This window comes from Pseudomonas sp. WS 5051 (assembly GCF_012985715.1).
GTDB classification, from domain to species: domain Bacteria; phylum Pseudomonadota; class Gammaproteobacteria; order Pseudomonadales; family Pseudomonadaceae; genus Aquipseudomonas; species Aquipseudomonas bubulae.
In genome coordinates this window covers 287,212-344,882 of the sequence record NZ_JAAQWV010000001.1, presented here as the reverse complement: position 1 = coordinate 344,882, position 57,671 = coordinate 287,212, and the positions used below count along the sequence as shown (strand labels likewise).

Below are 57,671 nucleotides of genomic sequence, written 5' to 3'. Positions count from 1 at the left end.
AGCACCTTTGTTCATCTTGATGATTCGACGATCCTGCTCACCGGCGTCGCGACATGACATTAAGGGGAACACGATGGCTGCGAAAAAACCGACTGCTAAAGACAGCAACACCTGGGTAGGCAAGGTGGAAGAGTACTCACGAAAAATCTGGCTCGCAGGTTTGGGTGTGTACTCGAAAATTGATACCGATGGCAGCAAGCTCTTCGACACCCTGGTCAAGGATGGCGAAAAGGCCGAAAAACTGGCCAAGGATGCCGGGCACAAAGTGGCCGAGGGCGTTAAATCGTCGACATCGTCTGCGCGTTCCAGGGTTGAAGATGTCAAGGATCTGGCCCTGGAAAAGTGGGGCGAGTTCGAAGAAGCTTTCGACAAGCGCCTTAATAGCGCCATTACCCGCTTGGGTGTCCCCAGCCGTGATGAGGTCAAGGCGTTGCATGCCAAGGTCGAGACCCTGACCAAGCATATCGAGAAGCTGACTGCGGCGGCTGCCAAAGTTGCGGCCAGCAAGGCGCCGGTTGCGAGCAAGGCGGCACCGGCCAAGGCTGCGGCAAAACCTGCGGTTGCCAAAGCGGCTGCCAAGCCTGCGGCCAAACCTGCAGCCAAGCCCGCTGCTGTTAAAGCTCCTGCGGCCGCGAGCAAGCCAGCAGCCGCCAAACCGGCCGCCAAAAAACCTGCGGCCAAGAAACCAGTAGCGCCTAAAGCGCCAGCGGTTGATGCCAAGGGAACGACTTCCACTTTGTAGCCGCTGACGAGCCGCGCGAGGCTGCGCCCGGCGGCGAAGCCGTCGTAAATCCGGTAAACGCAGTGCATCTGAATAACCGGAGTGGATGGTTCTACGACGGCTTCGCCGCCGGGCGCAGCCTCGCTACGCGCGCCTCAGCGGCTACAAAAAAGCTGCAGCCGGCTCAGAGCATCAATTTGACCACCGACACCGAAGGGTCGCGGGACTTGCCGGCTTTTTTCAGTTCCTGCAAGTAATCCGCCCACAGCTCTTGCTGGCGCACGCCGAGCTGGTAGAGGTAGTCCCAGGTAAACAGCCCGCTGTCGTGACCGTCATCGAAGGTCAGTTTCAACGCGTACTGGCCTGCGGGTTCGATCTTGCTCAAGCCGACATTGATCTTGCCAAATTGCAGAATCGGATTGCCGTGGCCCTGAACCTCGGCAGACGGCGAGTGCACGCGCAGAAACTCGGCCGGCAGGTGGTGCTCTTCGCCGGACGGGTATTTGAGGGTGAGGGTCTTAGAAGCTTTGTGCAGGTTGATGGCACTGGGGATCATGGTCATAACCTTAGGTCATTGCACAAGCGCTGTAGCCGCTGAGAGCGGCTACAGGTGCAAAGGGCTTACAAGATGTAGCGCGAGAGGTCTTCGTTCTCGGCCAGTTCGCCCAGGTGGCTGTTGACGTATTCGGCGTCGATGCGGATAGGCTCATCATTCTGCGCACTGGCGATATCACCGGCGCTGAAGGACACCTCTTCGAGCAAACGTTCAAGCAGCGTGTGCAGGCGGCGGGCACCGATATTCTCGGTTTTCTCGTTCACCTGCCAGGCAATTTCGGCCAGGCGCTTGATGCCTTCAGGCATGAACTCGATGTTCAGGCCTTCGGTTTTCAGCAGCTCGCGGTATTGCTCGGTCAACGAAGCGTGCGGCTCGCTGAGGATGCGTTCGAAATCCTGTGGCGACAGCGCCTTGAGTTCAACGCGGATCGGCAGACGGCCTTGCAGCTCGGGCACCAGGTCGCTTGGCTTGCTCAGGTGGAACGCACCGGAAGCGATAAACAGGATGTGGTCGGTCTTGACCATGCCCAGTTTGGTATTGACGGTGCAACCTTCGATCAGCGGCAGCAGGTCGCGCTGCACACCTTCGCGGGACACATCGGCGCCACCGACATTACCGCGCTTGGCCACTTTGTCGATTTCATCGATAAACACGATACCGTGCTGTTCGACCGCTTCCAGGGCCTTGGCCTTGAGTTCTTCGTCATTAACCAGGCGACCGGCTTCTTCGTCACGCACCATTTTCAGGGCTTCTTTGACTTTCAGCTTGCGGCTCTTGCGCTTGCCTTTGCCCATGTTGGCAAACAGGTTTTGCAACTGGTTGGTCATTTCTTCCATGCCAGGCGGCGCGGAGATGTCCACACCAACAGCATCGGCGACTTCGATTTCGATTTCCTTGTCGTCCAGCTGGCCTTCACGCAGACGCTTGCGGAACAGCTGGCGAGTGTTGGAATCCTGCGGTACGGCGGCTTCTTCGCCGAATGTGCGGGCAGGAGGCAGCAGGGCGTCGAGGATGCGCTCTTCGGCGGCGTCTTCGGCACGGTGGCGAACCTTTACGATTTCCTGTTCGCGCAGCAGCTTGATTGCAGCATCAGCCAGATCACGGATGATCGACTCGACGTCGCGGCCTACATAGCCAACTTCGGTGAACTTGGTCGCTTCAACCTTGATGAACGGTGCGTTGGCCAATTTGGCCAGACGACGGGCGATCTCGGTTTTACCGACGCCGGTAGGGCCGATCATCAAGATGTTTTTTGGTGTGACTTCAACGCGCAGTTCTTCCGGCAGTTGCATCCGGCGCCAGCGGTTACGCAGCGCGATGGCAACGGCGCGCTTGGCGTCGTCCTGGCCGATGATGTGGCGATTGAGTTCGTGGACAATTTCGCGGGGAGTCATGGACATAATAATTGGCGTTCCTCTAGCAGAATCAAGGTTCACAAACGGGCCGTTGAAGCGGCCCGGCAGGTGACTTATTCAGCGAGGTCCTGCTCCTCAATAGTGATGTTGTGGTTGGTGAATACGCAGATATCGCCAGCAATACCGAGTGCTGTTTCAGCGATTTCGCGGGCCGACAGTTCGGTCTTCATCAGCAGGGCACGGGCCGCTGCCTGGGCGAATGCACCGCCCGAACCCATTGCGATCAAGCCGTCTTCAGGCTCAACCACGTCACCGTTACCGGTGATGATCAAGGATGCGTCCTTGTTGGCTACGGCCAGCATGGCTTCCAGGCGGCTCAGCGAGCGGTCGGTACGCCATTCTTTGGCCAACTCGACAGCGGCGCGAACCAGATGGCCCTGGTGCTTTTCAAGCTGGCCTTCAAAGCGTTCGAACAGGGTGAATGCATCAGCGGTGGCACCGGCGAAACCGGCGATGACCTGGCCGTGATAGAGGCGACGGACTTTTTTCGCGTTGCCTTTCATCACGGTATTGCCAAGAGAAACCTGGCCGTCGCCAGCCATGACGACTTTGCCGTGGCGGCGTACTGAAACGATGGTGGTCAAGGGAGAGTCTCCACGCAGCGGGGCGAAAATGCCTGATGGAAATACATATGGGGGTTGTCGCGGATTTTTCAACAGCGGGGAGGGAATGGGGATGAACGGGGAGGCAGGATTTGGCGAAGATGTTGTGGGAGCGGGCTTGCTCGAAATGCAGACGACCCGAAGTGTCAGGCTGATCGCGGTGATGCCATCGCGAGCAAGCCCGCTCCCACAGGGTGTAGCGTAATCCCGTGGGAGCGGCTGCTGTCAGCGGCGCTGTTGCAACAACAGGTTGTTGAAACCGCCGCCCGCCAATTGCTTTTGGGCCACCGTCAACTGGTCGCGATTGCTGAACGGGCCAACCAGCACCCGGTACCAGGTTTCGTCTTTCACCGTGCCGGCTTCAACCGTAGCGGTCTGGCCCAGCAGGATGATTTGCGCGCGTACTTTTTCGGCATCGGCCTGTTTGCGGAACGAGCCCGCTTGCAGGAAGAACTTGGTAACCGGTGCCGCCTTGACGACAGGTGGCGCTGGAGGCGGAGTGATTCCGCTCAAGGCTGCCTGGGCGCGGGCGGTGTCGATTTTGGCTGCTTCAGCCGGTGTTACCGGTGCCAGCGGCGCGGTTTGTGGTGTAGGCAGGGTCTTCTCGGGCACGGCTTCTGGCGGCACGAGCACTTCAGACTCGGGCAGCAAGGTATAGAAGTCGTACTTGGGCTTGGCCGGCTGAGTCGGGCTCGGCGCGGTCTTGTTGGCTTCGGCCACTTTCGTGGCTTTCTGCTGCTCCTGCTTGACCCGTTTGACGTCATCACCCTGGCCGGGTTCGAGCTTCATCAGAAACACGATAAAGGCGCCCACGGTCAGGCCGATGGCCATCCATAGCCAGCCCGGGATCGGCTTTTTGGCGGGCGCCTGATACCGGCTGGCACCACGCTTGGGTACTGGTTTCTTCTTGGCGGCCAACTTACATGCGCTCCAGGGTTTCCAGACCCAGCAGTTCCAGGCCTTGCTTGAGGGTACGGCCTGCCAGTGCCGCCAGACGCAAGCGGCTCTGTTTCTGTGCTTCGTCTTCGGCGCTCAGGATCGGGCAGTTCTCGTAAAAGCTGGAGAACAGGCCGGCCACTTCGTACAGGTAAGTACAGAGGGTATGAGGCGTGCCTTTTTCGGCCACGTTGTTCAGCACCTCGCCGAACTGCGCCAGCTTGGCAGCCAGTTCCTGTTCTTGCGGGGCATCAAGCACGATCTGGCCCTGCACTTCTTCAAAGCCCTTGCCCAGTTTGCGGAACACGCCCGCAACGCGGGTGTAGGCGTACAGCAGGTAAGGTGCGGTATTGCCTTCAAAGTTCAGCATCAAGTCGAAGTTGAAGCTGTAGTCGCTGGTGCGGTGCTTGGACAGGTCGGCGTATTTCACCGCGCCAATGCCGACAACTTTGGCGATGGCACGCAGTTCGTCTTCAGGCAACTCCGGGTTTTTCTCTTTAACCAACGTGTAGGCACGTTCTTTGGCTTCGTTGAGCAGGTCAATGAGTTTAACCGTACCGCCATCACGGGTCTTGAATGGACGGCCATCGGCGCCGTTCATGGTGCCGAAGCCCATGTGTTCCATTTCCATCGGATGGGTGATGAAACCGGCCTTGCGCGCAACCGCAAACACCTGCTGGAAGTGCAGGGCCTGGCGCTGATCGACGAAGTACAGGGCGCGATCGGCTTTCAATACGCCGCTGCGATAGCGGATGGCTGCCAAGTCAGTGGTGGCGTATAGATAGCCGCCGTCAGCTTTGACGATGATGACGGGCAGCGGTTCGCCTTCGGCATTCTTGAACTCGTCGAGGAACACGCACTGGGCGCCGTTGCTCTCGACCAGCATGCCCTTGGCCTTGAGGTCGTTGACCACGTTGATCAGGTCGTCGTTGTAGGCGCTTTCGCCCATTACGTCAGCCATGGTCAGTTTAACGTTCAACTGCTCGTAGATTTTCTGGCAGTGCGACAGTGAGATGTCTTTGAACTTGGTCCACAGTGCCAGGCAGTCCGGGTCACCGGCTTGCAGCTTGACCACCAGGCTACGGGCACGGTCGGCGAACTCCGGGGACTCGTCAAAGCGTTTTTTCGCGGCGCGGTAGAAGTTTTCCAGATCGGACAGCTCGTCGCTGGTGATCGGGTTTTCTTCCAGATAGGCCATCAGCATGCCGAACTGGGTGCCCCAGTCGCCTACGTGGTTTTGGCGAATCACCTCGTCGCCGAGGAATTCCAGTACACGGGCCACGCCATCGCCAATGATGGTGGAGCGCAAGTGGCCCACATGCATCTCTTTGGCCAGGTTGGGCGCGGACATGTCGATCACGGTACGCATGGCCGGGGTGGCCTTGCGTACACCGATTTTCTCGTCAGCCAGGGCCGCGTCGAGGCGCGAAGCCAGGGCCTGGGTGTTCTGGAAGAAATTCAGGAAGCCAGGGCCGGCGATTTCGGTTTTGCTGATCTGCTCATCGGCGGGCAGTGCCGCGATGATTTTTTCAGCCAGATCACGGGGTTTCATACCCGCAGGCTTGGCCAGCATCATGGCGATGTTGCTGGCGAAGTCGCCGTGGGTTTTGTCACGGGCGTTTTCCACCTGAATCGCTGGCGTCAGGCCTTCAGGCAACACACCTTCTGTGACGAGTTGAGCTAGGGCTTGTTGAATAAGCTGGCGAATGGTGTCTTTCATGGTCTTCTCTTTCGACCGCAAGCGCGGTAGCGCTTCAGTGCGCAGGTGGAAAAACTGGGTATTATCCGTTGCAAGGTCGGCCTTGCCAACCTTAGCAGGCGGGTTATGGATCTGCAGTGTTCGGTTATTACTTCAAAACGGTGGGCGCGAGCTTGCTCGCGATGGCATCGCTGCGGTTTTCAAGTTGTACCGCGTCGTCTGCATCGCGAGCAAGCCCGCTCCCACGGGGGCATGAGGTGACTCAATAAAGGTCTACCGGGTCCACGTCCAGCGACCAGCGCACCTGACGACCGCTGGGCATTTGCTCAAGGACCAGCAGCCATTGGCTCAGTAAACGATGCAGCGGTGCACGGGCATTGGCCTGTAATAGTAGTTGAGCACGGTAGCGTCCGGCCCTGCGCTCCATTGGCGCAGGCACGGGGCCGAGCAACTCGATACCCCCCAGGTTCAGCTCACCCAGCAGGCGCTCAGCCTCGCTGCAGGCTTCATCCAGAAAACCTTCGGCTTGTCCCGGTTTGTGGGCTTCTGCGCGCAGCAGCGCCAGATGGGCGAAAGGCGGCAGCCCTGCCGCCCGGCGTTCGCTCAGGGCCTGTTCGGCGAAGGCGAAGTAACCCTGCTCGGTCAGTTGGATCAGCAGCGGGTGGTCGGCCAGATGGGTCTGGATAATCACCTTGCCCGGCTCTTCAGCCCGGCCGGCCCGGCCCGCGACCTGAACGATCAGCTGGGCCATGCGCTCGCTGGCGCGGAAGTCGCCGGAGAACAGGCCGCCATCGGCATCCAGGATCGATACCAGCGTCACCCGGGGGAAGTGATGGCCTTTGGCGAGCATTTGTGTGCCGATCAGTATGCACGGCTGGCCCTTCTGGATCGTGGCAAACAGTTGGTTCATCGCGTCCTTGCGCGAGGTACTGTCTCGATCTACCCGCAGTACCGGGTAGTCGGGGAACAAAATCCCCAGCCGCTCTTCGGCGCGCTCAGTCCCGGCACCTACTGGCCGCAGGTCGACTTTGCCGCATTGCGGGCAGTTGCGCGGAACGCGCTCGACGTAGCCGCAGTGATGGCAGCGTAGCTCGCCAGAGCGCTGATGAACGGTCATGCGCGCATCGCAGCGCTGGCATTCAGACATCCAGCCACAGTCATGGCACAGCAATGTCGGCGCGAAGCCTCGACGGTTCAAAAACACCAGTACTTGCTGGCCTGCCGCGAGGGTCTGGCCGATGGCCTGTTGCATCGGCCCGGAAATGCCGCTGTCCAGGGGACGGCTTTTCACATCCAGGCGCAGGAAACGAGGCTGTTTGGCCCCGCCAGCACGCTCGTTCAGGCGCAGCAAGCCGTAACGGCCGGTGTAGGCGTTGTGCAGGCTTTCCAGTGATGGCGTTGCGGAGCCGAGTACGATGGGGATGTTTTCCTGCCGGGCACGCACCAGTGCCAGGTCGCGGGCGTGGTAGCGCAAACCTTCCTGCTGTTTATAAGAGCCGTCGTGCTCTTCGTCGATAATGATCAGCCCCGGGTTTTTCATCGGGGTGAACAGCGCTGAACGCGTGCCAATAATAATGTCGGCTTCGCCATCACGGGCTGCCAGCCAGCTTTCCAGGCGCTCGCGGTCATTGACCGCAGAATGCACCAGCGCAATACGGGCATTGAAGCGTTGTTCGAAGCGGGCCAGGGTTTGCGGACCCAGGTTGATTTCCGGGATCAGCACCAGCGCCTGCTTGCCGGCCTGGAGGGTTTCACGGATCAATTGCAAATACACTTCGGTCTTGCCGCTGCCAGTGACCCCGGCCAGCAGGAAGGCATGGAAGTGGTCGAAACCTGCGCGAATCGCTTCGTAGGCAGCGCGTTGCTCGTCGTTGAGCGGCAACTCGGGCTGAGCCAGCCAATGTTCATGGCGCTCACTGGGTGCATGGCGGCGAATCTCGACAGTGACCAGCTCCTTGGCCAGCAGCAGGTCGAGGCTGTCCTTGCTCAGCATCAACTTGCTTAACAGTTGATGCGCCACGCCGTGGGGGTGCTGGGCGAGGGTGGCCAGTGCTTCACGCTGGCGTGGAGCGCGGGCAACACGGGGGTCGTCAAGCCGGGCGCCCGGGGCAATCTGCCAGAATCGTTCCTGGCGCGTTTCGGCCAGCTCACCCTGGCGCAGCAATACTGGCAACGCCCAGCTCAGGGTGTCGCCCAGGCTGTGCTGGTAGTACTGCGACGTCCACAGGCACAGCTTGAATAAAGAGGCGGGCAGCGGCGGCGTGGCGTCGAGCAGGGCGATGGCGGGCTTGAGCTTTTCGGCTGGTACTTCGCTGTGGTCGACCACCTCGACCAGTATGCCAATCATCTCCCGTCGTCCGAACGGTACCCGCAGGCGCATGCCGGGCTGTAATTGACTGCGCAGCACGCCAGCAGGCGCCCGGTAATCAAACAGGCGGCGCAAGGGGGAAGGCAGGGCAAGGCGCAAAATGGCGTCGGGCACGCGGGGCTCTCAAGTGATGAACGGCAAAGATGGCCCGGAGCCTAGCAGACAACGCCGCGCGGGACTAAAAGGCAGGTCAATGAACTGTGAAACTTGCAGGCGGATCATGCTTTGCCGCTTGCGTCAATGCAAAGGTCTGGTATTATCGGCGCCCTAATTTTACGTGCGGTATTCAACAATGGTGTTGAGTGGCGGCACGCTAGAGGAATACCCCATGAAAGCCGATATCCATCCAGCGTACGAAACAATCCTGGTAACTTGCAGCTGCGGCAACAAGTTCGAAACTCGTTCGAACCTGTGCAAGCCACTGGGCACCGACGTATGCAACGAGTGCCACCCGTTCTACACCGGTAAGCAGAAAACTCTGGACGTTGGCGGTCGTGTTGATCGCTTCAAAACTCGTTTCGGTGCTTTCGGCGCTACGAAAAAAGCCGCCGAGTAAGGCGCATGACCATGGGCAGGCTTTTGGGTCTGGCCAGGTTATTGAAAAAGGCGTCCCTTGCGGGCGCCTTTTTTGTGCCTGCGATTTGGCTGGCCAGTGTTTCGGCCGCGCCGCTGTGCCCGGCGCCAGGGGCTGTGGCCTACGCCACGGTGGAGCGAGTGACCGATGGCGACACCCTGCGTCTCAAGGATGGCCGCAGCGTGCGCATGATCGGCCTCAATGCCCCGGAGACGGGCAAAAAAGGCCGGCCCGCCGAGCCCTTTGCCGAGGCGGCGCGCAAGCGCCTGCAAACGCTGGTGGCGCAAAGCGATGGCCGTGTCGGGTTGCTGGCAGGTAAACAGGCCCGGGATCGTTATGGTCGCACCCTGGCCCATGTATTTGGTGCCGATGGCAGCAACCTTGAAGCCCGATTGCTGGCTGACGGCCTGGGATTTCAGGTGGCTATCGCGCCGAATGTGGCGCTGCTTGACTGTCAGCAAGCCGCCGAGCGCAGTGCGCGCAAGGCTCGTCTGGGCCTTTGGCGGCAGTCGCCGGTGCTGGCGCCGCAACAAATCCGTCGCTCGGGTTTCGCCCTGGTGAGTGGCACGGTCAGTCAGGTCCGGCGCAATCAGGGCGGGCTCTGGATCGACCTGCAAGGCGGCCTGGTGTTGAACATTGCGCTCAGGCAATTGCCCACTTTCGATCAAAAGCAACTGGCCAGGTTGCAAGGTGCGCAAGTCGAGGCCAGAGGTTGGGTTCTGGATCGTTCGCAGCGTGCAGGCGTGAAGGCCGGGCAGGCACGCTGGATGTTGCCTTTAACTCATCCGGGAATGCTTAAAGTCATTGCCCGCTAAAAATTGTAGACAATTTTAAATACAGATTGTGGACACTCCAGCCCTTATGGGGCGCGGCTCTTGGGCCAAAGTCGTAAGGTAAAGGCCTTGACACTGCTGACTGGTCAGTCTTGTCGGGACTTTGCGACACGCGTATGCTCGGCGATTCGTCTGTCCAACAGCAAAAAAAGCGGAATGCCCACATGTCTGATTTGAAAACTGCCGCTCTCGAATACCATGCCCAGCCACGTCCAGGCAAACTGAGTGTCGAGCTTACCAAACCTACCGCTACTGCTCGCGATCTAGCGCTGGCATACAGCCCGGGTGTAGCCGAACCAGTGCGCGAAATCGCCCGCGACCCTGAACTGGCCTACAAGTACACCGGCAAGGGCAACCTGGTAGCCGTGATCTCTGATGGCACCGCTATCCTGGGCCTGGGTAATCTCGGCCCATTGGCCTCCAAACCTGTTATGGAAGGCAAAGGCGTGTTGTTCAAGCGCTTTGCCGGTATCGATGTTTTCGACATCGAAGTTGATTCCGAGAGCCCACAGGCTTTCATCGACACCGTAAAACGCATCTCCATTACCTTCGGCGGCATCAACCTCGAAGACATCAAGGCACCTGAGTGCTTTGAGATCGAACGTGCTCTGATCGAGCAGTGCGATATCCCTGTATTCCATGATGACCAGCACGGCACCGCTATCGTGACCGCGGCCGGCATGATCAACGCCCTGGAAATCGCTGGCAAAACCCTGGCGCAAGCCAAGATCGTTTGCCTGGGCGCCGGTGCTGCTGCCATCTCCTGCATGAAATTGCTGGTGAGCATGGGCGCAACCATCGAAAACATCTACATGATCGACCGTACCGGTGTGATCCACTCCGGCCGTGACGACCTGAACCAGTACAAGTCGGCATTCGCCCATGCTACCGAGAAGCGCACCCTGGCTGATGCCATGGACGGCGCAGACGTGTTCGTTGGCCTGTCGGGTCCGAACCTGCTGAGCGCTGAAGACTTGCTGCGCATGGCGCCTAACCCGATCGTGTTCGCGTGCTCGAACCCGGATCCGGAAATCTCCCCGGAGCTGGCTCACGCCACCCGTAACGACGTGATCATGGCCACTGGCCGTTCGGACTACCCGAACCAGGTCAACAACGTGCTGGGCTTCCCTTTCATCTTCCGTGGTGCCCTGGACGTTCGCGCCAAGCGCATCAACGAAGAAATGAAAATAGCTGCAGCCAACGCATTGCGTGAACTGGCCAAACTGCCAGTGCCACAAGAAGTGTGTGACGCTTACGGCGGTATCAAGCTGGAATTCGGGCGTGAATACATCATCCCGAAACCAATGGATGCACGCCTGATCACTCTGATCTCCGATGCAGTGGCCAAGGCTGCCATCGAGACCGGTGTTGCAACCCTGCCATACCCGAAAAACTACCCGCTCAAAAGCGTGGATGACGTCTTCAACGGCTAAGGCTGTGTAGCGTCATAAAAAAGCCCCGGCGCTGTAAAGCGTCGGGGCTTTTTTGTTTTCTGCGAAACGGGCACGAAAGGATCTGCAAAATAAGCCTAACCCTTCTACAAAATAGGAATTGTCTTACATTAATTTTTTCGAGCCTCCGTTAATTTCATTCCTTTGTTCCGAGGGGAGCCTGTTCTGAATTCTAAAGAATTCTGAAGTGTGCCCTCTGTTTTATAGGACGTTTTATAGGAATCACGGATGTTCACTCGCCTTCGTCAAAGCCGTTACAGTCAGACCCGCTTTCAACTGATTGACGACCAGGGGGTGAGTACCGCCTATGCAGGGCTGGCCTTTGAGCTGGTTGATCAGCGGGGTAGACGGCACGGCGGTCGTCTGGATGCCTCGGGGGTTGGCAGGGTGCGCAAGGGCGTTGAAGGGCCATTTGCGCTTATGTTCAGGCAGTTGCATGACGCCAGCAATGGCCTGTATTCGCGGTTGATGGGTCGAACGCATTACCCTCTCAAGATCACCGAGCTTCAGGTCAGGGCGGAGCGCACCCGCTTCCTCGACAGGAGCGGTGCGCGCCCGCAGAGCAAGCCGCCATGCATTGATCCCGACAGTGACTATTACCAGATTGAAGTGCGGCATCTGGTCGAGCATGTTTCTCATTTGCCGCCTGAGGCCGGGAGCCTGTTCCCGGTCGAGCGTGGCCCGCTCGGTGTGCATATTGCAGAGGGACGTCATACGGTGCTGCAGGTGCGTCCCTTGCGGGCCTTGTGCCCGCTGCTGTCCACGGACCCGCAGTTTTGTGCGCTCAATCTCTATCAATTGGCGTTGATGGCCACCCTGGGCAACTGCTCATTTGCTGGGCCGGCCCGCATGTCGCGTGTGCAAGATCCCTTTGGGGAGGCAAGCATGATGGGCTGGCGGGCCAGCCCGGAACATGCAAAGTCCTATTACCCTTTATATGAAGATGTGCCGTATTCGGCGCGTTTGGAAATTGTGCCTTTCGACCCCGTGCTGTACCCGGCCAATGACCCGCTTTGCGGAATGGCTCAGGAAACTCCGTCTTCAGTGCATTATCGCGGAGATATCCGTTTTGGGGCTCAAGGCGCAGGTGCACAAGTTTTTGTGAGCCATAACGATAAAGTTGTCTTGGTTGCCGTTCGTAGCACCTGTACCTGGTCTGATTTGTCACAGGATGCAGAGGCCCCTCAAGTACCCTTTGAAGAGGGTGAGGGCCAGGTACATGGCGGTTTTTACGACGCCGCCAGGCAGGCTTACGAGCTTGTCGACAGGTACATGGACAAGTTCCACTGGGGGCAAGCCGTACTGATTTGCGGACACAGCCAGGGCGGGGCTATCGGTTTGATCCTTGCCCAAATGTTGATCCAGCTGAGGGCCTGTGAGGTGCAGCTCTACACGTACGGAGCCCCTCGCGCAGCGGACGCAACCTTTGTTCGCGCGGCACAGGGGCTGGTGCATCAACGCATGGTTAACCATAACGATCCTGTCCCCGGGGTGCCCGGCAGCTGGATGAGCCGCCCATTGTCGGCCTGTTGTGCAGGCACGGTACTCAGTTTCGTGAATGTACCCGCAGGTTTTGGCGTGTTTGTGGCGGGCCTGAGCCGTTTGCTCGCAGAGCCTTATCAGCATCACGGAACCTTGCGCCACTTTATGCCGCTGGAGTTTGCTCAGGAGATGAGGTCGCATGTCCTGTGGGATCCGCTTAGCAAGACGATCACCCAGCATGCCGTCAGCCATGCGGTACTTGAGCAAAACAGTGCAGCACCCGAATCAGAGGGGGGGCTCAAGCCACGGGTCGATGCAGGCCAGCCGTTTATGATCGACAGTTATATTCCCAGTTGCTGGGCGGTTTTGCGCCGCAGCCAGCAAGCGCTGCAGGCCCGGTGTTCACTGGTGACCGAGCGTGAGGTGTTGTTCGTGGATCAGGCGCTTGAACACGTCGCGCAGCAACTGCGGGTTAAGTACCGTGAGGTAATGACCTGTGCGGGCGGTACGTTTGAAGAGCAGGTAGAAGCCATGAACCTGCTCATGCGCGAAATGAGCAATGTCCATAAAACCCGCAAGCGCTTGTACCTGCTGAGGTTTCGGGTGCCGACCCGGGCAGATGTGTATGGGCAGTATGCGCAACAGCCCGGTGTGCTGGCTGAAAGTCTGGAGCGCTGGGAGTCTCACAGCGAGAGCACGCGTATCGATCAACTGGCGATGGCGCCGATCGATGAGCTGTTTGCAGGGGGTGTGCCTGTGGATCACCTGCTTGCTTGAGCCTGCCAGGCTGCACGTTGCAAGCGCCCAGGCGCTCTGCAACGTGCAGCCCTGTTGATCAGAACAGGTCTATTGGGGCGCCGTCATCTGCCGGCAGCGGGCTGCCCGGTGCCACGTTGTTGCCCAGTTCGCTGTTGGTGGGCGGTGTGTCTTCGCTCTTGAACAGTTCAAAGTAGGCGCCAGGCGTGCCTGGAGACGCGATACGGCCGCTGGACGGATCAATCCGCAAGCTGAGGATGCCTTCGGGTTCTGGCTGCGTATGCGCAGGCTTGTCTTTGAGCGCGCCCCCCATGTACGTCATCCAGATCGGCAGCGCGACGGTGCCGCCGTATTCGCGACGGCCCAGGCTTTCGGGCTGATCGAAACCGGTCCAAACAGTGGTCACATAGTCGGCGTTGTATCCTGAGAACCACGCATCCTTGGACTCGTTGGTCGTACCGGTTTTACCTGCCAGATCGGTGCGGCCCAGCGCCAGGGCGCGGCGGCCGGTGCCGAGCTTGATCACGTCCTGCAGCATGCTGGTGAGGATGTACGTGGTGCGCCCGTCGACAATCCGCTCGGCTACTGCTTGCGTCTCGACAGTGGGCAGGCCCGGTGCGGCATTGATGGTGTCAACGGTCAGCGCTGCGGCTTCAGGCGGCACATCCTTGCTGTCGGCTTTAGGCACGCTTGGCGGGTTGGCCACGAACAGGGTCTCGCCATTGCGGCTTTCGATTTTGTCGATCAGATACGGCGTGATCTTGTAGCCGCCGTTGGCGAATGTACTCCAGCCGGTGGCAATCTCCATTGGCGTCAGGGTGGCAGTACCCAGGGCCAGCGACAGGTTGCGCGGCAAGTCCTGTTTGTTGAAACCGAACTTGCTGATGTAGTCGACGGTGCGGTCTACACCCAGGCTTTGCAGCAAGCGGATGGAGACCAGGTTGCGCGACTTGTACAGTGCTTCACGCACGCGGATCGGGCCGAGGAAGGTGTTGGTGTCGTTCTTCGGGCGCCAGACCTTGTCCAGATATTCATCGACAAACACGATGGGTGCGTCGTTGACCAGGGTGGCGGCGGTGTAGCCATTATCCAGTGCGGCGCTGTAGATGAACGGTTTGAAACTGGAGCCCGGTTGGCGCTTGGCCTGCATCGCCCGGTTGTAGTTGCTTTGCTCAAAGGCGAAACCGCCCACCAGCGCGCGAATGGCGCCGTTGTCCGGATCCAGGGATACCAGTGCGCCTTGCACGGTGGGCACCTGGCTGAATTTGTAGCTGCCGTCGGTCTGCGGTTGTACGCGAATCAGATCACCGACCTGGGCGACATCCGAAGGCTGTTTGGGCATCGGCCCCATGCTGTTGGTGTTGAGGAACTTGCGTGCCCATTTCATGGTGTTCCAGGCGACGTGCGCCTCACCGGTGCGAGTCAGTACTTGAATGCCGTCCTTGTCGACCTGGGTCACGATGGCCGGTTCAAGACCGCTGATCGGGCGCTGCTTGGCCAGTTCCTGAGTCCATACGGCCAGGGTCTTGCCCGGCAGGCGTGACTCGGGGCCACGGTAGCCGTGACGCTGGTCGTAGGCAATCAGGCCTTCATGAACGGCGGTGTTGGCCAGTTCCTGAAGGTCACTCGGCACCGTGGTAGTCACACGGAAGCCTTCGGTGTACGCCTCGCTGCCATAACGGCCGACCATTTCGGCACGGGCCATTTCGGCGATGTAGGGGGCGCTCACTTCCGGCGTTGGCACGTGATAGCTGGCGTTGACCGGCTCGGCGATCGCCGCTTGATAGCTGGCCTGATCGATTTTACCCAGCTTGTACATACGCCCCAGGATCCAGTCGCGGCGCTCTTTGCTGCGCACCGGGTTGGCCAGCGGGTTAAACCGTGAAGGGGCTTTGGGCAGGCCGGCGATCATCGCCATCTGCGCCAGGCTCAGGTCGCGGATCGATTTGCCGTAGTAAACCTGAGCTGCGGATTCGATACCGTAAGCGCGGTTGCCCAGGTAAATCTTGTTCACGTACAGCTCAAGGATCTCGTCCTTGGTCAGCTCGCGTTCAATTTCGAGAGCCAGCAGGATTTCGTTGGTCTTGCGCGAAAAGCTTCGCTCGCTGGAGAGGAAATAGTTCTTCGCCACCTGCATGGTGATGGTGCTGCCACCTGATTGTATGTGTCCGCTTTTTACCAACTGGGTAGCGGCACGCATCAGGCTGCTGGGGTCGACCCCGTAATGATTGGCGAAATTGTCATCTTCTGCAGAAAGCAGGGCATTGATGAAATTGGGCGGAATGTCGGCGAACTTGATCGGTGAGCGGCGCATTTCGCCAAACTCTGCGATCAACTTTCCGTCGCTGGTGTAGACCCGCAAAGGAATCTGCAACTGGATGCTTCTCAACGACTCTACAGACGGCAAGCCAGGACTAAGATAGAGAAACGCGCCGCTCAACACGAGCAACAGCCCGCAGAACACGGCAACGAAAGACCACCCGAAAAACTTCAGCAGACGAATCAAGGCTTTTGGATTTCCAGATCAAGAAATGGGTTTGCACGTCAGGGTAGTGCGCAGTTGCGCCGGGTCGACGATACGGAAAAAACGCCCGGCATTATAAGCATTTTTCGCTCATGAACGTCATGAGCCGCATGTCAGAACAGGTTTTGAACGGATCTCATTTTTTACCCTCCGTAAGTTACGGATTGCATTAGGGAAAACAAAGGTGCCCGGATTATTTCCTCAAACACGTCAGCGCTGTGTCGGCGTACAAATCGGCCAGCAGTCGATCAAGCTCGTCGAGCTGAGCCGTTCACAGGGCCGGTTCAAGCTACAGTCCTATGCCATGGAACCCCTGCCAGCCGGGCTTGTGAATGATCAGACCGGCGCAGAGGCCAAAAGTGTCGTCCAAGTGCTTCTCAGGGCGCTGGAAAAGGCCCAGGTAATCGCCAGGGACGCCATTATCGCGATGCCCGATGGTCAGGTTATCTGCAAAAGCCTGGAGGTGGAGGCAGGCTTGAGCGAAGTCGAGCTTGAGCTTCATGTGCGGTTTGAGGCTGAGCAGTACATACCTTATGCACTGGATGACATGGCACTGGATTTTGAGCTCCAGGATCACCCGTCGAACCATACCGGGCCGGCCCGCGTGCTGATGGTGGCGTGCCGCCAGGAAGCGCTGGAGTGGCATTGTTCGGTCTTGACCGGTGCGGGATTGGTCCCGCGGGTGGTTGCCGTGCAGGCTCATGCCCTGGTGCGGGGCGTTGAGGCAATGACTGCAGGTCAGGCACTGAACGGGGCCGTGGCCGTGGTCGATTTTGCACCCCATACAATCCTGCTGAGCATCGTGCAGCAGGGTCAGGCCATTTACGTCCGGGAGCTGCTTTGCGGGCAGGCCACTGCAGGGGCGCAAGCATTCGAAACCACGATTGTCGAAGAGCTGGAGCGAGAGCTTGGGCTGTTTGCCGACTCCGGAGTTGATGGGCGGATCGGCCTGATCGTATTGACCGGTGAGGCTGCCATGGATCCGCTGCTGGCTCAGCGGGTTGAATCCCGTCTTGGCACGCCGACACGCATCGCCAACCCGTTTGCGTTGATGGACCTCGATCCCTCACTCACCCCTGAAGCCTTGCTTTGCGATGCCCCTGTGTTGTTGACTGCCTGCGGTCTGGCCTTGAGGGGGTTTGATTAATGGCGAGAATCAATTTGTTGCCCTGGCGCGCGTTGTTGCGTGAAAAGCGGCGCAAACGCTTTTTGATGGTGCTGGTGGCCCTGTCTTTGCTGGCGGTGGCCGGCCTGTTTGCTGCTGACCACTTTATCGACACCTTGGTAGAGGAGCAGATGGAGCGCAATGACCTGATCCGCAGTACCACGTTCCAGCTGGATGGGCGTGCGGAGCAGATCGACCAGTTGAAGGTGCGCCGGGAGCAATTGCTTGAACGCATGCAAACCATAGGCATGTTGCAGAGCAGCCGGTCGAGCAGCGGGATCATTTTGGAACAATTGGCGCGCAGCTTGCCGGAAGGTGTGCATTTCACCGACGTGAAAATGACCGAGGGCACCATTGTCATCACGGGGATTGCCCAGTCCAACAACCTTGTCGCCCAGCTGATGCGAAATCTCGATGCTTCGCACTGGCTGGATACGCCGCAACTCAATGACGTCAAGGCAGACCCTGCCCAGGCAGGCGGGCAGGAGCGCCTGTTTCAGATGACGGTGCGTGAGGCCCGACATACCCCTTCCGGGGGGGCATTGTGATACCTGCGCACTGGCTCGTTAGCCTGCGCAATTTCGACCTGCGCGAACTGGCCCCGGGTAACATGGGCGCCTGGTCGCCAGCCCGCAAAACAACCGTGGCTCTGGTGTGGCTGGGCCTGGTGCTGGTGTCGGGTCATGCGCTGCTGCTTCAACTGCCTTCTTCCCGGCTGCAACAGTTGCACGAGACTCAAACCACGCTGAAGGCGGAGTTTGAATCCAGGGTCGCACAGGTTGCCAATCTGGATGCTTATGTGATGCAAGTTCACAGGCTGGAAGCCGGGTTCAGTGCGTTGCTCAAACAACTCCCCGCTCAGGCACAAGTGCCCGAATTGCTGGATGAGATTTCGCGGTTGGGTCTGAGCAATGGTCTGCTGGTCGAGCACATTCAGTGGCTCCCTGAAGTCCTGCAAACGTTCTATGCCGAACTGCCACTACAGATGACCCTCGTCGGGGGCTATCACGAACTTGGCCTCTTCGTCAGCGCCATGGCCAGCCTGCCGCGCATTGTCACCTTGCATGACCTCAGCCTTGCGCCGAGCAACGGTACCAGTGACGGTCAACTGCGCATGACGCTGCTGGCAAAGGCCTACCGAACCACGATCAAGGACTGATCCCATGGGTGTTTGTTTGCGAGTGTTTGGCGCCGGATTGCTGGCAAGCCTGGCAGGGTGTGACAGCCCGCAGACTACCGCAGACCTGCACAGTTATTTACAGGCTACGCAGGGGCATGCGAGCAACGCCATTGAGCCGCTCCCCGTGATCAGTGTCGGGCCTGTGTTTGCCTATGGATCGATGGGTTTGCGCAATCCTTTTCAGGCTATAGGGGGGGGAGGGGACGGCAGTTGGCAGGTCAGCCTTGCCGGCGATGAACTTGACGCGGACCGGCCCCGGCAGTTTCTGGAAGGCTTTGATCTGGAGCAGTTCGAGATGGTTGGCATGCTGTCCAGTGAATCGCAGGCAAATGCCTTGCTGCGGGCCAATGGTGTTATTCATCGCTTGAAAGTGGGGGATTACCTGGGGCGCAACAATGGCCAGATTGCTTCGATCCAGGCGCACCAGATTGAAGTATTTGAACTGATTTCCGATGGTCGGGGCGGTTGGTTGGAAAGGTCCCTGACGATTCCTTTAAATCAACAGTCTTAACGGATAAACACCATGAAAAGGATTTCACCGGTCTGCGTACTGGCGCTATGGAGTGCGCTGAATTCGCAGTCAATGCTGGCGGCTGGGCAGGCCGCACCATCATCCGTCAAGCGCTCGCAGTATGTGGGCGAGCCCATGTCCCTGAGCGTGCAGAATCTTGATGTACGCACGGTACTGCAATCGCTGGCGGATTTTACCGGGTTCAACCTGATGGTCAGCGACACCGTAAAGGGCAGCATAACCCTCAGCTTGCAGGATGTGCCTTGGGATCAGGCGCTGGAGCTGGTGCTTGAGAGCAAGGGGTTGGGCAAGCGTCTTGAAGGTAATGTGTTGTTGATCGCGCCCCTGGAAGAGATCGCAGCCCGCGAGCGCCCTGAGCCTGCGCCTTTGCGTCGGGAGTTGGTGCAAGTCAATTACGCCAGGGCGGCAGATATCGTCATGCTGTTCCAGTCAGTGACCGGCGGGCAGCCCGGCATCGAGGGGCAGGGCACGATCACGGTGGATGAACGCACCAATACCATCATTGCTTATGAATCGAGTGAACGGCTGGAGGAGCTGCGGCGCATCGTGGCTCAACTGGACGTGCCAGTGCGTCAGGTGATGATCGAAGCCTGGATTGTCGAGGCAGGCGTGGACTTCGAAAAAAGCCTGGGTGTGCGTTGGGGGGGAGCGCTAAACAATGGTGGCCTCTGGAAAGCCGGTGGTATTACCCAGCCTGCGGCGTCCGGGGCTGCCCCGGGCAACGTTAGTGCGCCCTTTGTTGATTTGGGTGTTTCGCGAAATACCTCGGGCTTGGGCATCGCCTTCATCACCAACAATGTGTTGCTGGACCTGGAACTGACGGCCATGGAAAAAACCGGTAATGGGGAAATTATCTCGCAACCCAAAGTGGTTACTGCGGATAAGGAAACCGCCAAAATTCTTAAAGGCACCCAAATTCCTTACCAGCAGGCCAGCAAAACCGGGGCTACATCGGTTTCGTTCAAGGAAGCCTCATTGTCACTGGAGGTGACGCCGCAAATCACTCCGGACAACAGCGTCATCATGGCCGTCGTAGTGACCAAGGATGAGCCCGATTACATGAGCAGGCTGCAGGATGTACCGCCCATCAAGAAGAACGAGGTCAGGGCCAAGGTGCTGGTCAAGGACGGTGAAACCATCGTGATTGGGGGAGTGTTCTCAAAAACTCAAAGCAAAGTGGTAGATAAAGTGCCATTTTTAGGCGATCTGCCGTATGTTGGCCGACTTTTCCGTAGAGACGTTGTCCTGGAAAAAAAATCCGAACTGCTGGTGTTCCTGACTCCGCGTATCATGAACAACCAGGCGATTGCTGTGAGTCATTGATTCTGTGCGAAATTTGATTCTTGTTGGGCCAATGGGGGCTGGAAAAAGCACCATCGGACGTTTGCTGGCCAAAGAGCTGCACCTGCCGTTCAAAGATTCCGATAAGGAAATTGAAGTGCGCACGGGTGCCAATATCCCGTGGATCTTCGATAAAGAAGGCGAGCCGGGCTTTCGCGATCGTGAAACAGCCATGATTGTCGAGCTGTGCCATGAAAATGGCATTGTGCTGGCCACCGGTGGTGGCGCGGTCATGCGCCCGGAAAACCGGCAAGCGCTGCGCAATGGTGGGCGCGTGGTGTATTTGCACGCCTCCATCGAGCAGCAGGTGGCGCGCACCTCCCGTGATCGCAACCGGCCACTGCTGCGCAATGCCAACCCGGAAAAAATCCTGCGCGACCTGCTGGCCGTACGCGACCCGCTTTATCGTGAAATTGCTGACCTGGTGGTTGAAACCGATGAGCGGCCGCCGCGCATGGTGGTGCTCGATATCCTCGAGCGCCTGGCCCAGCTTCCTCCCCGGTAGTCGCTGCACAGACCATTAAAGTGCGATACGAAATGCGCTATTCTCGGCGCCGAGCATGCCTTTTTACGGCATGCCATCACTTGATAATTGCGAAGCAGGGCGCTGGCGCCGTGCTTCAACGCGGGGTTTCATGCAGACAGTGAAGGTTGATCTAGGCGAGCGTAGCTACCCGATTCATATTGGCGAAGGTTTGTTGGATCAGCCGCAGTTGCTGGCTCCGCATATCGCCGGGCGCCAGGTGGCGATTGTGACCAATACAACGGTCGCGCCACTCTATCTTGAGCGCTTGACGCGTAGCCTCGCGCAGTTCTCGGTGTTGCCGATCATCCTGCCCGATGGCGAGTCGTTCAAGAATTGGGAAACCCTGCAGCTGATTTTCGATGGCCTGCTCACAGCACGTCATGATCGACGCACCACGGTGATAGCGTTGGGTGGGGGTGTTGTCGGTGACATGGCCGGTTTTGCTGCTGCTTGTTACCAGCGCGGAGTCGATTTTATCCAGGTGCCGACCACTTTGTTGTCCCAGGTCGATTCGTCCGTGGGCGGCAAAACCGGGATCAACCACCCTTTGGGCAAGAACATGATCGGTGCCTTCTATCAGCCCAACCTTGTGCTGATCGACACCCAGACCCTCAACACCCTGCCTGCCCGCGAATTGTCCGCAGGGCTGGCTGAAGTCATCAAATATGGCCTGATATGCGATGAGCCGTTCCTGACCTGGCTTGAAGACAACATGGATGCGCTGCGATCCCTGGACCAGGCGGCCCTGACTGCCGCGATCCAGCGTTCGTGCGCGGCCAAGGCTGAAGTGGTCGGCGCCGATGAGCGCGAAGCGGGTGTGCGTGCAACGCTCAACCTGGGGCATACCTTTGGCCATGCCATCGAAACCCATATGGGCTACGGCGTGTGGCTGCATGGCGAGGCCGTCGCTGCGGGCACCGTGATGGCACTGGAAATGTCTGCCCGCCTGGGCTGGATCACCGATGCCGAGCGTGATCGAGGTATCCGGATCTTTCAGCGTGCCGGTTTGCCAGTGGTGCCGCCCGTCGAAATGACCCCGGCCGACTTTATGCAACACATGGCAGTTGATAAAAAAGTGATCGACGGTCGTATGCGTCTGGTGCTGTTGCGCCGCATGGGCGAAGCCACAGTGACTGACGATTATCCACAAGAGGTTCTACAAGCCACGCTGGGTGCGGATTACCGCGCGCTGGCTCAGCTTAAAGGTTAATAAGATCCCGATGACTAGTTTGCATGCCGACGAGGCGTTCCTCGGTCACTTCCAGCTCACCCACGACCCCTTTGCACCGCGGGTTCCGGGCTTCAAGTTTTTCCCGGCCCAGCGCAAGCCGGTTCTGGGGCAGTTGCATCACCTTGCCCGCTACAGCCAGTTGCTGCTGGTGGTCACCGGGCCTGAGGGCAGCGGCAAAACCTTGCTGCGCCAGGCGTTGGTGGCGAGTACAAACAAGCAGTCGGTGCAAAGTGTCGTGGTCTCGGCGCGTGGGGCCGGCAATGCCGCCGGTATCCTGCAGCAAGTGGCGCAAACCCTGAATGTGGCGCGCCCTGACGTGGGCTCCATTCTGGCGCAAGTGGTGCAACTGGCGCTTACGGGGCAAGAGGTCTACCTGCTGGTCGATGATGCCGAACAGCTCGATGAGTCTGCGCTGCAAGCCTTGCTGGCGCTGGCTGCGGGTACGCCAGAGGGGCGTCCGCACGTGTTCTTGTTCGGTGAGCCGTCGATGATTGCCGGTCTTGAGGAGCTGAGCGCTGATGAAGAACGCTTCCATGTGGTCGACCTGCAGCCCTATGACCTCGAAGAAACCCGCGAATATCTGGCCCAGCGCCTTGAAGGTGCCGGGCGCGGGATCGAACTCTTTAGCGCTCAGCAGATCTCAGATATACACGAGAGCTCTGAAGGCTGGCCCGGGATTATCAACCAGGTCGCCCGTGATGCAATGATCGAAGCCATGATTGCCAGCCGCTCAGCGGTCAAGCGTCCAAGTATGGGGTTCAAGATGCCGAAGAAACACGTATTGGCCATTGGTGCAGTAGTGGTAGTGGCTGTCGCTGCTGCCGTTTTGATTCCGGGCCGTGGCAAGGCGCCTGTTGCGCCGGATGCCGAACAGACACAGCTGGGGCAGGCCACACCCAATGGCGGGGCCAAGCCGTCGGTGGATTTCGCCGGTTCTTCGCAGCCGATGCCGTTGCCGTTGGTGGGGCAGTCTCAGCCGGTGATGCGTGGTCCGCTGGCTGAAGCGGCCGGTGGGATCTCCGAGGGCGACGATGGCGGTGTGCCTGCGGTCGACGGCGGCGTTGCTTCGCCACCGACCGTCACCACCACCGCGCCACCGGTTGGCGTGCCAGCGGGCCCTGCGCCCGTAGCCACGCCACGCCCGGCACCAGCACCGGCACCAGCACCGGCACCGGCACCTACCGTGGCCACGGCCAAGCCTGCGCCAGTGGCCAAGCCTGCCCCGGCCCCGGCAGCCAAACCAGTGGTCAAACCGGCCGAGAAGCCGGTTAGCCTGGCCAAGGCCGCACCAGGCGGTAGCTGGTACGCCAGCCAGCCTGCCAATAACTATGTGGTGCAGATCGTCGGCACCAGCTCTGAAGCGTCTGCGCAAAATGTCGCCAAAGAACTGGGCGGTGATGCTCGTTACTTCAAGAAAACCTTGAATGGCAAGCCGCTGTACGTCGTCACCTATGGCAACTTCCCAAGCCATGCTGCAGCAACTGCAGCAATCAAGAACTTGCCAGCGAAGACGCAGGCTGGTAAACCTTGGCCTCGCACTGTCGCCAGCGTCCAAAAAGAGCTGGCTGCAGCTCGCTGATGATCCGGCGACCTTACCCAGGTCGCCGTTCTAGTCCATCAAAACTCCTGCTTGTGCATGCGGCCTTAACAGCTGTGTGCCTTGTGGTGTCTGCGCCGTGTAGCAGTCAACATCAAAAATGTTTTGACTAGCACGAGCAATCGCTTTAAACCTTTCATAAATGCGACATGAATTTACGGTATAACGCCGCTTAATTTGTGGGTCTTTGTGACGGTGTGTAGAATGACCACCCTTTTGCCCCTGCCAAGCTGGCGTACGTTCAGCGCGGGAAGCAAGTGGTTGAATTAAAAGAAATTTGCCCTTTTTAAGGGCAGCCTGGTGAGAAAGTGTCTATGAAAGCAGGTCTGTACCACCCCGATGAATTCAAGGATAACTGTGGTTTCGGCCTGATTGCCCATATGCAGGGCGAACCCAGTCATACCCTTCTGCAAACCGCCATTGAAGCCCTGACCTGCATGACCCACCGCGGTGGGATCAACGCAGACGGCAAGACCGGTGACGGTTGTGGCCTGCTGATTCAAAAGCCTGACCTGTTCCTGCGTGCAACCGCCAAGGAGCAGTTCGGTACCGATTTGCCCAAGCAATACGCGGTCGGCATGGTGTTTTTCAACCAGGATCCGATCAAGGCCGAGGCGGCGCGCGACAACATGAATCGCGAGATTCTTGCCGCTGGCCTGCAACTGGTGGGCTGGCGCAAAGTGCCCATCGATACCAGCGTTCTGGGTCGTCTGGCGCTGGAGCGTCTGCCGCAGATCGAGCAAGTGTTTATTGGTGGGGACGGCCTGAGCGATCAGGACATGGCCATCAAACTGTTCAGTGCCCGTCGCCGTTCCTCGGTGTCCAACGCGGCAGACAGCGATCACTACATCTGCAGCTTTTCCCACAAGACCATCATTTATAAAGGCCTGATGATGCCGGCGGACCTCACCGCCTTCTATCCGGACCTGAGCGATGAGCGCCTGCAAACCGCAATCTGCGTGTTCCATCAGCGCTTCTCCACCAATACCCTGCCGAAATGGCCGCTGGCTCAGCCATTCCGCTTTCTCGCCCACAACGGCGAAATCAACACCATCACCGGTAACCGCAACTGGGCCCAGGCCCGTCGCACCAAGTTTGCCAACGATCTGATCGGTGACCTCGACGAACTCGGCCCGCTGGTCAACCGCGTGGGTTCGGACTCCTCCAGCATGGACAATATGCTGGAGCTGATGGTCACCGGCGGTATCGACCTGTTCCGTGGCGTACGCATGCTGATTCCACCGGCGTGGCAGAACGTTGAAACCATGGACCCCGACCTGCGGGCGTTCTATGAGTACAACTCCATGCACATGGAACCGTGGGACGGCCCCGCCGGCGTGGTAATGACCGACGGTCGCTACGCGGTCTGCCTGCTTGACCGTAACGGCCTGCGCCCTGCGCGCTGGGTGACCACCACCAACGGCTATATCACCATTGCCTCGGAAATCGGCGTATGGGACTACAAGCCTGAGGACGTGATCGCCAAAGGCCGTGTCGGCCCTGGCCAGATCCTGGCCGTGGACACCGAAACCGGTCAGGTGCTGGACACTGACTCGATCGACAACCGCCTCAAGTCGCGCCACCCGTACAAGCAATGGCTGCGCAAGAATGCCCTGCGCATTCAGGCGACCATGGAAGACAACGACCACGGTTCGGCGTTTTACGACGTCGATCAGCTCAAGCAATACATGAAGATGTATCAGGTCACGTTCGAAGAGCGCGACCAGGTGCTGCGTCCGTTGGGCGAGCAAGGCTACGAAGCGGTAGGTTCGATGGGGGACGACACGCCAATGGCCGTGCTGTCCCAGCGTGTGCGAACACCTTACGATTACTTCCGCCAGCAGTTTGCGCAGGTCACCAACCCGCCGATCGACCCGCTGCGTGAAGCCATCGTCATGTCGCTGGAAATCTGCCTCGGTGCCGAGCGCAACATCTTCCAGGAATCCCCTGAGCACGCTTCCCGTGTGATTCTCAGTTCGCCCGTGATCTCGCCTGCAAAATGGCGCTCGCTGATGAACCTCGACCTGCCGGGCTTTGAGCGTCAGATCATTTACCTCAACTACGACGAAAGCGTCGGTCTTGAAGCGGCTGTGCGCAATATCGCCGATCAGGCCGAAGAAGCAGCGCGCGCCGGTCGCACCCAGATCGTTCTGAGCGACCGTCATATCGCGCCGGGCAAGTTGCCGGTTCACGCCTCTTTGGCTGTGGGCGCCGTGCATCACCGCCTGACCGAAAAAGGCCTGCGTTGCGACAGCAACATTCTGGTTGAAACCGCTACTGCCCGTGACCCGCATCACTTTGCGGTGCTGATCGGCTTCGGTGCCTCGGCGGTCTATCCGTTCCTGGCCTACGAAGTGCTGGGCGACCTGATCCGCACCGGTGAAGTACTGGGCGACCTCTATGAGGTGTTCAAGAACTACCGCAAAGGCATCACCAAAGGTCTGCTCAAGATCCTCTCGAAAATGGGCATATCGACCATCGCTTCGTACCGTGGTGCGCAGCTGTTCGAAGCCATCGGCCTGTCCGAAGAAATTTGCGAACTGAGCTTCCGTGGCGTGCCAAGCCGCATCAAGGGCGCACGTTTCGTCGACCTTGAAGCCGAGCAAAAGCTGCTGGCAGCCGAGGCCTGGAGTGCGCGCAAGCCCATCCAGCAAGGCGGCCTGCTCAAGTACGTGCATGGTGGTGAATACCATGCCTACAACCCTGACGTGGTGGCCACCCTGCAAGCCGCCGTGCAGCAGGGCGACTACAGCAAATTCAAGGAATACACCGCACTGGTCGACCAGCGTCCAGTGTCTATGATCCGCGATCTGTTCAAGGTCAAGACCCTCGATACCCCGCTGTCGATCGACGATATCGAACCGCTGGACTCGATCCTCAAGCGTTTCGACTCGGCCGGTATTTCCCTGGGCGCCTTGTCGCCAGAGGCTCACGAAGCCCTGGCTGAAGCCATGAACCGCTTGGGCGCACGCTCCAACTCCGGTGAAGGCGGCGAAGACCCGGCGCGTTACGGCACCATCAAGAGTTCGAAGATCAAGCAAGTGGCCACTGGTCGTTTCGGTGTGACACCGGAATACCTGGTCAACGCTGAAGTGCTGCAAATCAAGGTTGCTCAAGGCGCCAAGCCGGGCGAGGGCGGGCAACTGCCGGGCGGCAAGGTCAACGGCCTGATCGCCAAACTGCGCTACGCCGTACCGGGTGTGACCCTGATTTCGCCACCGCCGCACCACGACATCTACTCCATTGAGGACTTGTCGCAGCTGATCTTTGACTTGAAACAAGTCAACCCGAAAGCACTGGTGTCGGTGAAACTGGTAGCTGAAGCGGGCGTAGGTACCATCGCCGCTGGCGTGGCCAAGGCCTATGCCGACTTGATTACCATCTCCGGTTATGACGGCGGCACCGGCGCTTCACCGCTGACCTCCATCAAGTACGCGGGCGCACCGTGGGAGCTCGGTTTGGCCGAAACCCACCAGACCCTGCGCGGCAATGACCTGCGCGGTAAAGTGCGGGTACAAACCGATGGTGGCCTGAAAACCGGTCTCGACGTGATCAAGGCAGCAATTCTGGGCGCTGAAAGCTTCGGCTTCGGCACCGCACCGATGATCGCCCTGGGCTGTAAATACCTGCGTATTTGCCACCTCAACAACTGCGCGACCGGCGTTGCGACGCAAAACGAATCGCTGCGTAAAAACCATTACATCGGCACCGTCGATATGGTGGTCAACTTCTTCACCTATGTGGCCGAAGAAACCCGCGAGTGGCTGGCCAAGCTGGGTGTGCGCACCCTGGAAGAGTTGATCGGGCGTACCGACCTGCTGGAAATCCTCCAGGGCGAGACTGCCAAACAGCACAACCTGGACCTCACGCCATTGCTGGGCAGCGACCATATCCCGGCCGACAAGCCGCAATTCTGCCAGGTAGACCGCAACCCTCCGTTCGACAAGGGCCTGCTGGCCGAGCAGATGCTCGACATGGCGCGTTCGGCGATCAACGACATGAGCGGCGCCGAGTTCGACCTCGACATCTGCAACTGCGATCGCTCCATCGGTGCGCGTATCTCGGGTGAAATCGCCCGTACTCACGGCAACCAGGGCATGGCCAAGGCACCGATCACCTTCCGCTTCAAAGGCACTGCAGGTCAGAGCTTTGGTGTGTGGAACGCCGGTGGCTTGCACATGTACCTGCAAGGCGATGCCAACGACTACGTAGGTAAAGGCATGACCGGCGGCAAGCTGGTGATAGTCCCGCCTGCAGGCAGCGTCTACAAAACTCAGGACAGCGCGATTGTCGGCAATACCTGCCTGTACGGCGCCACCGGCGGCAAGCTGTTTGCAGCGGGCACGGCGGGCGAGCGTTTCGCGGTGCGCAACTCCGGTGCCCACACCGTGGTGGAAGGCACAGGCGATCACTGCTGCGAATACATGACTGGCGGTTTTGTCTGTGTGCTGGGTAAAACCGGTTACAACTTCGGCTCGGGCATGACCGGCGGTTTCGCCTACGTGCTGGATCAGGACAACACCTTCGTCGACAAGGTTAACCACGAGCTGGTGGAAATCCAGCGGATCAGTGGCGAAGCGATGGAGGCCTACCGTAATCACCTGCAACACGTGCTGGACGAATACGTTGAGGAAACCAACAGTGAGTGGGGTCGCAACCTCTCGGAAAACCTCGATGATTACCTGCGTCGTTTCTGGATGGTCAAGCCCAAGGCTGCCAGCTTGAAGTCGTTGCTTTCCAGCATCCGTGCCAATCCGCAGTGATATGCGCCTGAAGAGTTTGATGAGGTTTTAACAATGGCTGAACGTCTGAGTAACGACTTCCAGTTCATCGATGTCGGGCGCAAAGATCCGAAGAAGAAACTGTTACGTCAACGCAAGAAAGAGTTCGTGGAAATCTACGAGCCTTTTAAACCCCAGCAGTCGGCCGAACAGGCCCACCGCTGCCTGGGCTGCGGCAACCCGTACTGTGAATGGAAATGCCCTGTGCATAACTTCATTCCCAACTGGCTCAAGCTGGTGGCCGAGGGCAATATCCTCGCCGCCGCCGAGTTGTCGCACCAGACCAACACCCTGCCCGAAGTGTGCGGGCGGGTGTGCCCGCAAGACCGTCTGTGCGAGGGCGCCTGCACCCTCAACGACGGTTTTGGCGCGGTGACCATTGGTTCGGTGGAGAAATACATCACCGATACGGCATTCGCCATGGGCTGGCGCCCGGACATGTCCAAGGTCGTGCCCACCGGCAAGCGTGTCGCCATTATCGGTGCCGGGCCTGCAGGCCTGGGCTGTGCCGACGTGCTGGTGCGTGGCGGAGTGACCCCGGTGGTGTTCGACAAGAACCCGGAAATCGGCGGTCTGCTGACCTTCGGCATCCCCGAGTTCAAGCTGGAAAAAACCGTACTGAGCCATCGCCGCGAAGTGTTTACCGGTATGGGTATCGAGTTCCGCCTCAATACCGAAATCGGCAAGGACATCAGCATGGAGCAGTTGCTGGCCGAGTACGACGCCGTGTTTATGGGCATGGGCACTTACACCTATATGAAAGGTGGTTTTGCCGGTGAAGATCTGCCTGGCGTGCACGATGCGCTGGACTTCCTGATTGCCAACGTCAACCGCGACCTGGGCTTTGAAAAGTCGCCGGAAGATTTCGTCGACATGAAAGGCAAAAAGATTGTGGTGCTCGGTGGCGGCGATACGGCCATGGACTGCAACCGGACTTCGATTCGCCAGGGCGCCAAATCAGTAACCTGTGCCTATCGTCGTGACGAAGCCAACATGCCGGGCTCGCGCAAAGAGGTGAAGAACGCCAAGGAAGAAGGCGTTAAGTTCCTCTACAACCGTCAGCCGATCGCCATTGTCGGTGAAGGCAAAGTGGAAGGCGTGAAGGTGGTCGAGACCCGTCTCGGCGAGCCGGATGCCCGTGGCCGTCGTAGCCCGGAGCCGATCCCGGGTTCTGAAGAGATCATTCCGGCAGACGCCGTGATTATCGCCTTTGGTTTCCGTCCGAGCCCGGCCTCGTGGTTCGAGCAGTTCGAGATCCAGACCGACAGCCAGGGCCGCGTGATTGCGCCAGAGCAGTCGCAGTTCAAGCATCAGACCAGCCATCCGAAGATTTTTGCCGGTGGTGACATGGTGCGTGGTTCCGACCTGGTGGTGACCGCGATCTTCGAAGGCCGTACTGCGGCTGAAGGGATCATGGATTACCTGGGCGTGTAACCCGATTCCCTGTGGGGGCGGGCTTGCCCGCGATGGGATCAACTCGGTCTGCTGATCAATCGAGTTGTCTGTATCGCGAGCAAGCCGGCTCCCACAGTTGTTTCGCGGTGTTGCCAAATAGCACGTTCCACCGCGGCAAATCGACCCGATAGATAAAAGGCACGGCACTTGCCGTGCCTTTTGCGTCCGTCTCTGAGAAAATGCCCCCACTTTTTTTCCGGATGCTGACATGACTGTTCTCAAGAATGACCGTTTCCTTCGCGCTTTGCTCAAGCAACCTGTAGACGTAACGCCTGTCTGGATGATGCGTCAGGCCGGTCGCTACCTGCCGGAGTACCGCGCCAGCCGCGCCAAGGCCGGCGATTTCATGAGCCTGTGCAAGAACGCCGAATTCGCCTGTGAAGTCACCATGCAGCCTCTGGACCGCTTCCCGCAGCTGGATGCGGCCATCCTGTTTTCTGACATCCTGACCATCCCCGATGCCATGGGCCAAGGCCTGTACTTTGAAACGGGTGAAGGCCCGCGCTTCAAAAAGGTTGTCAGCACCCTGGCCGACATCGAAGCGCTGCCCATCCCGGATCCGCAAAAAGACCTCGGCTACGTGATGAACGCCGTCAGCACCATTCGCAAAGAGCTCAATGGCCGTGTGCCATTGATTGGCTTCTCCGGCAGCCCGTGGACGCTGGCCACTTATATGGTTGAAGGCGGCTCCTCCAAGGACTTCCGTAAAACCAAGGCCATGCTCTACGACACCCCGCAAGCCATGCACTTGCTGCTCGACAAGCTGGCGCAGTCGGTCACGTCTTACCTCAACGGCCAGATCCTGGCGGGCGCGCAGGCGGTGCAGATCTTCGACACCTGGGGCGGTAACCTGTCAGCTGCGGCCTATCAGGAGTTCTCCCTGGCCTATATGCGCAAAATCGTCAGCGGCCTGATCCGCGAACACGAAGGTCGCAAGGTGCCGGTCATTCTGTTCACCAAAAACGGTGGCCTGTGGCTGGAAAGCATCGCCGATGCTGGTGCCGATGCACTGGGCCTGGACTGGACCTGTGACCTGGGCGAAGCCCGCCGTCGTGTCGGCAATAAGGTTGCCCTGCAAGGCAACATGGACCCGACCGTGCTGTACGCCAACCCGGAGGCCATCCGCACCGAAGTCAAGCGCATCCTGGCCAGCTACGGCAACGGCTCGGGCCATGTGTTCAACCTGGGCCATGGTATTACCCCGGAAGTAAAACCCGAGCACGCCGGTGCGTTTATCAGTGCGGTGCATGAGTTCTCCGGTCAATATCACCAGTAAGCTCCAGCAGATTAAAAAATGCCCCGACATGTCGGGGTATTTTCATTTATTGCGTAGTCATTAGTATGACTGCCGACACTAAATGTAGGGGAGTTAGAGACAAAACCTACAGATTCAAGAGGGCTGGCCTTACATTAATAATTGTTCATGCCAGTGAAAATTAGCCTTCGCCTTTGTATAAATAAGGTTGGTGTTATAAAAGGCTGATTAGTTTTATCGGGCTTGCATTCTGCGCACAACGTTCTGTTATTCAGGGTAAGGTTGTTTTTGGGTTTTTTAATAATAAATGTACCAGGGTGAGTTCTTGGTTGTTGCACTTTCAAGCGCTCGCAGTTTGAGGGTGTATTAGTGATAACCGCCCTACATTCGGACTGCTGCTTGCAATACGCTCCGTAGACCACTCATTGTGATCCGGGTGTGGCTCTTGCTGGAAAGTTACCTTGGTCTAGAAACAAGTCGCAATGATAGCTCCTGACTGTTTAAGTAAGGGGGCGCCGGGTTTTGGAGTGAAGTTGTTCGGTACTGTTTAGCTTAAGCCTGTTTTTTAGAGGGGGATTTGCGTGTTGATGTGTGTGCAGGTTGATAGTTATCCACTTGCCATCTGACGCAGCGGTGTTTTTTATCAGGGTAGAGCAATTCAGTCATGAGACAGTCATGAACAGTTCGATTCAAGTACTCAAACACTGCTTTTCATCTGTATGGGCGTCGCTGGCATTGATCTTGGTCTATGGCAGTTATTTGGTGTGGCAAGAACAAGGGTATCGCCACTCTATCCATATGCAATCGGAACTCGCACCCTTGAATGTTTCAGATCCTCCGGCTCCCGGGCTTTTCAAGCCTGAAGTGATCGCCACGCTATTCGGGCTTGTCACTCAAGACCGTCGGGTACCGAGTGCTGAGCCATTGCAGTTGCGTGCGAGCTTTGTTGCGAGCCAGGGCTCCTCTCAAGCCTTGTTGGCCGATGCACAGTCGGCACGTTTCTACTCGGAAGGTGAGCCTTTGCCGGGTGGCAGTGTCCTGCGCCGTATCGAGATGGACCATGTGGTGCTATGGCGCAATGGGCGTGAAGAGTACCTGACCCTTAAACCGCCAAACCAGTATGTATTGCCCTTATCCACTGCTCCAGCTACGACCTCGCAGGAGACCACTTTTTACCTGCGGCCATCGACCGGGAAACTTTAGAAAATGCCCATGACCAAGCCCGGTGCCTTCGTTTTCGGCCCTCTTTTTACCTGTTGTGTGCTGTGCGCAGGGTTGCTGTTGCAATCTCCGGCGTGGGCCCAGAAGCAGTACTGGAAACTGGCGATGAAAGAGGCCGAACTGCGCGACGTCGTGCAGGAAATATCATCGATACTCGGCGCCACCGTGGTTCTTGATCCCAGGGTTCAGGGCCGGGTCACGGTTATTTCCGAAAAAGAGCTGGACCGCGAAGGCGTACGTCGCTTGTTTTACTCTGTGCTCGATGCCCACGGCTTCTCGGTGATTGACCAAGGTGATCGTTTACTGATCATCCCTGCCGCCGAGGCAAAAGCACGGGCTGGCAGCGCTGATGCGAAAGCGGTTGAGGCAGAGGCCTTTGTCACACGGGTCATCGAACTGAATGGCAGCGTCGCGGCCGATCTGGCTGGCCTGTTGCGACCACTGGTGTCTAGCAGTGGCTACGTCGGGCCTTCTGCTTCGGCCAACGCGCTGATCATTACCGACACTGCAGCCAATACGCAGCGCCTTGTCGAAATGGTTCGCCAGCTGGATTCAGGTGCGCGTTCCGGCCATTCGGTGGTTGTGCTCAAACATGGTCTGGCCAGCGACATTGCCAGGATCATGGAGCAAGCGCTGGACAAAAAGGATGCGGGTTCGAACAGTCGAGTGATCGCCGACACATCGACCAATCGAGTGGTAATCATTGGCAACGAAACAGCTCGCAAGCGCTTGAGTGCACTGGCCCGCTCTCTCGATGCTCCGGGCAGCATCAAGCAGGAAAACTCACGGGTGCTGCGTCTTCGCTATGGCGATGCCAAGCAATTGGCCGCAGTACTGGAATCAGTAAGCCCGGGTTTGAAAAAGGACATGGCCCTGGAGAGCAGTACCCAGAAAGCATCAACCCGCGAAGTGATGGTAGCGGCAGATGAAAGCCAGAACGCACTGGTGATCATGGCTGAGCCTGCGCAGGTTCGTACCCTGGAAAATATCGTGCGCGAACTGGATCAGCCGCGCTCACAAGTGTTGATCCATGCCGCTATTGTTGAAGTTTCCGGGGATATTGCGAAAACCCTCGGCGTGCAATGGGGTGTCAACGCAGGCAGAGGCAGAGGCGGTATTACCTTCCCGGGCACCGGAATTCAAATTGGTGCGTTGTCCCAAAGTAATATCAAACTCCCAGAAGGTGCCGTGCTGCAGGTTGGCAACGACCGTTTCAACGTCCTGGTTTCAGCGTTGGCCAGCGATACCAACAACAATGTGTTGTCCACGCCGAGCCTTCTGACCCTGGACAATCAGGAAGCCGAGATCCTGGTGGGCCAAAACGTGCCGCTCAAAACTGGCTCCTATACAGGCTCTGGTGAAAACGCCAAAAACCCCTTTACCACGGTGACGCGTCAGGACATCGGCATCAGCCTAAAGGTCAAGCCGCATATCAATGAAGGCAGCTTGATGCGTCTGGAAGTTGCACAGGAAAACTCCGAGATAGCCCCTTCACTGCAGGGTGTCGAGTCAACCGATCTGATTACCAATAAACGCGCCTTGAAAAGCACCATCCTGGCCGAAGACGGGGAAATCATCGTGATTGGCGGGCTGATCAAGGACAGCGTTCGAACCCAGGTCAGTGGCGTTCCTTTACTTAAAGACATTCCGTACCTGGGCGCCCTGTTTCGCTGGAACAAAGACACCCGTACCAAAACCAACCTGATGGTTTTTTTGCGTCCGACCATTGTGCGCAGCAAGAATGATCTGCGTGAAATCAGCGAAAGCCGTTACAACGCTTTGCGCAAGCTCGATGAGAGCGGTCCCAAGGGCAAAAGCTCGCGGTTGTTGCCCGACAATGCACATCAAATGTTCGATACCCCTACGCAAGATAACCGTCGCCCACCTGAAGCAGGTCGACCATGACATCGCCAGGTGAGCGTTTGCCTTTCGGCTTTGCCCGGCGTTTCGGGGTGCTGCTGGACACCTCATCCACGCCTGCCACCCTGTTGCTTCGTGCCGACACACCATTGACCGCGTTGGCCGAAGCACAGCGCTGGGCAACGGCTGAATTAAAGGTCAGCACACTCACCGATGCACAATTCAGCGAGCGGCTGGCCAGCACCTATAGCGCTGGCCAAAGCGCGGCCGAGCAAGTAGCCCAAGGGCTGGACGACGAACTCGACCTGATGAGCCTGGCCGAGCAAGTACCGCAAACCGCAGATCTGCTGGAGCAGGAGGGCGATGCCCCGATCATTCGCCTGATCAATGCCCTGCTGCGAGAAGCCATGCGTGAGAAGGCTTCGGACGTACACCTCGAAACCTTTGAGCACTACCTGTCCGTGCGCATGCGCATTGATGGCCAACTGCGTGAAGTGCTCAGGCCCAAACGCGAACTGGCCAGTCTGCTGGTATCACGGATCAAGGTGATGGCGCGCCTGGATATTGCCGAGAAACGCGTGCCCCAGGATGGCCGCATCAGTTTGCGTCTGGCCGGGCATGAAGTCGATGTGCGAGTTTCTACCCTGCCTTCTGCACACGGTGAGCGGGTAGTCATGCGTCTGCTGGATAAACAGGCCGGGCGCCTGGATCTCCAGTGCCTGGGCATGCCCGCCGAGACCCTGAGTCGGTTTCAACACATTCTTGCGCGCCCCCATGGGATCTTTCTGGTCACGGGCCCGACCGGCTCGGGCAAAACCACTAGCCTGTATGCTGCGCTTAGCCATTTGAATCACCAGAGCCGTAATATTCTGACTGTCGAAGATCCGGTGGAATATCACCTTCCCGGCATCGGCCAGACCCCGGTCAACACCAAGGCTGACATGACGTTTGCCCGAGGTCTGCGGGCGATTCTGCGTCAGGACCCCGACGTGGTCATGGTCGGTGAGATCCGTGACCATGAAACCGCCGAAATCGCCGTACAAGCTTCGTTGACCGGGCATCTGGTGCTGTCGACCCTGCACACCAACAGCGCCATTGGCGCCGTCACCCGGTTGGTAGACATGGGGGTGGATGCCTATCTGTTGTCGTCTTCTCTGGTGGGCATATTGGCCCAGCGGCTGCTGCGCACGCTGTGTGTGGACTGCAAAACCCCGTACGCCGCCGACCCGGTCGCCAGGGAACGGCTTGGCCTTGACCCTGAGGCCAGGCCGATCCTGTTCCGGGCTCGGGGCTGCACACACTGCCGGCAAGGTTATCGCGGTCGTACCGGTATCTACGAACTGGTCAGTATCACCCCGGCCCTGGCCGGGATGATTCATCAGGGCGCCAGCGAGCCGGAACTGATCCGCGAAGCGCGAAAGTTATCCTGCGGGCTGTTTCAAGATGGCCAACGGCGGGTGCTTGACGGTCAGACCAGCCTCGACGAACTGCTGCGTGTCACTCAGGAGGACTGAGCATGCCTGCTTTTGAGTATCGCGCGCAGGACGCCAACGGGCGCAATTGCCGGGGGCTTCAAGAGGCTGACAGTGCCCGCCATGCTCGCCAGCTTTTACGTGAGCGGGGCCTGCGCCTGAGCCATCTGGGTGAGGCCAGAAAAAATCGGCAGAAGGACAGCCATGCGCAGTCCGGCACCCGTCTGGGGGGCACGGATCTGGCGCTGCTCACCCGTCAATTAGCCACTCTGATCCATGCCGGCCTGCCCCTCGAAGAAGCCTTGAGCGCCGTCACGGCTCAAAGTGAAAAGCGTCGGGTTAGCCATTTACTGGCGGCTGTGCGCAGCCGGGTGCTGGAAGGTCATGCCTTGGCCACCACGTTGGCGGTGTTCCCCCGCGCTTTCCCCGAACTGTTCCGGGCCACGGTCGCTGCAGGCGAGCGCAGCGGGCACCTGGGGCTCGTCCTGGAGCAATTGGCCGACTACACCGAAGCCCGTCAGGCCTCGCGCCAGAAAATCCAGCTGGCGTTGGTCTATCCCCTGATCTTGCTGGTTGCTTCGTTCTCGATTGTCGGTTTCCTGCTCGGCTACGTTGTACCCGACGTGGTCAAGATCTTCATCAACAGTGGCCAGCCATTACCTGTTTTGACACAAGCCATGATCGCCATCAGCAATGGTCTGCGCAGTCATGGCGCGTTGCTTTTTATCGTGCTGCTGGTTGCCTGCGGCGCGACCCGTTGGGCACTGCGTCAGCCGCGGCTGAAGCTGCGCTGGCATGTGCTGTTGCTCAACCTTGTGCTGGTGGGCGGGGTGCTGAGGGCAATGGAAGCAGCACGGTTCGCCAGCACCCTGGCGATATTGGGCAAAAGTGCCGTACCACTGGTGGATGCCCTGGAAATTTCGGCCACGGTCATCAGTAACCTGGCCATACGCCAACGCATGCTCGACGTTGCCCGCTCAGTCCGCGAAGGCGGCACTCTGGCTCGAGGGCTGGAGCGCAGTGGTGATATCCCGCCCATGATGCTGCATCTGATTGCCAGTGGCGAACGTGCCGGCGAGCTGGACAGCATGCTGGCGCGGGCCGCCGAGCAACAGGAAAAAAACCTCGCCGCCCGTATCGCCCTGGTAGTGAGCCTGTTTGAACCGATCATGCTGGTGCTGATGGGTGGCGTGGTGCTGCTGATCGTCATGGCCATTCTCTTGCCGATTCTTGGCCTCAATCAACTGGTGAATTGACCTATGAACAGTACTTCAAAACCCAATCAACGGGGCTTCACCCTGATTGAAATCATGGTTGTGGTAGTCATCATTGGTGTGCTCGGTGCCATTGTCGTGCCTCAGTTTATGAACCGCCCGGATCAGGCCAAGGTGACCGCTGCGCGCACTGATATTCAGGCCATTGCCACAGCCCTTGAAATGTATCGCCTCGACACCTTCAGCTACCCCTCGACCCAGCAGGGCCTTGAGGCTTTGAGCAAGCACCCGGCCGGCAGCCCGGTGGTAAAAAACTGGAACCCGCAGGGGTACCTCAAGCGGCTGCCACTGGATCCGTGGGGCACGCCTTATCAATACCTGAGCCCGGGTACCCGTTCGACAGATTACGATCTGTTTTCCTTGGGTTCAGACGGCGTACCCGGCGGTGAAGGGAGTGCGGCAGACATCGGCAACTGGAGCTACTGAGCCATGCGCAGGCGGGCGTCGGGCTTTACCCTGATCGAGTTGCTGGTGGTCATTGTGCTGGTGGGTGTGCTCGCTTCAATGGTGCGTATCAGTCTGGGTGACAACAACAGCCGCAACGCTCGACAGGAAGCCGATGTCCTGTTGGGCGTTATGCACGGTTTACGCGAGAAAGCGGTTCTGGATGGCCGGGAATATGGCCTGCGGCTTGAGCCCGGGGCCTATCAGGTGATGCGCTTTGAACGTGATGCCTGGAAGCCGGCTGATGCCCGGGTGAAGTTGCCTTACGGACTGGCCCTTGCCCTGACTGTGGAGGGGCGCTCGCAGCCCCTTATACCTATGGCAGAAGCACCGCAGTTAATGTGGTTGAGCAGCGATGAAAACACCGCTTTCAGTCTGCACGTCGACAGTCCGCCCCGGCGCTGGCGAAGTATCGTCAGCGACGGCCTTGGCGACGCGCTGGTTGTTGTGGCGCAGGCATCCCATGAAGGCTGATAAAGGTTTCACCCTGCTGGAGGTCATGATTGCGCTCGCCATCTTTGCCATCCTGGCGGCGGCGGTCATGTCTGCCTGCCAGTATGTGCTGGGCCAGAGTGCGAGGGTCGAGGCAAGGTTGTTGGGCGCATGGCTGGCGGACAACCACCTCAATGAAATGCAGCTGCAAACTGCTCCTCCGGCCTTGGGGCTACAAACCCTCAATGTGACCTATGCCCGGCGTGACTGGCGCCTGAGTCGACGCATCACGGCCGAGCCCGGTACAGGCCTGCTGCGGGTAGAGTTGAGTGTCAGCCCGGCGGGCAGCGAGCATGCGATACAGTCTGTGACCCACTGGCTGGCGTTCAGCCATGAATAAGCCCCAGGCCGGCTTTACCCTGCTCGAACTGGTGATTGCCATTGCCATTTTCGCCTTGCTGGGCCTTGGCTGCTGGCGACTCTTTGACGCAGTTGTACGTGTCGAGCGCAGCAGCACGGCACAACAGCAGGCCCTGCGCAGCTTGCAGAGGGCGGTGGCGATGATCGAACGCGATGTTTTGCAGGCCCAGAGTTCAGCCCAAAGCCCGGGTGTCGTGCTGTACCCCGATAAACTCGAAGTGCGCCGCGTCAACTGGCGCAACCCGTTGGGCCTGCCGCGCAGTGAGGTGCAGGATGTCAGTTACCAGCTCAAGGACGGTGTGCTCTGGCGCTTTAGCCGCGGGCTGGAGGAGGGCGCGCAACTGCAACAACAAAAACTGCTTGGCGATGTGCGCGAGGTGCGCTGGCGGTTGTTCAATCGCAAGACGGGTTGGCACAGTGCAGGTGCTTCTGCCCCCAAAACTGCGCAGCACGCCCTGGAGTTAAACCTGTCGGTGGGTCGCTTCGACGGTGTGCGCCGTGTGCTGTTATTGCCGGGGGGCACGTGATGCGCCGCAACCAGCGAGGGATCGCCCTGATCACCGTGTTGCTGGTGATGAGCCTGGCGTTGTTGATCACCGCCGGCATGTTGCGCAGCCATCGTCTGGCCCTGAACAGCAGTGCCCAGCAGATCCACCAGTTGCAACTGCGCACCCTGGCATTTGCGGGCGAGACCTGGGCCCGTGAACACTTGCGTACCCTGATCCGCGACCCAATGGTCGCCGTTGCTTCTGGCCAGGCCTGGGCCAGCAGCCAGCCACAGTTGCGCATCGACGATGGACAAATCGACGTGGTAATTGAAGACCTCGCCGGGCGATTCAACATCAGCCCCTTATTGGCCAAAGGTCCCGCCAGCGATGTGATGGAGCAACGCTGGATGCGCCTGCAAACCCTGCTTGAATTGACCCCGCTGGATGCCAGCGTACTGCAGGGCCAGAGTTTGAGTGATATCAGCCAGTTGCGTGTGCTGCCCGGTGTCGACAGCCAGTGGTACATGCGTATGCAGCCGTGGATCGTGCTGTTGGGCAAGGATGCCGTACTGAACATAAACACTGCGCCTGCCACTCTCCTTGCGACGCTGGAAGGCGTGACGCCTGAGCTGGCGCGCGCGCTGGTGACTACCCGGCCGCTGCAAGGCTATGCCAGTGTTCAGGATTTCACGTTCACCCCGGCGCTGATCGGGTTGGGTGTTCAGGCTGCGGGTCTGGGCATCAGCAGTCGCTGGTTTCGGATCACCACCGATGTGCGCCTTGGGCAAAGTCGCTTGCGGCTTGAAAGCGATGTGGTCCGCGATCCTCATACCGGCGAATGGCACTTGTTGCAGCGACGCCTTTTAGCTCCCCGACACCGCGAGCCCTTTGTATGAACAGCTGGCTTTACCTCACCGCCAAGGGTTTTGCCCACAGTGTCGAGATTGATTATGACAACGCCCCTGTATTCGTCTGGCACGATGCTCAGTCGCCGACAGAAACCTCATTGAGCGAAGCTGCAGCCGGGCTGAAAGGCCGGAACGTCGCACTGGTCCTGCCCATGGAAATGTGCAGCTGGGTGCTGACCGAACCCTGGCCGGGCAAGCGTAGGCCCACCGCACAGGCCCTGGCTTTTGCCGTCGAAGATCAACTGGCCGATGATCTGGACGAACTGCACTTCGCCGTCGGGCCGGTGGATACGCAGCAGCGTTATCCCTTGCTGATCACTCACAAACAGCGATTTAGAACCTTGCTGTGCCAGCTCCATGAGCGCGGTTTGACTATCGTCAGCGCGCAGGTGGATGCGGATCTGTTGCCACGCGATCAAGCATGTATGCAATGGTGGTGTGGGCGCTGGTTGGTTGGCGGGACGCTTGAATTCCGGCTGGCCGTCTCCCTGGTGGGGCTGGAGTTGGTTAAATCCGGTTTGCCCACCGCATTGACGGCGCGAAAAATTGACTGGGACGCACTCCCGGAAGATGCAATCAACTTGCTCCAAGGTGAGTTTCGGCGTCAGGTGCGGGGTTGGCCGTGGCGGCGACTCAGGGTAATGGCACTGCTGATGTTCACGCTGGCCTTGGGGTTTACCCACCTGCGCAGCAGTTTTCTGGAGGGGGAAGCGGCGCGGATTTATGTCATGAGCGAGGAGCGGTTCAAAACCCTGTACCCGGCGCAAACCCGTATTGTGGACCTGTCCGCACAACTCAAGGCAATGCAGCAGCGCGCCACGGGTGCACAAGGAGGGCATATGGCACGGTTGCTTCAACTGACCGAGCAGGTGATTGGCGCCAGCAGTGTTGAAGTGCAGCATATGGAGTGGCGGGCAAGCATCGGTTGGGTATTGAACCTCACGGTCGGCAGCTTTGCCCAGCTTGAGCAATTACGCGAGCGAGGCGTGCAAAGCGCACTGCCGATTACGCTGGGCAATGCGAGCCAGCAGGGCAGTCGGGTGCAGGCCATGCTGACCCTCAGGGATGAATCATGAAGACGTTTGTGCGTGAGCGCTGGTTGCACCTGCCGCCTCGAGACCGCCAGTTGTGCGGTGTGCTGGCGGTATTTCTACTGATTGTGTTCAGCGTCTACGGGCTGTGGTTACCGGCTCAACAACGTCTGGATGCGGCCCGGGCGCTATACCTCAAGCAGCTGGCACTCGAAGGTGAAGTCCGGCAGGCACGCCCCGGATCCATCGCCAGGGGTGCTGAACAGCCCTTGGTCTCGCGTTTGAGCGACAGTGCCGCAGACTCCGGGTTGAGCGTTGAGCAGTTTGAAATGGATGGCGGTGTTGTACGCATCTCCCTGAACGGGGATGCGGTTGCGGTGCTGGGCTGGCTCAATCGCATTGAACTGGAGGGTGCAGGCTTCGAAAGCCTGAGTCTGGAAAAACGTGGTACCAGCCTCCAGGCACGGCTACAGATCAACAACCCGAATTGAGGTAGTGCCTGTAGCCGCAGGTGCAGGGAGTTACGTGTTCTTTGCGTTTCCCGGCAGCACTGGCAGCCGGGCCAGATGCAGCGCTACCAGCAGGGCAACCACCAGCATGCTGGAGATAAACAAGCCGATGCCGTTCCAGCCCGCCAGATGCCAGAACACACCCCCCAGGGTGCCAGCTACGCTCGACCCGGCGTAGTAACTGAACAGGTACAGCGATGACGCCTGCCCCTTGGCCTTGCTTGCCCGGCGGCCGATCCAGCTGCTGGCCACCGAATGCGCGCCGAAGAAGCCGAAGGTGAACATCAGCATGCCGATAATCACAAACGCAATGGGCGTGAGTAGGGTCAGCGCGATCCCGGCCAGCATCAGCACAATCACCGCCCACAGTACGCGACGACGGCCCAGTTTGTCGGCCAGTGCGCCAATCTGTGCCGAGCTGTAGATACCCGACAGATAGACGATCGACAGCAAGCCTACCAGTGCCTGGTTCATATTGTACGGCTCGGCCAGCAGGCGGTAGCCGATGTAGTTGAACAGGGTGACAAAACTCCCCATCAGCAGGAACGCTTCGAGAAACAGCCAGGGCAGCCCGGCATCGCGAAAATGCATGGTGAAACCGTCGAGCAGGCTGCGCGGATTCATCGAGCGCGGGCGGAAGTTGCGCGATTCGGGGAGGATTTTCACGAACACCACCGCGGCCACCAGCGCCAGCGCGCCAATCACCAACATCGCGGTGTGCCAACTGACAAAGTCGATCAATACACCGCTGATCAGACGACCGCTCATGCCGCCAATGGCGTTGCCACCGATATACAGGCCCATGGCCAGGCCGATGTGCTGCGGGTGGATTTCTTCACTCAGATAGGTCATGGCTACCGCAGCCAGCCCGCTAAGAGACAGCCCTACCAGCGCCCGTGTAATCAGTACACCTTCCCAGGTCGGCATCAGGGCACTGAGGAGGGTAAACAGCGCGGCACTAAACAACGCAAACACCATCACGGGCTTGCGCCCGAAGGCATCGGAAATGGGCCCGGTAATCAGCAGGCCAATGGCTAGCATCGCCGTGGCCACGGACAGAATCAGACTGCTTTGAGCGGCATTGATCCCGTACTCATGGGATAGCACCGGCATCATCGGCTGCACGCAATACAACAGGGCAAAGGTTGCGAACCCACCCGAGAACAGGGCCAGCACCGTGCGCATAAACATCGGCGTGCCTTTCTCGATAAATACATCATTCAGTTGGGTAACAACATCATCCAGCGCGGACGGCGGGATTTCGTGGGCCAGGGGTGCAGCGGCAGTTTTCACGGGGACCTCAAATAGGGGTAAAGCCGAACGGCAATGACAAAAGAATATAGGCGGCTAACGATTCTTTCCAATATATAATTCGACCTGTTTAATAGGTTTTACGACTTAATGGAGGTTGTATGGAACTGCGCCATTTGCGCTACTTCATTGCCGTGGCCGAAGAGCTTCACTTTGGTCGGGCGGCGCAGGTGCTGGGCATTTCCCAGCCACCGCTAAGCCAGCAAATTCAGGCGCTTGAGCAGGAATTGGGGGCACGGCTGTTCGAGCGAACCAATCGTCGGGTTGCCCTGAGCGAAGCCGGACGCTTGTTTCTGGAGGAGGCGCGGCGGGTGTTGGCCCAGGTCGACAAAGCCGCCGACGTGGCCCGGCGGGCGCAGTTGGGTGAGCTGGGTGAATTGAAAATTGGCTTTACCTCGTCGGCGCCGTTCAACTCCAGTATCCCCCAGGCCATTTTTGCCTTTCGCCAGGCGTTCCCGGCGGTGCATCTGGACCTCAAGGAAATGAGCAGCCGCGAAGTGGCCGAGGGGCTGGTGGATGAGTCCATCGAAGTCGGGATCATGCGGCCGCTGGCGTTGCCGGATTCGTTGCATGTCGTGGAACTGTTTCGCGAGCCGCTGGTGGCTGTGATTCGCGCCGATCACCCGCTGGCCGAAGGCAGCGAGGATGGTTTGCAACTGGCGGCATTGGCGGACGAACCCTTTGTATTCTTCCCGCGCAGCTATGGCAGCGGCTTGTACGCGCAATTGCTCAGCCTGGCGCGGGTGGCGGGGTTCAGCCCGCATATCTCCCAGGAGGCGGGGGAGGCCATGACCATTATCGGGCTGGTGTCGGCGGGGTTGGGGGTGTCGGTGCTGCCGGCGTCGTTCCAGCATATGCGTATCAAGGGTGTGGTCTATCGGCCGTTGCTGGATACCGATGCCAATACGGCGGTGTGGCTGGTGCAGCGCAAGGGTCACTCATCACCGATGGCGACCGCGTTTGCGCAGTTGCTGACGCGCAAGATGGTGCACCCCTCACCCTAGCCCTCTCCCGGAGGGAGAGGTTTGGGGTGAGGGCAGGGCTGATCAGCGAGCCAGCAACTTATCCACAGACGCTTTGATCTGATGGATCAGATGCACCACCGCCAGCGCCACATCGCGGTTCAGGCCTTGCAGGTTATCGGCCGACGCATAGGCCGTGGCGATGGCGCAGCGCAGCAGTTCATCGGTGTGTTCGAGGGTTTGTTCGTGATCGTGTGTAGTCATGGTGAGTCTCCATCTATACGAATTGGAAGCTGTCACCATTTGCTTGCACACAAAGAGGGTGGCAGCTGTACGCGGGTGTGCAAGACCGGTAGATAGGAGCAAAACCCGGCAGATCCGAAGACCTCCCACGTACAGCCGCCATAAAGCAGAGTTTCTGGCGGTGATACTCAAATCTCAATCGGACTTGCACGCCCGGTCAAACATGGGGGATGACGTACCGGAGGCTAGCGATCGAAAGAGACAGGCGCAAGACCCAAGGATTCTCTAGGAAGCGTCCTGCGTATGAAAGAGATATGACCCTCGGACGTCGCTGCCCGGTAAATGTTGGCGCGCAAGATTCCCTCTTGGCGAAAAATCTCTTAACAAATCGATGCCGGGAGGTGATCGCCTTTTGTGCACGTTTGTCGTTAGGTTATTAACCCCTGACATCGAGATTTGATCATGGCCCATAAAGGTTACGCAGTGCTCGCTGGCTTATGCTTAGCACTCAGCGGTTGTGGAACGACCAATACGGTATTGCGTGGTGATGAAGTAACGCGTCGTAATCTTAAAGAGTGGAAAACCTACTGTGATTCCGTGCCCCGGGTTTACAGTGGCGTGTCATACGGTCTGTGTATTCTGCACGGGCCATCCCCTACTGTTTCACAAGATATTGCAGCGTCTGCCTTGCTACCACTCAGGCTTCTGGATTTCGTGCCTTCCGCCATTGCTGACACGGTGGTGCTGCCCTACACGATTTATCGCCAAAGCACCGAAGGAAGTATCACTCTCGCCCGATAGTTGTAGCTTTGGGCGCGTGTATTACCGGGCCAGTCACTTCTCCACAGACGTTTTAGCCTGATGGATCAGATGCACCATCGCCAGCGCTACATCGCGGTTCAGGCTTTGCAGGTTATGTCCTGCGAATGAAAGAGATATGGCCCGCAGGGGCTGCGGTTTGGCCGAGAATTGCGAAACGCGCAGTTATAAAACACGCTTGGAAACTTGAAAGTAATGCTGCGCAAAATCGCTTCTTTAAGCACGGGTCCAGTCAATGTCACTTCAATATCAACCGAAAGAAGGCAGCGTACTTATTTGTGATTTCAGAGGCTATGAAGTGCCGGAATGATCAAGGTCAGGGCCATCGTGGTTATTCGTAAACATCGGCTGTCCGCTGCGCTTTGAGCTTGTAAAAGAGCGGCCAGAAACGATAAGCGGGCGTCATGCTGGTTGCCTGAACGCTTAGCGCGAGTAATAGTCCATTCGTACCCGCAAGGGGCTTGTGAGACTCTGAGAATCCTGGGAAACCAGCCATTACAGAGCCGGACAGACACAGTGCTATGACAAGCCAGTCTGTTTGTGAATAAGGCGCCGAAAGGCGCCTTTGTCGTTTCTGATGCTTACAACGGTTTTACCCGCGCCGCTTCAGACAGCTGTTTGGCCGTGCGTTCGTTCTGATTGTCCTTGAGGTCGCGCACGATATCGCGATCCAGCAGGCGCACCCAGCGAATGTAATTCTTGTGAATCTTGCCGTCCTTGTAGTCCAGGCCGCTGCTGTCGCGGTACTGGATCCGGTAGTGATCGGCGCTGTACGGAATGTCGATTTCAGCGTGGTATTGCCCGCGCACGGTGATCTGCGCCTGCACCAGTTGCGGGGTGATTTTTTGCACTGTCCAGCCGCGCCCGACCAGGGCCTTGACGATGGCCTGTTGCATTTGCGCACGGTCGCTGTTGATCGAGGCATGTAATGTGCGGTCGGGGGTGAACACGGGTTTGCTGGTGCAGGACACGGTGGTCAGCAGGGCCAGGGCAATCAAGGTAATGCGCAGCAGGTAAGTCATTGCATGGGTTCCACAGGTATCAGGCCCAGCGACGGAAGATCAACGATGTGTTGACCCCGCCAAAGGCAAAGTTGTTGTTCATCACGTAGTCGTTGTGCATCACCCGGAACTCGTCACGCAGGTAATCCAGTTCGCCGCAGCGCGGGTCGACTTTATCGAGGTTAAGCGTGGGAACGTAGCGGTCGCGGTTCATCATTTCGATGCTGAACCAGGATTCCAGCGCCCCACAGGCGCCCAGGGTATGGCCAAAAAAGCTCTTCTGCGAACTGATGGGCATGTGTTTGCCGAACAACTCGCTGGTGGCCAGTGTCTCGGCAATATCACCCTGTTCGGTGGCGGTGCCGTGGCCGTTTACATAGCCGATGGCATCCGCGCCAATACCGGCATCTTCCAGTGCCAGTTCCATCGCCCGGCGCATGGTGCCGACTTCCGGGCGGGTGGTGTGCTGGCCGTCGGCATTGCTGCCAAAGCCGACGATTTCTGCGTGGATATGGGCGCCACGGGCCAGTGCGTGTTCCAGCTCTTCGAGTACCAGCATGCCGCTGCCTTCGCCGATCACCAGGCCGTCACGACCACTGTCGTAGGGGCGTGGGCTGGTGTGCGGGGCGTCGTTTTTCAGGCTGGTGGCGTACAGCGCGTCAAACACCATCGCTTCGGTGGGGCACAGTTCTTCGGCGCCGCCGGCGAGCATCAGCGGCAGGCGGCCGAACTTGATGGCCTCGTAGGCATAGCCGATCCCCTGGCTGCCGCTGGTGCAGGCACTGGAGGTCGGGATCAGGCGCCCGGTCAGGCCAAAGAAGATGCTGATATTGGCCGCTGTGGTGTGCGGCATCATCCGTACGTAGCTGTTGGCATTGAGGCCGTCTGCCACCGAGTTGAGCAGCATATTGCCGAACGCCATGATCTCGTCGGTGCTGCCGGTGGACGAGCCGCAGGCTACGCCCATGCGCCCGTCGCGAATGATCGGGTTGTCGAGCAGGCCGGCGTCCTGCAGGGCCTGCTCTGCAGCGCCGACGGCCAGCCGCGACACGCGGCCCATGCTGCGCAGTTGCTTGCGGGTCCAGTGGGCGGGCACCACAAAGTCATCAATGGGGCCGGCCAGTCGGGTGTTAAGTTCAGCGAACCGGTCCCACTCGTCCATGCGCCGGATACCGCTGCGCCCGACCACAAAGTTGGCTTCGATACTGGCCCAGTCACTGCCCAGCGAGGTGATACCGGCCATGCCGGTGACAACGACGCGTTTCATCAGCACAACCCTCCGTTGACGGCCAGCACCTGGCGGGTGATATAGCCCGCTTCGGCCGACATCAAAAAGTTGACCGCCCCCGCGACTTCTTCGGGGGTGCCCATGCGTTGGGCGGGGATCATTTTCATCAGTTCGTCTACCGGTACGTTTTCGTCAAGCATGGCGGTGTCGATCAGCCCCGGCGCGACGCAGTTGACGGTGATTTTGCGTTTGCCCAGCTCGATGGCCAGAGCCTTGGCGGCGCCGATCAAACCGGCCTTGGAGGCGCTGTAATTGACTTGCCCGCGGTTGCCGATCAGGCCCGAGACCGAAGTAATGCAGACGATACGCCCGGCTGCGCGGCGGCGGATCATCGGCATCATCACCGGATGCAGCACGTTGTAAAAGCCGTCGAGGTTGGTGCGCATCACCACGTCCCAATCGTCTTCGCTCAGCGCTGGAAAGGCGCCGTCGCGAGTCAGGCCGGCATTGAGCACTACGCCGTAGTAGGCGCCGTGGGTTTCAACGTCGGCTTCCAGGATGGCTTTGCATTGGGTGCGATCCGATACGTCGAATTGCAACACCCGGGCACTGCGACCCAAGGCGTGTACTTCGGCCATGACGGCATCGGCTTCGCTGCGGCCGCTACGGCAATGCAGGACCAGATCGAAGCCGGCTTGGGCCAGGCGCAAGGCGATGGCGCGGCCAATGCCACGGCTGGAACCTGTGACCAGAATGGACTCAGTCATGGCGGGTCTCCCGGGGTGTTTGAGCAAGGTAGGTGTCAGCCTGGGGCGGACGGAACACGTTCAGGCGGGCGCTGGCATGGATACCGGGGCCGGTGAGGTGACACTCGAATACGCCCATGCCGTTGTCGTCTTCCAGTGAGCGCAGGGCGTGGATATGCAGCGGGGCGCCGAGCGGGAAATGTTCGACGTTACATTCAAATTTACGTGTGCCCAACAAAAAGCCCAGCGCCACGGGGCGGCCCTGCAAGCGGGCGCGACAACCGGCGTAGGCCGCGACGCTTTGCGCCATCAACTCAATGCCTGCCCAGGCGGGCAGGCTACCGTCTTCGCGGTTGAACAGGCCGCCGGCTTTTACGATCAGGCGGGTTTCAATCTGCTCTTCATCAAACGCCAGGACCTGATCGATCAGGATCATGTCGCCAGCGTGGGGCAGCAGTTCGGCGAGTGGCCAGTCAATCATGGGGCCTCTCCGATAATCAGGCTGACGTTATTGCCGCCGAAGGCAAACGAATTGCTCATCAGGCAGCGCTGTGGGGCGGGTGCGAGGGTCTGGCCGGGGGTAACCCAGTTTAGCGCCGGCAGCGCCGGGTCGCCTTGGCCGTCCCAGACATGGGGCGCCAAAGCTCCACCGTGGCTCAGGCTCAGCCAGCAGAAGGCAGCTTCCAGCGCGCCAGCCGCACCCAGGGTATGGCCGGTCATGGGTTTGGTCGACGAACACGGCACACCGTTGGCGAACACCTGCGACACGGCGTGGCTTTCCATCGCATCGTTGTGCTGGGTGGCGGTGCCATGCAAGTTCAGGTAACCGATCTGAGCGGGCTGTAAACCCGCGCGGCCCAAGGCTTTGTGCATGGCTTGTACGGCGCCGCGGCCGCTGGGCTCCGGGGCGGAAATATGGTGCGCGTCACTGCTGGCGCCTGCGCCGAGCAGAGCGATGGTGTGGCCGTTGGCGGGGTGCCTGCTCATCAAGAACAGCGCTGCCGCTTCGCCGATATTGATGCCTCGACGGTTGACCGAAAACGGGTTGCAGCGCTCATCCGCCACCGCTTCCAGCGCCGAAAAACCGTTGAGCGTCAATTTGCATAGCGTGTCGACACCGCCGCACAGCACTACGTCGCACAGGTTCATGTCCAGCAACCGCTGGGCGCTCATCAGCGCCCGGGCGCTGGAGGTACAGGCGGTGGAGATCACATAGGCCGGCCCGCTGATGTTCAGCCAGTCGGCCAGGAACGTGGCCGGTGCACTCAGCTCTTGTTGCTGATAGCTGTAATCAGCGGGGAACTGCTGATGCTGCAGGTAATGGGCAATGCCCTGACTGGCTTCATCAATGCCCGAGGTACTGGTGCCCAGCACGATGGCAATACGATCGCGGCCGAAAGTAGCGATTGCTTGCTCAATATCGCCCTGTATTTGCAATGCGGCTTCGAGCAACAGTCGGTTGTTGCGGCTGTTTTGCTGTTCGAGCCCAGCGGGGATCGCTGCCAGTTCGCCGCTTACCGCGCCGATGGTCGGCGAGCGTTCAGGCACCCAGCCGCTTTGCCGCTGCATGCCCGAGCAGTCACCGGCAAACAGTTTGCTCGCCACTTCGGCGGGGCCTCGGCCCAGAGAGCAGACCACGCCCAGTGCGTTGAGGTAAGCAGTCATGGGGCGGCCTCCAGCGGGCTGATTGTGTAATGCAGATCGCCCTTCATATCGATGCGAAATGCCTCGGGTTGCTGGTAGTGCACTTGCCAGCGCTGTTCAATAACTCGCAAGTCAGCCGCAGTTTTTGCTTGTGGATAATTGTCCGCCAGCTCAGTTGCCGGTGTCAGTGCAAACAATAGCGCGGCGAAGAGTTCGCGGGCCTCGGGGTTGGGCGGCAACAGACCGTCAGCCTGCCAGGTGCCGTCTTGCAGTAATTGGCGCGCCAGCGGAATACCCAGGGGGTCCATCAGCGACCAGCGTAGGGCAGGTCCTTGCTGCTGGATCACCAGCAACCAGTCTTGCCGTTGTTCGGCCTGTTCGCGCTGGATATGCAATTGCATGGGCAGGGCCAGGGTTGGCGTTTTCCTGGGCAGCGGCAAGCTGGTGCAGCTACTGAGCAGCATGCACATCACTAACCACACAAACATTATCCGTGTGGGAGCGGGCTTGCTCGCGATGCAGGCAACTCGGTTCATCTGATTCACAGCAGCGATCCTGTCGCGAGTAAACCCGCTCCCACAGGGGATTGGGGTTTGCGCGCCACCACGTTGACCAGGGTTTCATCACGCTGGCCCACCGGTTTTGGCTTTAGCAAGCCAACCCGCTCCAACAGGCCGAAGTCTTTGGAGCGACTCCACCCCAGGTAAGGATAGGAGATATTCTGTGGCTCAAATTCAAAGCCCTGGTCACGGATCATCTCCAGGTATTGCGCTGCGCTTTTTTGCACATGCATGGGGTGACGGAACAGCCAGCGGATCACCCAGGTATCGATATAGGCTTCGGTGGACTCGGCAAACAGCAAGTAACCACCGGGCTTGAGCACCCGGTAGAACTCGGCCAATGCCCGGTCCTGTTGCACCAGGTGATGAAAAGTCTGGTGACAGAACAGGATGTCGATGCTGTCATCGGCCACCTTCAGCTCAGCGCAATCGCTGCCGATCAGCTCAATGTCGATGCCCTGACGCCGGGCTTCTTCGGCGCTCAAGTGCAGGCTCAGGGGATCAGCATCGAGGCCGATCAGGCGCTTCGGTGCGAAGGTTTTGTCCAGGTACTGGAACGATTTGCCCTGGCCGCAACCGGCATCGAGGATCACCGGCGCGGTTGGCAGTTCATCACTGAACAGGCTGCGCAGGTCATTGATGGCCACCCGCAGTACATGGTGCTGCCAGGTGTGGCTGCGCAAGAACCAGAACCCCAGGCGGGTTTCTTCAACGTAGGTATCGCTCAGAGGTTTCATGCGGGCTCCGTGGCGCAGATATCCGACAGCATGCGCAAACGGCGCCTGGACTCGCTGACAAAGGGGTTGCTTTCGTCCCAGGCATAACCGGCCAGGATCGAGCTGATCATGCGGCGAATATGCGGCTGGCTGCCGGGGTGGTAGATCACGTCCTGGAAGGTGCCGGCGTACCAGCCTTCAACATAGCAACGGAAGGTGTCGACCCCGCGCTTGAGCGGTTCGGCAAACTCGCTTTGCCAGTCCACCGCCTCGCCTTGCAACTGACGGTGCAGCACGCCCGCCGCCATGCTCGCTGAACGCATGGCGATGGTTACGCCCGAGGAGAACACCGGGTCGAGGAACTCGGCAGCGTTGCCCAACAGTGCAAAACCTGGGCCGTGCAGGGTTTTGACGTTGGCCGAGTAACCGCCCAGGGTACGGGCCGGAGTGTCCCATACGGCATTGGCCAGCACCCGTTGCAGGCTGGGGGTTTCATCGATAAAACTACGCAGGCAGGTGTCGAGGTTTTCACTGCGGCCTTCGAAATGCCCGGCTGCCGCCACCACGCCCACCGACGTGCGGCCATTGCTGAACGGGATGCTCCAGAACCAGATGTCGCGCTGGGTCGGGTGGGTGGTAATAAGGATTTTGTTGCGATCAAAACCTTCGTAATCGATACGGTCTTCCACGTGGGTAAACACCGCCTGACGCAGCGGAAAGTTCGACGGTGCTTCAAGGTCGAGCAAGCGCGGCAATACGCGGCCGTAGCCGCTGGCGTCGAGAATGAAGTCAGCTTCAACCTGATAGCGGCTGGTGTCTTCGCGCTCAATGTGCAGGAGCGGTTTGGCACGCTCGATATCCGTGCTGATCACGGTTTCGCCATAACGGATTTCGACACCTTGCAGCGCGGCTTGATCGGCCAGCAGTTTGTCGAAGTCCGCGCGTTGCACCTGAAAGGTGGTGGGTTTGCCGTTACTGAATGTGTCACCAAAATCGAAGGCGCTGTATTGCTCGCCCCAGGCGAAGGCAGCACCGTTTTTCAGCTGGAAGCCGGCGGCCTGCACCGCGTCCAGCATGCCCGCTTCTTCGATGAAGTCGATGCAGTGCGAAAGCAGGCTTTCGCCAATCGAAAAGCGCGGGAAGTGCTGGCGCTCGATAACCAGCACATCGTGGCCCTTGCGTTTAAGTAGGGCCGAGGCAATGGCGCCGGACGGTCCTGCACCGATGACTACAACCTGACGACGTTCCATTTCTATTCCTGACACAGGCGCTCCTTGCCGGGTACCACGGCAGACTTCAAGGGGGGGGGGCTCATACCCGCCAGCGCCGGCAGCAGCGTGGCGATGAGGCTCATCAGTATCAACGCGAAGTACAACGCGGGACTGATCAGCTGTTGTTGCAGCAGCAAGTTGAGGAATACGATCTCACTCAACCCGCGAATGTTCAGCAGCAGGCTTTCACGCCATCGGCTGGCGCCTGCAAACGAGGGCGTGGCCCAGCTCAGTCCGAGCCAGTTGCCCAGCAGTTTGCTGGCCATCGGCAGAAGCAACAGGACCGCCAGTTGCAGCGGGCTTATCTGGCCCAGGGCGCTGTGTACATCAATCTGCACAATGCCGAACGTCAGAATCAGCGGGATCGCCAGCGTGGTCTGCATGCGCTCAAGCCACACGGCCTTTAACGGCATCACCAGCGGTACCTTGAGCCATGCCATGCAGACCAGATAGCCGACGCCAAATATCAACGCATTGAGGCGGTAATGTTCGGCCACCACCAACAGTGCGAAAAAACTCAGGCTGTAGCACAGCGGCTGACGAATGCGCAGGCCGCGCATCAGCAGCGGCAATAAAGCCCCGGCCAGCGGCAGTAATACACTGCTCAGGTTCAGGCTGCCCTGGGCCAGGCCGAACAGGCTCCAACAGGTCAGGTCGATCACAATTGCGCTTTGCACCAGGCGACGGGAGGCAGCAGGCGGGTAGTCGATATGGCGCAGGTACAGGTACAGCACCGGGATGGCAGTGATGGCAAACACCAGCCCCACGGCCAGCGAATTCAGCCAGGGTTGCTCGGGCAACAGCCAGACGGCGCAGGCGAGCCCGCTGACGAAGGGCACGGCAAAGCTGGGCAGGGCGATTTTCAGGCTCTGGCGGTCCAGTCGCAGATCAATCACGTCGCTCAAAATGGTCCCCAGCAACAGGGCGAAGCTCAGGCTGTAAAGGCTTTTGAGCCAGACCGGCGCCACCAGTTGCGCACCGTTGAGCTGCCAGTGCGGCTCGATCCAGAACAGCATCAGCAACGGCAAACCGATGGACGCCAGCAACAACTGGCTGACAATCGGGATCATGCGAAAGCGCCGACCCACGTGAGTGGCCAGCGCAAACAGGACTAACGCCAGCAGCCAGAACAGACCCGTCAACACGGCTTATGCTCCTGCTTGCCCGCCCAGGGGGCGAGGATAAAGCTGAACGCCAGCCCCAGGCTCACCGACAAGCCGAAATTGCTCACCGCCGGTGTACTCGACACCGCCAGCAAGCCAAACGACAGCCATGTGGTCAGGGCGGCCAGCAAGGTGCCCAGCAAGCTGACGGCCGCACCACCGATTTGCTCGCGCATCAGGATCGCGTAGTCGACGCTGATGGCGGTGACCAGCAATAAGCCGAACAGGCTGAACAAGGTTAGCGGCTGGCCCAGCCAGCCAAGGCTGGCGAGGCTGCACAGGGCGGCGAGGAGCGGCAGCGCAACGATGCGCAATGCTCCGCCAAAGCCGAACGGAGCGATCAATAGCACGACGATCAGCGCGCATGACAACAGCTTCAACTCAGCAGCGCTGATTTGTGTGGCCGCAAACACTTTGTTCAAGTCCCCCAGGCGATCCACCAGTTTCACACCGGGCAAGTCCTGCGTTTGCGCACGCAACAGGCTGGCATCATTTAAACCTTGCAGGCTGACCATCGCGGCGACGCCGTCGGTATTTTTGCCCAGCCATAGTGCTCGCCATGGTTCGGCCAACGGGCCTGCCAGCGCATCGTCGATTGACTGATCGGGCAAGGCTTGCAACTGCGCCAGCTCGGTTTGCAAGGCGCTTTCGGGTACGCCCAGCGCCAGCAGCGGCTGCCAGTGTTGAGGCAGCGCGCTGAGGGCAGCGCGCAATCGTTGTTGCTCGCCGGGCTGGCTGACCAGTTGGTTGAGGGCCAGAAAGCCTTGCAACTTGCCGCTGCCGATCAACTGTTCCAGGCGCTGGCTCAGGCTGCTCTGGCGCTCCAGTAATTGCTGTTCGTTGTCGGCGCGTACCAGAAAGAACTGGCTGGTTGGCTGATAGCCGGTGATGCGCGCAATGGCCTGGGCTTCGTTCATCAACTGTGGCGGGGCGCCGACCCATTGGCGGATGTCGTTTTTGCTGGTGAGCTGCCACAAGCCGGCGGCACAAAAGGTCAGCAGCAGTGCCAGCAGCGCAGCTGTCGGGACTTTTTTCAGCAGTGCTGCGCGTGCATCAAGCAGACTTTGCGCAATGTTCAGTGGCCATTGCGCAGGACGCAACTCGACGCCTTTGAGCAGCGCCGGCAGCAGGCACACCGCACTCAAGTAAGCGCCGATCAACCCGGCCGCGGAAAAAAGGGCGATTTGTGTCAACGCCGGGAAGGGCGTGAAAGCCAGCGCCAGATAACCGATGCAACTGGTGGCCAGGCTCAGGCTCAGACCGGGCAAGGTCAGGCGCAAGGCGGGCCAGCTGCGCCAGGGTTTCAGGCTCCAGCTTTTGGACAGGTAATGCAGGGGGTAATCCACCGCCACGCCGATCAGGCTGGAGCCCAGCACCAGTGTCATCACGTGCATGCTGCCAAACCACGCGACACAGGCCACGGCGCCAAACAGCATGCCCACCAGCACTGGAACGAAGGCCAGCAGCACGCGCCAGCGCCGGAAGGCCAGCAGCAACAGCAGCAGAATACCCACCGTTGCACCACCGCCGACCCAGGTGATTTCCCGGCTGGCTTGTTGTTGCCCGCTGGCGGCATACAGCAGGCCGCTGGCGGCGAGTAATTGCACATCGTTTTTAGCGACCTGCTCACGGCTCTGTTCGAGCAGTTCGGCGACCCGCAGAGGCAGCTTCATATCGAATGCATTGCCTTGCGTACGGGCGCGCAACAGCACCCAGCTTTTGCCGTCGGCATCGGCAATCAGGGCGCCGCTGCCAATGTCCAGTTGCACCGCACCGCGTTGCGGCTGGCTGTTTTGAATGCGACCGGTCAGGCCCAGCCAGTCATCCTGGCTGGGCACCAGGCTAAAGCCGGTAAAGGGGTCGAACAACGCCTGCACCCGCTGCTGGATAAAGGCCTCGGGGTGTTCGATCAACTGGGTACGGTCGGCGTTCGAGAGCATCGCCAGACGCCCGCGCAGCAGTTGCTCGCGCAGGGCCGGGAGGTCGGCTTGCAGGTCCCACTGGACCTTTTCAAACAGGCCGCTGGCTTGCCATTGCTCGCCCAATTGTTGAGCGCTGGCGATCGCCTGCTGACGGTCTGCACTGGCGACCAGCACCAGCATTTCGCGGTTCAGGGGCTCTTGCATGCGCTGTTCGGCGCTGAGCTCCAGCGCATCCGGTGTGTCGCCCGGCACCAGCTCCATCAGGTTGGCCGACAGCGGCGCACCGTGGCGCCACTGCCAGCCAGCCAGTGCCATCACGGCCAGCAACAGAACTAGAAAGGCCCGTGGCAGCCAGCGCTCACTGCGCAAAGTCGTTTTGCTCCGCGTTGCTCAAGGGTTGATTGCCGACGCTGTTTGGCATTTTTAGCAGCGTGCTGTCACCTTGGGCTTCTTGCAGTTCGATACGTTGCACCAGCTCGCCGCCTTCAATATTGATCCGGGTGAACACTTGCTTGAGCAGCAGTGAACGTGGTGTCAGCGTCAGCGCCCAGCGGCTGGGTTCGCCTTGTAATTGCAGGTCGAAATCACGTTGCAGGCCGCTGCTGTCGCCTTGCAAAACAGCGAGGAACAAACGGTTCTGCTCGGCGCCCGCGCTTTTGCCCGGGAGCATCTGCCATTGCGTGCCGTCGCGTCGGGCGATGCCCTGGGCGTTGATGCGGTAATCCTGTTGCAGCGGGGTTTTCAGTTGCCAGAGCAGGCCGTGGTCCTTGGCCAGGACAAATGTGCCGGTGCTGGTGAGTGGCTTGGGCAGCGCGCGCAGGTGTTTTTCCTGGATGAAATCACCGTGGATCACCTGGGGCTTGGCCAGTTGTTCGCTCAGTTGTTGCAGGTCGAAGGCGTGGGCCAGTGGGGTGAACAGCAAGGCGGCGAACAGCAATGAGAGACGGGTGCGGCCTTTGCCCTCTCCCAGAGGGAGAGGGCTAGGGTGAGGGGCTTTTGATCCATTCATGACAGCACCCGCTCTACAGCCCGCACAAAACACCCAGGCGAGGCCAATTGCATCTCCCGGCTCTCAATTTCAACCGCCACCTGCACTGTAACTGCCCTAGTCAAACGCTCACCCGTGACCGCATCGCTAATCAGATAATTAATCTTCAGGCGGTTCTCCCATTCCACCAGGCTGGCGCGCACGTTGATCCGCTGGCCGAACGTGGCGCCGCGGACATAACGCAACTGCATGTCGATCACCGGCCACGCATAACCCGCTTCGAGCATCTGCGTGTAGTTGTGACCGATATGGTCAAGCAGCGCACAGCGCGCCACTTCGAGGTATTTGACGTAATGCCCGTGCCACACCACGTGCATGGTATCGATGTCGAAAAACGGCACCAACACTTCGGTATCAACGTGAAAAACCCCTTTACTACGCATGCAGCCTCCAGTGTTGTTGGGCGATGCGGCTCAGGCACAAACGCAGTTCGGCTTCCAGGGCGCGGTCTTCAACCACGGGGGCAAAATCCTTGGCCAGTTCGGCATGCATCTGCGCCAGCGCCGGCGGCAACGGGCGAGCGTCTTCGGCACGGCTGCGCAGCCAAACGCCCTGATGGGCAGCCAGCAAGGTGGCCGCTGCCACCTGCTCGGTCAACTCCAGTACGCGGATCGCATCACGAGCGGCGATGGTGCCCATGCTCACCTTGTCCTGGTTATGGCATTCCGTGGAGCGTGAGAAGACGCTGGCCGGCATGGTGTTTTTCAATGCCTCGGCAGTCCAGGCGCTGGTACCTATCTGCACCGCTTTAAAGCCGTGGTTGAGCATTGCCCGTTCTGCGCTGGCGCCCGACAGGTTGCTCGGCAGGCCGTGGTTGTAGCGCACGTCCACCAACAGGGCGAGCTGGCGGTCGAGCAGGTCGGCGACGTTGGCCACCAAGGTCTTGAGGCTGTCCATCGCAAAGGCGATATGGCCGCCGTAGAAGTGCCCGCCGTGCAGTACGCGCTCCTCTTCGGCGTCAATGATCGGGTTGTCGTTGGCGCTGTTGAGTTCGGTCTCGATAAACCCGCGTAGCCAGCTCAGGCTGTCTGCCAGCACGCCCAGCACATGGGGCGCGCAACGCAGCGAGTAGCGGTCTTGCAGGCGATGCAACGGTGCGGTGGGGGCATCGATGGCGAGGTCCTGACGGATCCAGGCAGCGACCTGCATTTGTCCCGGGTGCGGCTTGGTGGCAAACAGGCGTTCGTCAAAGTGCTCGGGGTTGCCTTGCAGCGCCACCACGTTGAGGGCGGTGATGCGCGTGGCCAGTTTGAGCAGGTAGTCGGCGCGGGCATAGGCCAGGCAGGCGAGGCCGGTCATCACGGCGGTACCGTTCATCAGTGCCAGCGCTTCCTTGGGCCGAAGTATCAGCGGTGTCCAGCCCAGTTCCCGGTGCACATCTGCTGCAAGGCGGCGCTCGCCCTTGAACAGGACTTCGCGTTCGCCCGACAGGGTTGCGGCCACGTAAGACAGTGGCGTCAGGTCGCCACTGGCCCCCACCGAGCCTTCTTCGGGGATCAGTGGCAGGATGTCGTGGGCAATAAAGGCCTGCAACCGCTCCAGCAACTCAATGCGTACCCCCGACACGCCGTGGCACAGCGACTGCAAGCGTGCCGCAAGCACCGCGCGGGTGGCTTGTGCATCGAGCAATTTGCCCAGGCCGCAACCGTGGAAGGTATAGAGGTGGCGGGGCAAGGCTTCGACGTGCTCCAGCGGCACCGCAACCACGCAGGAGTCGCCGTAGCCGGTGGTTACGCCATAGATCACGCCTTCCTTGTCCAGCAGCGAGTCGAGAAAGCGCGCGCCCTTGGCGATGCGCTCGCGGTAGTCGGGGTCGTCCTGCAGCCGCGTTGGCGCCTGACGATTGGCCAGGGCCAGCACGTCTTCAATGCGCAACGGGGTTTGGCCGAAGGTTACTGGCTCATGCGGATGCGTCGTCATCGGTCTTCCAGAAAGGGTAAAAGTTGAACCATTGTTGCGGTGCCTGCAGGCAGTAGTAGCCCAGGCGGTCGGCGTAGA

General features: G+C 59.3%; 52 protein-coding genes (1 of these 52 running past the window's edge). 29 read left to right on the top strand and 23 right to left on the bottom strand.

Annotation, left to right across the window (positions count from 1 at the left end; translation table 11 throughout):
* Positions 1–73 precede the first annotated feature (73 nt).
* On the top strand, positions 74–742 hold the full coding sequence (locus tag HBN79_RS01425) for a phasin family protein (protein ID WP_095000838.1): 669 nt from the start codon (positions 74–76) through the stop codon (positions 740–742).
* 163 nt (positions 743–905) lie between these two features.
* On the opposite strand, the gene HBN79_RS01420 is transcribed toward HBN79_RS01425, so the two are convergent.
* From HBN79_RS01420 to HBN79_RS01395, 6 genes are all read right to left on the bottom strand, one after another.
* Positions 906–1,277, bottom strand: coding sequence for a DUF971 domain-containing protein (locus HBN79_RS01420; protein ID WP_169916155.1), 372 nt, complete (start codon positions 1,275–1,277; stop codon positions 906–908).
* A gap of 65 nt (positions 1,278–1,342) precedes the next feature.
* The gene (hslU, locus tag HBN79_RS01415; protein ID WP_169916154.1) at positions 1,343–2,677 is read right to left on the bottom strand and encodes an ATP-dependent protease ATPase subunit HslU; all 1,335 of its coding nucleotides are present in this window, start codon (positions 2,675–2,677) and stop codon (positions 1,343–1,345) included.
* Between the two features lie 68 nt (positions 2,678–2,745).
* Positions 2,746–3,276: an ATP-dependent protease subunit HslV gene (hslV, locus tag HBN79_RS01410; protein ID WP_016783176.1), complete on the bottom strand. Its 531-nt coding sequence runs from the start codon at positions 3,274–3,276 to the stop codon at positions 2,746–2,748.
* Positions 3,277–3,519: 243 nt separating this feature from the next.
* A complete protein-coding gene (locus tag HBN79_RS01405) occupies positions 3,520–4,212 on the bottom strand; it encodes an SPOR domain-containing protein (RefSeq protein WP_095000840.1) in 693 nt (230 codons plus the stop codon).
* Between the two features lies 1 nt (position 4,213).
* Positions 4,214–5,950 (bottom strand): arginine--tRNA ligase, encoded by a 1,737-nt coding sequence (gene argS, locus HBN79_RS01400; protein ID WP_095000841.1) that lies wholly within the window; start codon positions 5,948–5,950, stop codon positions 4,214–4,216.
* A gap of 241 nt (positions 5,951–6,191) precedes the next feature.
* Complete coding sequence (locus HBN79_RS01395; RefSeq protein ID WP_095000843.1) at positions 6,192–8,411, bottom strand: primosomal protein N'; 2,220 nt, start codon at positions 8,409–8,411, stop codon at positions 6,192–6,194.
* 214 nt (positions 8,412–8,625) lie between these two features.
* Between HBN79_RS01395 and rpmE the strand changes: the two genes are divergently transcribed.
* The 4 genes from rpmE to HBN79_RS01375 all read left to right on the top strand — a co-directional run bounded on the left by rpmE (position 8,626) and on the right by HBN79_RS01375 (position 13,414).
* Positions 8,626–8,853: a 50S ribosomal protein L31 gene (gene rpmE / locus HBN79_RS01390; protein ID WP_016783180.1), complete on the top strand. Its 228-nt coding sequence runs from the start codon at positions 8,626–8,628 to the stop codon at positions 8,851–8,853.
* Between the two features lie 5 nt (positions 8,854–8,858).
* Positions 8,859–9,686 (top strand): thermonuclease family protein, encoded by an 828-nt coding sequence (locus tag HBN79_RS01385; RefSeq protein ID WP_095017728.1) that lies wholly within the window; start codon positions 8,859–8,861, stop codon positions 9,684–9,686.
* Positions 9,687–9,868: 182 nt separating this feature from the next.
* Positions 9,869–11,137: a malic enzyme-like NAD(P)-binding protein gene (locus HBN79_RS01380; RefSeq protein ID WP_095000845.1), complete on the top strand. Its 1,269-nt coding sequence runs from the start codon at positions 9,869–9,871 to the stop codon at positions 11,135–11,137.
* Positions 11,138–11,383: 246 nt separating this feature from the next.
* Positions 11,384–13,414 (top strand): lipase family protein, encoded by a 2,031-nt coding sequence (locus HBN79_RS01375; RefSeq protein WP_262372161.1) that lies wholly within the window; start codon positions 11,384–11,386, stop codon positions 13,412–13,414.
* Between the two features lie 58 nt (positions 13,415–13,472).
* Here the strand turns inward: HBN79_RS01375 and HBN79_RS01370 are convergent, their stop codons facing one another.
* Positions 13,473–15,899 (bottom strand): penicillin-binding protein 1A, encoded by a 2,427-nt coding sequence (locus tag HBN79_RS01370; RefSeq protein ID WP_095000846.1) that lies wholly within the window; start codon positions 15,897–15,899, stop codon positions 13,473–13,475.
* Between the two features lie 202 nt (positions 15,900–16,101).
* Between HBN79_RS01370 and pilM the strand changes: the two genes are divergently transcribed.
* From pilM to gspM, 22 genes are all read left to right on the top strand, one after another.
* On the top strand, positions 16,102–17,064 hold the full coding sequence (gene pilM / locus HBN79_RS01365) for a type IV pilus assembly protein PilM (protein WP_095020159.1): 963 nt from the start codon (positions 16,102–16,104) through the stop codon (positions 17,062–17,064).
* Positions 17,064–17,630, top strand: coding sequence for a PilN domain-containing protein (locus HBN79_RS01360; RefSeq protein ID WP_095000848.1), 567 nt, complete (start codon positions 17,064–17,066; stop codon positions 17,628–17,630). The genes pilM and HBN79_RS01360 overlap by 1 nt, the downstream gene beginning before the upstream one ends.
* Positions 17,627–18,241 (top strand): type 4a pilus biogenesis protein PilO, encoded by a 615-nt coding sequence (gene pilO / locus HBN79_RS01355; protein WP_238705550.1) that lies wholly within the window; start codon positions 17,627–17,629, stop codon positions 18,239–18,241. Before HBN79_RS01360 ends, pilO begins: the two co-directional genes overlap by 4 nt.
* Positions 18,242–18,278: 37 nt before the next feature.
* Entirely contained in the window at positions 18,279–18,773 is a 495-nt protein-coding gene (locus HBN79_RS01350; protein ID WP_232527659.1) for a pilus assembly protein PilP, read from the top strand.
* Between the two features lie 12 nt (positions 18,774–18,785).
* Complete coding sequence (locus HBN79_RS01345) at positions 18,786–20,117, top strand: type IV pilus secretin PilQ family protein (RefSeq protein ID WP_095000850.1); 1,332 nt, start codon at positions 18,786–18,788, stop codon at positions 20,115–20,117.
* A gap of 4 nt (positions 20,118–20,121) precedes the next feature.
* A complete protein-coding gene (aroK, locus tag HBN79_RS01340; RefSeq protein WP_029611693.1) occupies positions 20,122–20,640 on the top strand; it encodes a shikimate kinase AroK in 519 nt (172 codons plus the stop codon).
* Positions 20,641–20,770: 130 nt separating this feature from the next.
* Positions 20,771–21,871: a 3-dehydroquinate synthase gene (gene aroB / locus HBN79_RS01335; RefSeq protein ID WP_095000851.1), complete on the top strand. Its 1,101-nt coding sequence runs from the start codon at positions 20,771–20,773 to the stop codon at positions 21,869–21,871.
* A 10-nt stretch (positions 21,872–21,881) separates the two neighbouring features.
* Positions 21,882–23,471 carry an AAA family ATPase gene (locus HBN79_RS01330; protein WP_169916153.1) on the top strand — a complete coding sequence of 530 codons (1,590 nt, stop codon included), beginning with the start codon at positions 21,882–21,884 and terminating at the stop codon, positions 23,469–23,471.
* A gap of 332 nt (positions 23,472–23,803) precedes the next feature.
* Complete coding sequence (gene gltB, locus HBN79_RS01325; RefSeq protein ID WP_169916152.1) at positions 23,804–28,252, top strand: glutamate synthase large subunit; 4,449 nt, start codon at positions 23,804–23,806, stop codon at positions 28,250–28,252.
* A gap of 33 nt (positions 28,253–28,285) precedes the next feature.
* Positions 28,286–29,704: an FAD-dependent oxidoreductase gene (locus HBN79_RS01320; RefSeq protein ID WP_169916151.1), complete on the top strand. Its 1,419-nt coding sequence runs from the start codon at positions 28,286–28,288 to the stop codon at positions 29,702–29,704.
* Positions 29,705–29,933: 229 nt separating this feature from the next.
* Complete coding sequence (gene hemE, locus HBN79_RS01315) at positions 29,934–31,001, top strand: uroporphyrinogen decarboxylase (RefSeq protein WP_095000854.1); 1,068 nt, start codon at positions 29,934–29,936, stop codon at positions 30,999–31,001.
* Positions 31,002–31,655: 654 nt separating this feature from the next.
* Positions 31,656–32,183, top strand: coding sequence for a type II secretion system protein N (locus tag HBN79_RS01310; RefSeq protein ID WP_169916150.1), 528 nt, complete (start codon positions 31,656–31,658; stop codon positions 32,181–32,183).
* A gap of 9 nt (positions 32,184–32,192) precedes the next feature.
* Positions 32,193–34,106 carry a type II secretion system secretin GspD gene (gene gspD / locus HBN79_RS01305; protein WP_095020163.1) on the top strand — a complete coding sequence of 638 codons (1,914 nt, stop codon included), beginning with the start codon at positions 32,193–32,195 and terminating at the stop codon, positions 34,104–34,106.
* Positions 34,103–35,575: a type II secretion system ATPase GspE gene (gene gspE, locus HBN79_RS01300; protein ID WP_169916149.1), complete on the top strand. Its 1,473-nt coding sequence runs from the start codon at positions 34,103–34,105 to the stop codon at positions 35,573–35,575. Before gspD ends, gspE begins: the two co-directional genes overlap by 4 nt.
* Before the next feature lie 2 nt (positions 35,576–35,577).
* Positions 35,578–36,789: a type II secretion system inner membrane protein GspF gene (gene gspF, locus HBN79_RS01295; RefSeq protein ID WP_095025222.1), complete on the top strand. Its 1,212-nt coding sequence runs from the start codon at positions 35,578–35,580 to the stop codon at positions 36,787–36,789.
* Between the two features lie 3 nt (positions 36,790–36,792).
* Positions 36,793–37,233 carry a type II secretion system major pseudopilin GspG gene (gspG, locus tag HBN79_RS01290; protein ID WP_095031382.1) on the top strand — a complete coding sequence of 147 codons (441 nt, stop codon included), beginning with the start codon at positions 36,793–36,795 and terminating at the stop codon, positions 37,231–37,233.
* 3 nt (positions 37,234–37,236) lie between these two features.
* On the top strand, positions 37,237–37,725 hold the full coding sequence (gene gspH, locus HBN79_RS01285) for a type II secretion system minor pseudopilin GspH (protein ID WP_095000860.1): 489 nt from the start codon (positions 37,237–37,239) through the stop codon (positions 37,723–37,725).
* Entirely contained in the window at positions 37,715–38,083 is a 369-nt protein-coding gene (gspI, locus tag HBN79_RS01280) for a type II secretion system minor pseudopilin GspI (protein WP_095020164.1), read from the top strand. The genes gspH and gspI overlap by 11 nt, the downstream gene beginning before the upstream one ends.
* Complete coding sequence (locus HBN79_RS01275; RefSeq protein WP_095031381.1) at positions 38,076–38,630, top strand: type II secretion system protein GspJ; 555 nt, start codon at positions 38,076–38,078, stop codon at positions 38,628–38,630. Before gspI ends, HBN79_RS01275 begins: the two co-directional genes overlap by 8 nt.
* Complete coding sequence (locus tag HBN79_RS01270) at positions 38,630–39,487, top strand: type II secretion system protein GspK (RefSeq protein ID WP_095017720.1); 858 nt, start codon at positions 38,630–38,632, stop codon at positions 39,485–39,487. The genes HBN79_RS01275 and HBN79_RS01270 overlap by 1 nt, the downstream gene beginning before the upstream one ends.
* Positions 39,484–40,575, top strand: coding sequence for a type II secretion system protein GspL (gspL, locus tag HBN79_RS01265; protein ID WP_095017719.1), 1,092 nt, complete (start codon positions 39,484–39,486; stop codon positions 40,573–40,575). The genes HBN79_RS01270 and gspL overlap by 4 nt, the downstream gene beginning before the upstream one ends.
* Positions 40,572–41,021 (top strand): type II secretion system protein GspM, encoded by a 450-nt coding sequence (gene gspM, locus HBN79_RS01260; RefSeq protein WP_095020166.1) that lies wholly within the window; start codon positions 40,572–40,574, stop codon positions 41,019–41,021. The genes gspL and gspM overlap by 4 nt, the downstream gene beginning before the upstream one ends.
* A gap of 30 nt (positions 41,022–41,051) precedes the next feature.
* Here the strand turns inward: gspM and HBN79_RS01255 are convergent, their stop codons facing one another.
* A complete protein-coding gene (locus HBN79_RS01255) occupies positions 41,052–42,332 on the bottom strand; it encodes an MFS transporter (RefSeq protein ID WP_095000865.1) in 1,281 nt (426 codons plus the stop codon).
* 119 nt (positions 42,333–42,451) lie between these two features.
* On the opposite strand from HBN79_RS01255, the gene HBN79_RS01250 reads away from it, so the two are divergent.
* Positions 42,452–43,354, top strand: a complete 903-nt coding sequence (locus tag HBN79_RS01250; RefSeq protein ID WP_095000866.1) for a LysR family transcriptional regulator — start codon at positions 42,452–42,454, stop codon at positions 43,352–43,354.
* A gap of 42 nt (positions 43,355–43,396) precedes the next feature.
* On the opposite strand, the gene HBN79_RS01245 is transcribed toward HBN79_RS01250, so the two are convergent.
* Positions 43,397–43,576 carry a hypothetical protein gene (locus tag HBN79_RS01245; protein WP_095017718.1) on the bottom strand — a complete coding sequence of 60 codons (180 nt, stop codon included), beginning with the start codon at positions 43,574–43,576 and terminating at the stop codon, positions 43,397–43,399.
* Positions 43,577–44,017: 441 nt separating this feature from the next.
* Between HBN79_RS01245 and HBN79_RS01240 the strand changes: the two genes are divergently transcribed.
* Complete coding sequence (locus tag HBN79_RS01240) at positions 44,018–44,356, top strand: YceK/YidQ family lipoprotein (RefSeq protein WP_095000867.1); 339 nt, start codon at positions 44,018–44,020, stop codon at positions 44,354–44,356.
* A 599-nt stretch (positions 44,357–44,955) separates the two neighbouring features.
* Here the strand turns inward: HBN79_RS01240 and HBN79_RS01235 are convergent.
* The 14 genes in view from HBN79_RS01235 to HBN79_RS01170 are tightly spaced (at most 19 nt apart) and all read right to left on the bottom strand, a layout consistent with a single transcriptional unit that may run on beyond the window.
* Complete coding sequence (locus HBN79_RS01235; RefSeq protein WP_095000868.1) at positions 44,956–45,396, bottom strand: hypothetical protein; 441 nt, start codon at positions 45,394–45,396, stop codon at positions 44,956–44,958.
* A 19-nt stretch (positions 45,397–45,415) separates the two neighbouring features.
* Entirely contained in the window at positions 45,416–46,642 is a 1,227-nt protein-coding gene (locus tag HBN79_RS01230; RefSeq protein WP_095000869.1) for a beta-ketoacyl-ACP synthase, read from the bottom strand.
* Positions 46,642–47,370, bottom strand: coding sequence for a 3-oxoacyl-ACP reductase FabG (gene fabG, locus HBN79_RS01225; protein ID WP_095000870.1), 729 nt, complete (start codon positions 47,368–47,370; stop codon positions 46,642–46,644). Before fabG ends, HBN79_RS01230 begins: the two co-directional genes overlap by 1 nt.
* Positions 47,363–47,830 (bottom strand): hotdog family protein, encoded by a 468-nt coding sequence (locus HBN79_RS01220; protein WP_095025232.1) that lies wholly within the window; start codon positions 47,828–47,830, stop codon positions 47,363–47,365. The genes fabG and HBN79_RS01220 overlap by 8 nt, the downstream gene beginning before the upstream one ends.
* A complete protein-coding gene (locus tag HBN79_RS01215; protein ID WP_095000872.1) occupies positions 47,827–49,014 on the bottom strand; it encodes a beta-ketoacyl-[acyl-carrier-protein] synthase family protein in 1,188 nt (395 codons plus the stop codon). The genes HBN79_RS01220 and HBN79_RS01215 overlap by 4 nt, the downstream gene beginning before the upstream one ends.
* Entirely contained in the window at positions 49,011–49,529 is a 519-nt protein-coding gene (locus tag HBN79_RS01210; RefSeq protein ID WP_165446537.1) for a DUF3261 domain-containing protein, read from the bottom strand. The genes HBN79_RS01215 and HBN79_RS01210 overlap by 4 nt, the downstream gene beginning before the upstream one ends.
* 5 nt (positions 49,530–49,534) lie before the next feature.
* On the bottom strand, positions 49,535–50,290 hold the full coding sequence (locus tag HBN79_RS01205; RefSeq protein WP_169916148.1) for a class I SAM-dependent methyltransferase: 756 nt from the start codon (positions 50,288–50,290) through the stop codon (positions 49,535–49,537).
* Positions 50,287–51,534, bottom strand: coding sequence for an NAD(P)/FAD-dependent oxidoreductase (locus HBN79_RS01200; RefSeq protein WP_130872290.1), 1,248 nt, complete (start codon positions 51,532–51,534; stop codon positions 50,287–50,289). Before HBN79_RS01200 ends, HBN79_RS01205 begins: the two co-directional genes overlap by 4 nt.
* Positions 51,522–52,685, bottom strand: a complete 1,164-nt coding sequence (locus HBN79_RS01195) for a sodium:proton antiporter (RefSeq protein WP_169916147.1) — start codon at positions 52,683–52,685, stop codon at positions 51,522–51,524. The genes HBN79_RS01200 and HBN79_RS01195 overlap by 13 nt, the downstream gene beginning before the upstream one ends.
* Positions 52,679–54,994, bottom strand: coding sequence for a hypothetical protein (locus tag HBN79_RS01190; RefSeq protein ID WP_095025235.1), 2,316 nt, complete (start codon positions 54,992–54,994; stop codon positions 52,679–52,681). Before HBN79_RS01190 ends, HBN79_RS01195 begins: the two co-directional genes overlap by 7 nt.
* The gene (locus HBN79_RS01185) at positions 54,984–55,634 is read right to left on the bottom strand and encodes an outer membrane lipoprotein carrier protein LolA (protein WP_254925233.1); all 651 of its coding nucleotides are present in this window, start codon (positions 55,632–55,634) and stop codon (positions 54,984–54,986) included. Before HBN79_RS01185 ends, HBN79_RS01190 begins: the two co-directional genes overlap by 11 nt.
* A complete protein-coding gene (locus HBN79_RS01180) occupies positions 55,631–56,056 on the bottom strand; it encodes an acyl-CoA thioesterase (protein WP_095000878.1) in 426 nt (141 codons plus the stop codon). The genes HBN79_RS01185 and HBN79_RS01180 overlap by 4 nt, the downstream gene beginning before the upstream one ends.
* Positions 56,049–57,593 carry an aromatic amino acid ammonia-lyase gene (locus tag HBN79_RS01175; RefSeq protein WP_095000879.1) on the bottom strand — a complete coding sequence of 515 codons (1,545 nt, stop codon included), beginning with the start codon at positions 57,591–57,593 and terminating at the stop codon, positions 56,049–56,051. Before HBN79_RS01175 ends, HBN79_RS01180 begins: the two co-directional genes overlap by 8 nt.
* Positions 57,574–57,671: the end of a glycosyl transferase gene (locus HBN79_RS01170; RefSeq protein WP_095000880.1), read on the bottom strand. 841 nt of this gene lie beyond the right edge of the window; 98 of the gene's 939 nt are visible here — the last part of the coding sequence; its start codon lies off the right edge, out of view; the stop codon is at positions 57,574–57,576. Before HBN79_RS01170 ends, HBN79_RS01175 begins: the two co-directional genes overlap by 20 nt.

Excerpts from the sequence above, each read along its gene's own strand:
- HBN79_RS01205 (WP_169916148.1), bottom strand. The coding sequence starts at position 50,290 with ATGAAACCTCTGAGCGATACCTACGTTGAAGAAACCCGCCTGGGGTTC.
- HBN79_RS01240 (WP_095000867.1), top strand. The coding sequence starts at position 44,018 with ATGGCCCATAAAGGTTACGCAGTGCTCGCTGGCTTATGCTTAGCACTC.
- HBN79_RS01270 (WP_095017720.1), top strand. The coding sequence starts at position 38,630 with ATGCGCCGCAACCAGCGAGGGATCGCCCTGATCACCGTGTTGCTGGTG.
- gspD (WP_095020163.1), top strand. The coding sequence starts at position 32,193 with ATGACCAAGCCCGGTGCCTTCGTTTTCGGCCCTCTTTTTACCTGTTGT.
- gspI (WP_095020164.1), top strand. The coding sequence starts at position 37,715 with ATGAAGGCTGATAAAGGTTTCACCCTGCTGGAGGTCATGATTGCGCTC.
- hslU (WP_169916154.1), bottom strand. The coding sequence starts at position 2,677 with ATGTCCATGACTCCCCGCGAAATTGTCCACGAACTCAATCGCCACATC.
- HBN79_RS01420 (WP_169916155.1), bottom strand. The coding sequence starts at position 1,277 with ATGATCCCCAGTGCCATCAACCTGCACAAAGCTTCTAAGACCCTCACC.
- gspL (WP_095017719.1), top strand. The coding sequence starts at position 39,484 with ATGAACAGCTGGCTTTACCTCACCGCCAAGGGTTTTGCCCACAGTGTC.
- HBN79_RS01425 (WP_095000838.1), top strand. The coding sequence starts at position 74 with ATGGCTGCGAAAAAACCGACTGCTAAAGACAGCAACACCTGGGTAGGC.
- HBN79_RS01320 (WP_169916151.1), top strand. The coding sequence starts at position 28,286 with ATGGCTGAACGTCTGAGTAACGACTTCCAGTTCATCGATGTCGGGCGC.
- HBN79_RS01175 (WP_095000879.1), bottom strand. The coding sequence starts at position 57,593 with ATGACGACGCATCCGCATGAGCCAGTAACCTTCGGCCAAACCCCGTTG.
- HBN79_RS01185 (WP_254925233.1), bottom strand. The coding sequence starts at position 55,634 with ATGAATGGATCAAAAGCCCCTCACCCTAGCCCTCTCCCTCTGGGAGAG.
- aroB (WP_095000851.1), top strand. The coding sequence starts at position 20,771 with ATGCAGACAGTGAAGGTTGATCTAGGCGAGCGTAGCTACCCGATTCAT.
- hemE (WP_095000854.1), top strand. The coding sequence starts at position 29,934 with ATGACTGTTCTCAAGAATGACCGTTTCCTTCGCGCTTTGCTCAAGCAA.
- HBN79_RS01275 (WP_095031381.1), top strand. The coding sequence starts at position 38,076 with ATGAATAAGCCCCAGGCCGGCTTTACCCTGCTCGAACTGGTGATTGCC.
- HBN79_RS01375 (WP_262372161.1), top strand. The coding sequence starts at position 11,384 with ATGTTCACTCGCCTTCGTCAAAGCCGTTACAGTCAGACCCGCTTTCAA.
- gspE (WP_169916149.1), top strand. The coding sequence starts at position 34,103 with ATGACATCGCCAGGTGAGCGTTTGCCTTTCGGCTTTGCCCGGCGTTTC.
- HBN79_RS01310 (WP_169916150.1), top strand. The coding sequence starts at position 31,656 with ATGAACAGTTCGATTCAAGTACTCAAACACTGCTTTTCATCTGTATGG.
- gspG (WP_095031382.1), top strand. The coding sequence starts at position 36,793 with ATGAACAGTACTTCAAAACCCAATCAACGGGGCTTCACCCTGATTGAA.
- HBN79_RS01235 (WP_095000868.1), bottom strand. The coding sequence starts at position 45,396 with ATGACTTACCTGCTGCGCATTACCTTGATTGCCCTGGCCCTGCTGACC.
- HBN79_RS01215 (WP_095000872.1), bottom strand. The coding sequence starts at position 49,014 with ATGACTGCTTACCTCAACGCACTGGGCGTGGTCTGCTCTCTGGGCCGA.
- HBN79_RS01380 (WP_095000845.1), top strand. The coding sequence starts at position 9,869 with ATGTCTGATTTGAAAACTGCCGCTCTCGAATACCATGCCCAGCCACGT.
- HBN79_RS01345 (WP_095000850.1), top strand. The coding sequence starts at position 18,786 with ATGAAAAGGATTTCACCGGTCTGCGTACTGGCGCTATGGAGTGCGCTG.
- HBN79_RS01180 (WP_095000878.1), bottom strand. The coding sequence starts at position 56,056 with ATGCGTAGTAAAGGGGTTTTTCACGTTGATACCGAAGTGTTGGTGCCG.
- gspF (WP_095025222.1), top strand. The coding sequence starts at position 35,578 with ATGCCTGCTTTTGAGTATCGCGCGCAGGACGCCAACGGGCGCAATTGC.
- HBN79_RS01330 (WP_169916153.1), top strand. The coding sequence starts at position 21,882 with ATGACTAGTTTGCATGCCGACGAGGCGTTCCTCGGTCACTTCCAGCTC.
- HBN79_RS01385 (WP_095017728.1), top strand. The coding sequence starts at position 8,859 with ATGACCATGGGCAGGCTTTTGGGTCTGGCCAGGTTATTGAAAAAGGCG.
- rpmE (WP_016783180.1), top strand. The coding sequence starts at position 8,626 with ATGAAAGCCGATATCCATCCAGCGTACGAAACAATCCTGGTAACTTGC.
- gspH (WP_095000860.1), top strand. The coding sequence starts at position 37,237 with ATGCGCAGGCGGGCGTCGGGCTTTACCCTGATCGAGTTGCTGGTGGTC.
- HBN79_RS01360 (WP_095000848.1), top strand. The coding sequence starts at position 17,064 with ATGGCGAGAATCAATTTGTTGCCCTGGCGCGCGTTGTTGCGTGAAAAG.
- gltB (WP_169916152.1), top strand. The coding sequence starts at position 23,804 with ATGAAAGCAGGTCTGTACCACCCCGATGAATTCAAGGATAACTGTGGT.
- gspM (WP_095020166.1), top strand. The coding sequence starts at position 40,572 with ATGAAGACGTTTGTGCGTGAGCGCTGGTTGCACCTGCCGCCTCGAGAC.
- HBN79_RS01250 (WP_095000866.1), top strand. The coding sequence starts at position 42,452 with ATGGAACTGCGCCATTTGCGCTACTTCATTGCCGTGGCCGAAGAGCTT.
- HBN79_RS01220 (WP_095025232.1), bottom strand. The coding sequence starts at position 47,830 with ATGATTGACTGGCCACTCGCCGAACTGCTGCCCCACGCTGGCGACATG.
- HBN79_RS01245 (WP_095017718.1), bottom strand. The coding sequence starts at position 43,576 with ATGACTACACACGATCACGAACAAACCCTCGAACACACCGATGAACTG.
- argS (WP_095000841.1), bottom strand. The coding sequence starts at position 5,950 with ATGAAAGACACCATTCGCCAGCTTATTCAACAAGCCCTAGCTCAACTC.
- fabG (WP_095000870.1), bottom strand. The coding sequence starts at position 47,370 with ATGACTGAGTCCATTCTGGTCACAGGTTCCAGCCGTGGCATTGGCCGC.
- HBN79_RS01210 (WP_165446537.1), bottom strand. The coding sequence starts at position 49,529 with ATGAACCGAGTTGCCTGCATCGCGAGCAAGCCCGCTCCCACACGGATA.
- HBN79_RS01230 (WP_095000869.1), bottom strand. The coding sequence starts at position 46,642 with ATGAAACGCGTCGTTGTCACCGGCATGGCCGGTATCACCTCGCTGGGC.